Origin of the sequence: Nitrospira sp. BLG_1, from assembly GCF_047338595.1 — a bacterium.
Lineage (GTDB): Bacteria > Nitrospirota > Nitrospiria > Nitrospirales > Nitrospiraceae > Nitrospira_D.
The window spans coordinates 1-42410 of sequence record NZ_JBLFBO010000023.1 but is presented as its reverse complement, the minus strand read 5'-3'; the positions used below and the strand labels follow the sequence as shown (position 1 = coordinate 42410).

Sequence of the window (42410 nt, the reverse complement as noted above, 5' to 3'; positions counted from 1 at the left end):
AATATCGTCGAACTCTTCAATCTTGAGCGGAGAGGCGTTCGTCAGCACCAGCCAGAATGAATATAAAATCCATTGAAAATGCCGCCATATGCCTCTTGGCGACTTGCTCCCGATTGCGCCGATCGAGAAACCTGCCCCCAGCTCCTGGTACGGGACCTGGTCCTTGGGCAGGTGATAGATAATGATATGAAGAAAGGTCGACATCAAGTCTAGTTTTGTGCTTCATATAGATGAATGCTCGACCATAACTATGCCCCAACTACCTGCCGCTCCGCATGATAGGAGCTGCGTACGAGCGGACCTGACTCCACATGAGCAAAGCCCATCGCAAGGCCTTCTTCCTTCAACAAGGCAAATTCGGATGGATCATAGAATCGTACGACCGGCAGATGCTCTCTCGTGGGTTGGAGATACTGACCAATCGTGATGATGTCGCAATCGACGGCTCGAAGATCTCGCATCACTTCGCGCGTTTCATCGATCGTTTCCCCCATCCCAAGAATGAGTCCAGACTTCGTCTTCATCCTATGATGCTTCGCCCTTTCCAGTAGGTCAATCGATCGCTGATATTTCCCTTGAGGTCGAATCGATGGGAAAAGCCGCCTTACCGTTTCAATATTGTGGTTCAGAATTTCCGGCTTCTCTGCACAGACTGTTGCAAGGGCCTGGTCGTTGCCTTCAAAATCTGGGATCAATACTTCGATTGTACAGCTTGGATTCAGCCGCTTCGTCTGCCTGATTGTTTCGGCAAACACCCCTGCACCACCGTCCGGCAGTTCGTCACGATTGACCGACGTGATCACCGCATGACGGAGCTCTAGAGCTCGTACTGCTTCTGCAACACGATGTGGTTCATTCACATCCACCGCAAGTGGTCGTCCCGTCTCCACTGAACAGTAGTGGCAGCGTCTCGTGCAGATGTCGCCGAGAATCAAGAATGTTGCCGTACGGGCGTTCCAGCATTCCCATCGGTTCGGACAGCGTGCCTCTTCGCAAATCGTATGCAGCTGAAGCCGTTCCATGGTCTGCTTAATATCGAGATAATCAGGACCGGTCTTCGCAGTAACTTTGAACCAAGCGGGAAGTCGAGGACGGTCGTTGGTTGATGGCTGATGGCTGATGGCTGACAACTGGGGGTCGCTCGCAGACGAGGCCCGGAGATGACCGAGAGGAACAAACGTCATGAGTTATGACCCATTCACAGGACCCGGTCTGAACCAACTCTTGATCTTCTCAAAGAAACTCGATTGCGCCGAATCAGCTTGTAAGGGATCCGGATATTCCACCCAGAGTTCTTGCGATCCCAGGTACACTCCATTGCGAAAACTCAGTTGGGTTTTGAGCTGCCGGTAGCCTTGAGCCTGTAAGGTCTGGATCAAAACCGTGAGTGCGTGATCCTGAGATGGGTGGACCTCTGTTGCAATGCGAACAGCTTCATACCGCAAAACGGCCCGATAGCCCTCACCTGCCTGCTCAAACTCAACCGGACGGCTAAATCCCCGCTCTCTATCATCCAACCCGGCCAGTTGATGTTTGTCAAAACCAGCCTGCGCCATGGCTCATGCTAAGGCCCGGTAGACAGCCACCAGATCACTGAGTGCAAGGGTCTTGCTCTTGAGAACAGCGCGCTCGGCCTGAATGGCCTCACGAGTCTTAAGATCGGCCACACCAAGTTTCAAACAAGACGCGCCCAAGTGCAAGATTCGATCACACTCATCGGCGAGTTTCCGCTTCACGACGGGATTGACCGACAGAATATCCATCAGTTGTCGGCGAGTCTCATCCAAATGCTTCTGCAATTCCGAATCCGGATAATCTCTCCGAGCCGCTTCATCGAAGCAGCGATCGAGATACTGCGCCAGAAACACATAGAGACGAACGAGTGCCGCAGCAATATCAGTTTGATCGTTGGCTGAGACAGGCATGCGTGACTCCTCTCCTATGGCTCATGAGAAAATCCAGAAAACAATGCGTCAGGGTTCAAGCAAAACGGTCACATCATTCCCTTCGACCTTTACCTGATAGGCCTCCACCTTCGCGGATGGATTGTTCACGCAAGCACCGGTCGTCACATTGAATCGCCAGCCGTGCCAGGGACAAGTCACAACCTGACCGTCCAACTCTCCTTCTCCCAGCGGCCCTTCTCGATGACAACAGGTATTATTGATCGCGTGGATTGTCCCATCCACATTGAAGACAGCCAGTGTCTTCCCGTGAGTCTCCGCCACAATCCCATGTCCTGGCTTGATATCTGCGAGCGCCGCAACCCGTACGAACTCCGGCATGTCTTCCCTCCAACGTCAGCGCGATCAATTGTTGCTGAACGGCTGCTTGATTTTCTTAAGCAAACTGTCGATCGACGAACCGCTGTTCCCAGTCCCCTTGAGCTCATCCGTGAGTTTCTTCGCAATCTCTCGAAACGCAACGGCTTGCGGAGAGGCCGGATCGGCCACCACGATCGGATGGCCGGTATCTCCACCATCGCGAATGGCGGGATCAATCGGAATCCGTCCAAGGAACGGGACGCCGACTTTGGCCGCAGCCCGTTCACCACCTCCATGCGAAAAAATCTCCGTCCGTTCGCCGCAGTGGCCACACACAAAGTAACTCATGTTCTCGATGATGCCCAGAAGCGGGACATTCACCTTCTGGAACATCGCCATGCCCTTTCGCACATCGTAGAGCGCAACTTCTTGAGGCGTCGTCACGGTCACCGCCCCGGCTAACGGAACCATCTGCGACAAAGAGAGCTGCACATCGCCAGTCCCTGGCGGCAAATCAATCAACAAATAATCCAACTCTCCCCAGAGGACATCACGGAAGAACGCCTGCAAGTACTGGTGGACCATCGGACCACGCCACACCAGCGGGGCTTCCTCGGGCACCAGAAACGCCATGGAGATAAGCTTTACCCCGTGATTTTCCACCGGAACGATTTTGCCATCCTTCTGCTCAGGGCCAGTGGTGCTCCCCATCATCATCGGAATATTGGGGCCATACAGATCGGCATCCAATAGACCAACCTTTGCACCGGTGGCCGCCAGCGCACAAGCCAGATTCGCGGCAACCGTGGATTTCCCGACGCCTCCTTTCCCACTGCTCACTGCGATGACGTGCTTGACTCCTGGGATCAAATTATCTTTTGCCTGGGGCTGCTGTGCCCCATGGCCATGCTCATCAGCCATATCGATTCTCCCCTCTGATTGGACTCGCCGTTCACTGTGCTCAACAACAGGGCAATCGAGTCACCATGACACGCACACTTCAGTATCATAAACGATGGAATACGCAAAATAACATGGGCCGGTCGGACTATCCTCCGATGCGAACAGGGGACTGTCGTGAGGGTCAAAAGACTGATGGGTCCAGGCGGCGAAGGTTGGTGGCCAAACCGGCCAGCGACAGTGCGTAGATGATCCATTTAGACGGGTCGAAGTTGTACCACTGTGGGCCATTCCGGTAATCCCGGGCGTAGGTGTGGTGGTAGTTGTGATAGCCCTCGCCGAAGCTGATGAAGGAGATCAGCCAGCTGTTGCGGCTACTGTCCTGTGTCCCGTGGGGTTGACTGCCGATCATATGGCAGAGGGAGTTGATGGTGAAGGTCGAGTTGAGGACCATGAACATCCGGAATAAACCGCCCATGAGGAGTCCGCTGATACCGCCCAGGACGGTGCCATGCCACCAGAACCCGACACAAAAGGGAATCACCAGGCCGGAGAGGACGATCGGCCAGTAGTACTGATGTTGCCAGAGAATGACCGGATCGCGGCGCAGCCGGATTTGGTATTTGCCGATACGATACGGTGTTTTATAAAAAAGCCAACCGCAGTGACTATGCCAGAATCCCCTCGTTGCATTGTAGGGGTCTTCGTCCGTGTCCGTGCGGGCGTGATGGCGGATGTGGTCTGCACCCCAAACCAGCGCCGAGTTTTGCAGTGCCCATCCGCCGGCGATCAAGGCTAGCCGCTTGACCCAATTCGGGCAGTCAAAACTCTGATGCGCCACCAGCCGGTGATAGCCGACCGTGATCCCCATCCCCGTCACGATGTACATGACGAAAAAGTGCATCCAGTCAAACAGCGTATAGCCGATATAGTAGCCATAGAGGGGAACGCCAACGATCGTGGCGGTGGCGATCACACAAAAGAGGAGACAGGTGCCGTAGGAAAATCTTGATGTCAGGGGCGGGGCGATCTGTTCTGTCTTGGCCATGTGTCCTCTCGCTGATAACCCAAGCTGAGGTCCACCATGGCAAACAGGCTCCGGTGAACGTGTTGCGGAGACCGTACTCTAGCGAAACCGGTTCTCGTTTTCAACCGGTATGTGGGCACAATCGATTTCCGGATGCTTTGCGTGACGATGGCCGGAGTATACTGACAATGAACGCCAGGACAACCTCCCGGGAGCAGACATGACGATGAATCCGTCTGTATTCGACGCAACAGTACTCCGAATCGGACAGCATTTGGCCCAGTTATCGGCCGGTCGCACTCCGACCATCTTCGACAGTCACTGGTGGTCACACAGCGTAATCAACCTGGCGATGAAAGATCCTACGTTCAAAGTCCAGCTGTTCCGCTTCATCGATGTGCTCCCTTCCGTCGCCTCGGATCAGGCTGTCGTACGGTTGGCGGAAGAGTACTTTGGATCTCTCCACGGCCAGGTATTCGGACTGCAATGGGGCCTCAAAGCATTGGCAGCGACAAATGTGGGGGCCGCCATCACGGGGAAAACTATCCGCCATCAGGTCGAGCAGATGGCCCGAACCTTCATCGCCGGGAGCTCGGTGGAGGAAGCGCTCCCTGTCCTGGCGAATCTCTGGAAAGATGGTCGTGCCTGGTCGGTGGATTTGCTCGGCGAGGCCACAATCAGCGACGTCGAGGCGGACCGGTACCGGGATCGATGCCTCGAGGCCTTGAGCCACTTGGGCCGGACTGTCGACATGTGGCCATCAATAACGCAGTTGGAACGGGATCATCTTGGCTCTCTGCCGAGGGCGCAACTCTCCCTGAAGATCTCCGCATTGACCTCACGGTTGGACCCGATAGATCCCCTCGGCACCTATCGAACCGTGGCGGCCCGGTTGCGCCCGATTGTGGAACAGGCGGCGGCCCACGGATGCGGGTTGATCTTCGACATGGAGCAGGCGGAGACGAAGACCTTACTGCTCGAGTTATTCCGGAACCTGTTTGACGAACCGGCGTTTCGGACATTTCCCCATGCCGGCGTCGCGATGCAAGCCTATCATCGGGAAACCGAACAGGACATTCGATCTCTCATCATCTGGGCAGACCGACGGAACTGTCCGATCACAATTCGGCTGGTGAAGGGAGCCTATTGGGATGCGGACACGGTGCACTATCGTCAGGCCGGGCGGCCGGTCCCGCTGTTCGAACACAAGGCAGAGACCGACACGAACTATGAGGCCCTTGTGCCCTTACTCCTGGACCACCGGCAGATCATCCGCCCGGCGTTCGGCACACATAATCTGCGGACGTTGGCCGTCATCGAAGCGATGATGGACGCGCACCGGTGCAGTCCTGAGACGGTCGAGTATCAGATGATTTACGGGATGGCGGAACCGTTTCAGCATGCGATGGTCATGCATGGCCGGCGCGTGCGATTGTATGCACCGGTCGGCCGGTTACTCCCGGGAATGGCCTACCTGGTCCGGCGATTATTGGAGAACACCTCGAACGAATCGTTTCTACGGAAAGAGTATGTGGAGTCACAATCGTTGGCGACCCTCTTCGCCCCACCGGTTGTCCCCGCTTCCACCTTGCCACACTCTAGAGAACGCAATTCGTTTGTCAACGAGCCGCACAGCGATTTTTCCCGGCAGGAAATCCGTACGGCGATGCAGACCGCAATCGACCGGGTACGAACCGAGCTGGGACGGACCTGGCCGGCAAGCATTCGAGGGAACCAGCTGACCGGCTCCCTGATGGCATCGCGTAATCCCGCGCGGTCTGATGAACTCGTCGCGACCGTTCAGGCGGCTTCACCAGCCGACGTCGCTGCCGCGGTAGGCACTGCCGTGACGGCAGGCGTGGCTTGGGGGAGACGTCCCGCAGCGGAACGGATCGCGGTACTGCGGCGTGCGGCTGGACTCATGCGCCAGCGCCGGTACGATCTGGCCGCCTGGGAAATCTTTGAAGTCGGCAAGTCCTGGCGAGAGGCCGACGCCGACGTGGCCGAAGCCATCGACTTTTTGGAGTTCTATGCTCAGCAGATGACACGTCTCAGTGAGCCGCTGCGACTCGGACAGTATCCAGGAGAACTCAATCAGCGATGGTATCGCCCGCGTGGGGTGGCTGCGGTCATCGCTCCATGGAACTTTCCGTTGGCGATTCCAGCCGGCATGATCAGTGCTGCCCTGGTGACCGGTAACTCTGTACTCTTCAAGCCCTCCGAGCGCGCATCCCTGTTAGGAGTTCTATTGACGGACCTGTTCCATGAAGCCGGCGTACCGGCCGACGTCTTGTATGGCCTCCCCGGCGGCCCTGAGATCGGACGGGCATTGTCCGAGCATCCGGAGATCGTCACAATCGCCTTCACCGGATCGAAAGATGTAGGCCTGGGGTTATGGGCTAGCGCAGCGACCATCCAGCCCGGTCAGACCATGGTGCGTCGGGTGATCGCGGAGATGGGCGGCAAAAACGCCATCATCATCGACGATACGGCCGATCTCGACGAAGCCATCGCCGGCGTGGTCGCCTCGTTCACGGGCTACGCGGGACAGAAGTGTTCGGCCTGTTCCCGCGCCATCGTATTGAACAGTGTCTATGACCAGTTTCTTGCACGGCTACGTGAGGCCGTGATGAGTCTGAGACTGGGTGATCCCTGCAATCCCGGCACACAAGTCGGTCCTGTAATTGATGATCGAGCCAAGCGGCGCATCGAGGAATTCATCGCACTGGGTATGGCGAGTCATCGGGTAATCGTTCGCCGGACCACGGAGGGACCGGGATCCTTCGTAGGCCCAACCGTATTCGCTGATGTCAGGCCGAACGATCGATTGGCGCAGGAGGAGATCTTTGGTCCGGTGCTAGTAGTTATGGACGCAACAACCATGGCCGAAGCGCTGGAGATGGCCAATATGACCAGATACGCCCTAACCGGCGGGATCTACTCACGCAGCCCCGCCAATCTCGCCATGGCCCGGGAGCAGTTCGATGTGGGGAACCTCTATGTGAACCGCCCCATCACCGGGGCACTCGTTGCTCGGCAACCCTTCGGGGGACACCGTTTATCAGGGGTCGGTGCAAAAGCCGGCGGGGAAGACTACTTAGCCCAATTCATGATCACCCACATCACAAGTGAGAATACTCTCCGCCGGGGATTCGAATCGACTTAGTGACCCTTGGCAGTTTTGATCTCGTACTCTTCCAGCTCTTCCGTGATCTCCGTCACCACGCCACGGTCTTCTTTGACGGCGGACAATTCCTGGCGCTCGGTGTATTTCACAAGGCCAACCCCTTTGGCAAACCACGCCGTCATCACATCGATGCCTGAGACCGTGCGCTTGCTGCCGGACAAGTGAATATGCATGTTCATGCGCGCTTCAACCTTGATCGCATCATGGAACGTGCCGGCTGGAACCGTGACAATATCTCGACTGATCACCTTGCTCCACCCCTGTGTGTCCACTGTTTCGTCCGTCCCATCACGATCCATATCGCTTCCGAAATCGAGCCCCGTTCGATCGAACTGTTGGAACGACGACGGCACTTTGAGGGGGAACCGAAAAATCTGATAGGGCGTAATCTGTTTTTCCAGTGGCGTGCCAGGCTCGGATCCGTAATAGACAATCCCGACTGCATCCCGACGATAAAAACTATCCGAGCCTCCATGATTGCCCGGGTTGGTGTCATGAAAAACGGTCACCATCACGCCATTGAGAGTCTTACTCCCCGAGACCGTGGACACATTCTCAAAAAATTTCCGTTCAATCGTCTGCAACGGCCCCTCGCTGATCTGACCGCGATAGGTCCACCGACTGCCGACCGTATCAGGAAAATACTCTTCGGACTTGGTAATCGAAAACGGCTCCTCCGCCCCACCGATCCCAGACCAGACCGAGAGACTCAATAACACACAAACTCCCACCCTCAAGACCAATCGCATAGCCACTCCAGGTTTCATCATTTCAGCGCACGACAGAAACGTGATTTTCACGGTACCATAGCTATCACAATAGCGGCAAGCCGATCAGTACTGCGCAGAGACAGATCTCATACTTGCCTTGCCCAGCCTCACGCCGCATAATCCTTACCAGATATGGAATATCGGACATCACCGATACCAACTGAAACAGATCAACGAGGGAAACAGGCAGGTCGTCCATCCGTCCTCGTCACTGGAGCCTCCGGAGGGATCGGGCGCGCGATCAGCCAGGCATTTGGACAGATCGGATGGTATGTGGGTGTCCATTACTATCAAAACAAATCCGCAGCCGACACGACATTGGATCGAGTCCGCAAGGTCGGGGGAACCGGTGAAGTCTACGCCGCAGATATTCGGGAGTCCGAGTCTGTGCGATGCATGTTCGATCAATTTTCCAGCGACACCCAGGGCCCCATCGCCATAGTCTGCAACGCCGGAATTGGACAGAGCGAGTTGCTCGTGCGCCATTCTGACAACATCTGGGACAATGTCATCGCTACGAATCTGACCGGCACGTTTCACTGTTTACGCGCCTGTGCTCCTGTCCTCCTCGCTCGTGGTGGAGGCTCCATCATGGTGATCGGCTCACACACCGGATTTCACGGTGCGAAGGGACAGAGCGCCTATGCGACTTCAAAGGCTGGCTTAATTGGGCTCGTTAAAACCGCTGCACGCGAGTGGGGTCCCCAGAATATTCGCGTGAATTTGGTATTACCGGGCTGGCAGAGGACCGACTTGACGGAGGGCATTTTTCCTGAAGACAGCGGGTGGCTAGACCATGACCTCCGCCGCCCCCCGGCAAGCGAGGAGATGGCCAGAACTGTCGTTCACTTGGCCCAGCTCAACGACATCTCAGGGCAGGTATGGAACTGCGACAGCAGACCTTTGTGAACAAAGGGCATATCGCTGATGGCTTATAGCAAGAGGAGAAGCAACATAGGCTGTTTCGAAACCATACGCTCTATGCTATACGCTATCAGCTCTTACCGATGAATCACGGCATCTTTATCACCGGAACTGATACGGGAGTCGGAAAGACTCTGGTCTCTGCTGCCCTCGCGCTTTATTTGAAGAAACAGGGGATCACGGTCGGCGTGATGAAACCGATTGAAACCGGGACCTCACCTTTAAGAGAAACCCGGTCCGATGCCGCACGGCTCCGATCCATCATTGAAAGTGACGAACCGCTGGGCGCCATTCGTCCCTATGCATTTGAACTGCCGGTTGCTCCGCTGGCTGCGGCACAAGAGGAAGGACAGGCCATCAACCTGGAGACAATCAAAAAGGTCTACCGACTCCTATCCACCCGATACGACTCCATGATTGTAGAAGGAGTGGGCGGGGTGCGCGTACCGATTACGCCAAAGAGCACCGTCGCGGATCTGATTAAATCGCTGCGTCTTCCGGCTATCGTGGTCGGGCGATCTGGGTTGGGCGGCATCAATCATGCGTTGCTGACTATTGAGGCACTGCGGCAGAGCAGAATTCCCATCCTCGCTCTGGTCCTCAACCAAACCGAATCGGCTCGATCCGCCGTCGCTCGCTTACAACAGCGGACCACGGTGGAGATCCTTCGCAAACTAGCAGGCGTCCCAGTGCTGGGCCCCCTTCCCTATGAGCCAGGCATGCCAGGACGATTCCGACCTGCCGTCCAACATTTGGCCAGGTCTGCAGCCATTACGAAGCTGGCACAATTGGTGAGGAGATCCGCGCGATAAAATCGCTGACCGTTTGCCGCACATCCGCTGCCTTGATGATTGCGGAGATCACCGCCACTCCGTTCACCCCTGCCCGCATCACGTTCTCGACCTGATCAAGCGTAATCCCCCCGATGGCAAAGATCGGAAGCGGCGTCAACGAGCGAATGCCTCTCAACCCGGCTAGCCCAACAACGGGATCGTGATCCGTCTTCGAACCCGGCTTGAAGATCGGGCCAAATCCGAGATAGTCAGGGCCAGCAGCCGTCGCCGCTAATATCTGTTGGTGATTATGCGTTGACAGACCGATCAGCTTGTGAGGCCCCATGACGGTTCGTGCGAGATGAAACGGTAGATCCCCCTGCCCGAGATGCACGCCATCCGCATCCACGGCCAACGCCAAGTCACACCGATCATTGACGATGAAGAGGACACCGAGTTCCTGAGCGACCTTCCTCAGTGCCAACGCCTCTGCATAGGCAACCTTCATCGAAGCCGTTTTGTTTCTGTATTGAAAATTCTTGGCACCAGCTGCGGCAGAAATCTTTAAGACATCCACGAGTGAACGATCGGGACAGATCGATGGATCAAGAATGACATAGAGCCCATCGTGTACCGATGTAGGTCGTCGTTTCTCATTTACCGACTTCGACATATCGTTACCGTTTGGAATGTTCCACTGCTTTCTGTTTGAGGATACGAAAGTGCGCTTCGAGTTCCTGCCGCATCGCAATCACGATAAGCCAGTCCGGCACAAAGGATTCGACTTCAACCTCGAGTTCAAAATCGGCGCGTGTCTGATTCCCCTCCCCCGTGGATTCCAGCTTCCAGACTCGATGGTACCGTTTGAAGTCCCCTCCTTTCAGGTCCGTAACGAGACTTCCGCTCGGCAAGACCCTCGACTCCGTGACTAACCGGCGTTCGCCTGGCATCAAGGGATGCTCAATTCGAAGATCGGTTGTGGCCACCCCGTCCTGGAGGCTGACGGCTGCCACATGCATCCGCATGTCAAAGAGATCCGGCCAATGAGGGTAATCGGTTAACAATCGCTGAACGACGATCGGTGGGGCTGGAATAACGACTTGTGCGGTCGCCCTCGTACCACCACCAGAAGCGGCAGCAACCTCAAGCACATCCATCGGTGCTGCAGCCATCCCCATACCATCGGTCACAATGAAGAGGAGCAGGCCGAACGCACCACCTGCGAGCAGGACCGAGGAGCAGGCTGTTCGTCTATCCCACAATCGCATCCAACAACCGTTGATGAATCTTGCGAACCCGTTCAAGTTGGCCTTTGGCTGGGAATCGTTCGTAAAAACCATCGGCTCGGAAATCCTTTATAAGCGTAGCCCAGGGCTTCACCAACTCAGCAAACGGTTGGTGTGACCGTTGTTCCTCCCAGGCGCTGATGAGTTTACGATCCACAATCAGGTCGTCCAGCACCCGGATCAACGCCTTGAGAGAAACGTCGCGTGTGAACATGTAGCGCTCATTCTGGCCCCAGATCTCACCCATCACATCCTTGACGCCCTTGAGGTAGTCCCGCACCAACGCATAGCACCGGTCAGCTTTCATATCCAAATGAGACTCGATCCAGCGTTTATGGGCTGTCACCACTTTTAATAGTTCGTTGAACACCTCGGACTGAAGAATCCATTTCTCCTGCCTACTCCGTCCTCCAAGGCGGTTGATTTTGTACTGGAGCGGCGAGTCAGACTCGCTGTAGAGCAGATTGACGACTTTCGCCGAGAACTTCTTTTCCGGACTCTCCCACGACACCTTCTCATACAGATCGACCAGATGTGATCGGTTGATGCGCGTATGAGTCGAGTTGATGATGACGAACATCTCCGTCGCAAAGTCGGCGCTCCGCCCGTCGAACAAGAGACAGGGCACTTCGACCTGCAGGCTCTGATCGGGATGTTTCTCGTGGAAAAAATGCAGTCCGGCAAGGCGATGTTGCCCATCGATGACCAGGTACTTTCCTTTTGGCTCGCTGAGGTGGCCGATCGACTCCGAACCGTCAACTTTTTGAAAACGAAGTGTTTCATCGGTAAAGAGCAGCACCGTACCGGGAATCATCGGTTGTGCCACGACGGTCTCATAAAAATTGACGATTTGCTTGATCTTCTGCCGATTCAGGACACGCTGAAACCCCTTTTCACTCCGCTCAATCCCTGCAATAAATTGTGCAACCTCATCATGTTCGGCAATCTTGGTCTGTGCGATTTCCTCGCCTTCAAAATAGTACCGGCTCGTGAAACGAACTTTTTCCAGCAAATCACCGGCGTTGTAGGCAATGAAATAAAACGTCCCTTCTTTTTGGGTGATTCGTGTCGCCAGCATAGGGCCTCCCTTGAGTAGGAACCGAAGCTGGTGGTGATTCTACGCGTGCCTCCGCATGGCCGCAAGACAAAGGACTGTGTCAGCCCACATTACTCATCACTCTTCTGCTACAATCGCCCATCCGCTGTTCCGACGCCGCTGCGCTCGGCGGGCTCGCCCCTCGGCCTTTCGACGTCCTGCACGAGGACGCCTCAAGGCCTCCGGGCTCCTCGCGCCGGTCTCACAACGCGGCTGGACAATTTCGCGACGAACAGTCATGAATAATGTGGGCTCGCATCATCAACCATGAGATCGAGACATAGCACACTCCTATCGCGTTCTGCTGTTCTACTGATGCTGCTGGTCAGTTCTCCCAACGCCCATACTCAAGAGATGGATGACGCAGGAGCCACCACCGAGTTGTCCTGCAGCTTCGCCATGGATAAAGATGAGACCGCACGCCCTTGTCAGGTTCCGTTCCCGGAAGGATGCCAGGTGGCCATGATACCGGGAACGACACAACCATGGACGACTATCTCCAAGGGCGGCCGGCTCCAGTGCCGATTCGATGAAAAGGAAACCAACTGGAAGACAAAGATTACCGGTACCTGCGGCCAATGCCAATCTGTTCATTGCTCGGTCAAATTCAGCGTTCGATTCATGTGTACTTCCGGGTAATCTGTCCACCTGTCCTCCATGTCTCTCACTAAGGTCATCAAACAAGAAGCGCGAGCCTTGGGTTTTGTTGCCGTCGGGATCGCGCCCGTCTCTGATGAGCAAGAGGCAGTCGGTCCTGGTGATGGGCAACCTCATCCGGTTCAATCACCATTTTCCCGGCGTCTCTACGACCGCCTGACGGAGTGGCTCCGGCAAGGACACCACGGAACCATGGCCTGGCTGGAACGGACACCGGAGAAACGTGCGGATCCCCGACAGGTCCTTCCTGGCTGCCGATCGATCATCTCTGTCGGCATGACTTACCTCACCGACCATCGTGCGAACGAACAGCCCGGCTATGGTCGCATCGCGCGGTATGCCTGGGGGAAGGACTACCACAAGATGATGAGCAACAAGCTCAAACAACTGGAAGCACGCATTTCCAGCCTTGTACCAGAGGCGCACACACGATCCTATGTGGACACCGGCCCTATAATGGAGAAAGCCTGGGCGGAACGGGCCGGTCTGGGCTGGATCGGAAAACACTCCAATCTCGTGTCATCCGACCATGGCTCATGGCTTTTGCTCGGAGAAGTGCTGACCACCTTGGAACTGTCAGTAGACGAGCCTGCTACCGATCTGTGCGGAAGCTGCACGCTGTGTATCCAAGCCTGTCCAACGAACGCGATCGTGCAACCCTATGTGGTTGACGCCACACGATGCATCTCCTATCTCACTATTGAACTCCGTGGAGACGGCAGCATGATTTCCCCTGACCTCCAGCAAGGCATGGGAAACAAAATATTCGGATGTGATGATTGCCTCGACGTATGCCCGTTCAACCTGCGCGCCGAGCCGACCCACGAGACTACATTTCAGCCCTCACCCGTCACCCTCGCCCCGAGTTTAGATGAGCTTTCTCGACTTGATGAACAGACCTTCACCACATTGTTTCAACAGAGCCCGATTCGGCGGGCAAAAATCCATGGGTTTCAACGAAACATCGCCATCGCACAGCACAATAAACCCCGGCCAACCTCGCTTCCTTCTTGATCGGAACTTTCAAGATAGATGCCCCCTTTTCCCTGAATGAGCCCACTATCGGATTGCGGCAGTCGATTCAGGTACCACGGGAAAATGCTGTGGCATGAATCGAATTGGATACAGGGTGTATCTTTTTAGATTCTCTCCCCGCCATTTTCCCTCCTCTGCCCTCACCGATCAACAATCGATACATCAAAAGGGCAGTCTCATCAAATGAGGTAAAAAACCATGGTTTTTTAGAATGATGGTTTGAACGCACACCACAGTGCCGTGCTGTTATGCCTATGGCACGCATCGTGCCTAGTGCGAATAGGAAGTTGTCAATTACCTAAGGTTCAGGTTGATGATGAGGCAGTCACACCTATGATCAGAGAAATTTCAAGAGGGACCAAAAGAAGCTATATGTATTGTACTTTCTCATCAGAATTTGATAGATAGTTGATCCGGCGACTGCTCGACGAGCGGGTGGGAGGGGAGTCAATTGACCATACTCGCTCACAGCGTTGCTCTCTGTGCCATAAAACCAAACTAAAGGGAGGCAATTATGCAGAGGTTTCGTGTGATCACAGCTACATTAGGACTTGCCGTCCTTCTGGGAGCCAGCGGATGTATTACGATGCCAGGGTCCGCAGGGGCCAAGGTCCATGAAGTCACGTTCACCGCGATGGAAACGGAAATCGTCGTTGACGGAAACGGGACGAAGTACAAGGCCTGGACCTTTAACGGACAGATGCCTGGACCAGTCGTGCGGGTCACCGAAGGCGACACGGTGAACTTCACCCTGATCGGCGATAAGAACAATTCCTTCCCGCATTCGATGGACTTTCATGCCGCTGAGCTCGACTTCTTGAAGAACTACCACAAGACCGTTTCAGCCGGCGAGACACACAAGTACTCCTTCGTGGCGAAGAAGCCCGGTGTGTTTTTCTATCACTGCGGTGCGAGCCCCATGATCCAACACGTCGCCCGTGGCATGTTCGGCGCCATCATTGTCGATCCGAAGGATGCCAATGCCTGGCCAAAGGCCGATCGTGAATTCGTCCTGGTCCAATCCGAGTTCTGGAAGAACCCGGACAATGTGCAGGCGATGTTTGATCGGAAGTGGGACAACACGATTTTCAACGGCGGAATCTTCAAGTACCATCCATTCTTCCCTGGCGGAGAGCCGTTGGAGGTCAAGGTCGGTGAACGCGTACGGATCTATTTCGTGAATGCCGGTCCGAACGAGTTCTCAGCACTCCATCCGATCGCTGAAATCTGGGACAATGTCTACGAGAGTGGCAACCCGGCGAACAACTTCAAGGGTGTTCAGACCTATGTGGTTGGTCCAGGCAGCGGTGCCACCTTCGATATGATCGTGGACAACCCAGGAGCCTATCCGGTTGTGACCCACTCCTTGACGGGAGCGCTGCGCGGTGCGATCGCCGTGGTGATCGCCAACCAGAATCCCAAGGACTATAAGGGTCAGTTGATGCCCAACACTCCCTGGAACCCGTAATGAATGAGCGGGGCACGGAGCTTTACGAGTCAATTCATTCTCACACAAAGGAGTAGATAATATGTCGTTGAGCAAGAAGATTATGGGTGTCGCAGTTGCCGTCGCAGCTGCGTGGACAATGACCAGCACCACGTCCTTTGCCGCAGAAGCCTCGCTCTATGAGCGGCTCGGCGGACAGGGTGCCATTCAAGCCGTGGTCACCAAGTTCATCGGGAACGTGGGTGGTGACAAGCGGATCAATGGCTATTTTGCCACCGCCGACCTCAAGAAGCTGAACAAGCTCCTGGTCGAACAGGTCTGTATGGCGACCGGTGGCCCCTGCAGCTACTCCGGTCGGGATATGAAGACCACGCACAAGGGAATGAAGGTCACCGACGCCGCTTTTGGCGCGCTGGTTGAGGACCTGGTCAGTGCATTGGACACCTTCAACGTGCCGGCAAAAGAAAAGGGTGAGCTCCTGGCCATCCTTGGGCCGATGAAGAGCGATATTGTCGAGGCCAAGTAACGACTGACAGTGCTCAACACTGCACTGGTCGTACGGTGGTGTTTCCCATCAGCCAGGACCTTCTGGTCCTGGCTGACGCGGTCCTCAAGCTGGTAGACCTACATCCTTCCGATCTCCGCCCTAACCAATTGCTCCGATATATGGGCACTGCCACTTAGGACATTGTCATGTTAAGATGTATCAATTTTCGTTCGCCCCTTACCACGCGGCGCGAGCAAGTAACCGTAACATTCCGTGGTATCACCAAGGAGGAATCATGAGCCGGAAGCGTGTGATTGTGACGTTGTGTAGTTTTATGGCCGTTGCCCTATGGAGTACGGCAGGATGGTCCGGCCCCGAGTCCGACCCTCTGAAGCCGCGTGTTCCAGATGCTGAGCGTGGGGAAGCAAGAAAACTGAAGAGCCCGATCACCGTAACCCCTGACGTGCTTGCCAAGGGCAAGGAACTCTATGAAGGCAAAGGCACCTGCGCAAATTGTCACGGTCAGAGTGGCGAGGGTGATGGTGCGGGAGGCATGCTGCTCACACCAGGTCCACGAAACCTTACGAATTGCAAATTTCACAAAAAGCGGAACGACGGGGAACTGTTCTGGGTCATCAAGAACGGAAGCCCTGGGACAGGCATGCCTGCCCTGCTCAAGGGTAACATCATCACCGAGGAAGAAGCCTGGACGATCATTGCGTACGAGCGAAGCTTCTGTAAGGATAAGGAATAACGGCTGAATGGATGTGAGTTGTAGGTCGACCGAGTCGGCCTACAGCTCCTGTTTTTCCTCGCCTCAACGCATTCCCCCATCCCTTCAGAATCTTACCACTACCCTCTATACAGCACGTAATCCCGCATGACACCTGCTCCGTCGATGTCCATTGAAATCCGCTTCGTGCTTTCCCCTTTTTTTCTGCCTAGCAAGGGGTGTAGGCTATACTAGGTATTGATGGTTCCAGAGGAGGCGCGCACTCCGATGAACCTTCAGAAAGCACTTCTCATCTCGAAGGATCCGCAACTCAGCCGGCTTGTCGAAGCGGCCCTCCCACAGTTCAGCGTTCAATCGGCATCAACCATCACAGAGGGGCTCTCATGCTGGTCTGAAACTTCTCCTCTATTGGTAATCAGCGAAGGAACTCCCCCTACTCTCGATCCGCTCTTCGACTATGCCAAACAGCTCCCTTCTGCTCCCCCTGTACTGGTGATTGGAGACCATCATTCCATTAAAGACGCCGTCGACATCATGCGAGCTGGTGCAGCGGATTACCTGACAAAACCCGTTTCCCCGGCTGATCTACAGGCTGCGATCAGCAGGATCATCCGACAGTCTCCTCCCGTGACTTCTACGGCACCACAAGATCCCTTCGCCGCTATAGTCAGCATCTCACCGCAGATGAACTTGATGAAGCATCTGGCCCGAGAAGTGGCCGTGACCGATGCAACCGTCCTTATCACAGGAGAAAGTGGAACCGGAAAGGAGTTATTCGCAGAAGCCATCCATACCTCAAGCCTCAGAGCCCGTGGCCCGCTGGTAGCCTTGAATTGCGCCGGAATTCCTGAACAACTTTTGGAAGCGGAGTTGTTCGGCTATGAGCCAGGTGCATTTACTGACGCGAAGCGTGCCAAACCTGGTCGATTCCAATTGGCAGAGGGTGGCACGCTCTTTCTCGACGAGATCGGAGAAATGAGCCAGACCGCTCAAGCCAAGCTGCTCCGTGTCCTGGAAAACCGCACCGTTGATCCTCTCGGTGATACCCAGAGCCACAAAGTCAATATCCGAATCCTCGCTGCAACCAACGAGGATCTGCTCGCCCACATTAAGTCGGGTCGCTTCCGCCTCGATCTCTATTATCGATTGAACGTGTATCAACTCCGCATCCCCCCGCTCCGCGAACGGCCTGAAGATATCGAGCCGATTCTCTTAATTTTTTTAGAGCGAGCCCGAAAAGAACGGGGATGCCGTGTGAAGGCTATCACCCCATCCGCACTCTCGATCCTCAGAAGCCACACGTGGCCTGGTAATGTCCGAGAACTGCACAATGTCGTTGAGTGGCTCACCATCACTTGCAAAGAGGAGGTGATCCAACCGCATCATCTCCCATCGTCTGTGATCGCTCACCCGACGGCCGATTATGGTCCCGAACCCAAGTCATCGCTATTAGCCTTTGGACTGTCATTTCAAGAGATGGAAAAGAAGCTACTTGAGGAAGCGTTACACAAAGCATCGGGGAATGTTTCGGAAGCCAGCCGCCTCCTCAAGATGACCCGCAACACACTCCGTTACCGGATGGCGAAACATCACCTTTCGTAATCATCTGTTGGAGCAATCAATTATGATGGTCTTGTGGAACCATCCACTCGGTGGCTGGGATAAGCCTTGAAGAATCTGGGGCAACGCGAAAAAGGCGAACACGAACGCTCCCGATTCGTCGTTGCGTTCCGAATGTGAGCGAAAACCCTGCACCAGTCTCTTGCTCACGAAATCGCTCAATCTTTTCAACCAGCGAGTTTCTACTCACATGCCGGCCTACCTGCATGAGTGTTTCCGTCAGCATCGCGGCAGCTCCCTGTGCCATTCGGGAAAATCCGAAATTGTGCACCTGGTGTTGCCCTACCAGCTTCTGCAGTTCATCACGGTCATATTCCGTTGGTGGATCAAGTGCAGCTGCTAGAAAGACTTTGGAGTTCAATCGAGGTGGAGCGGATAAGGCTTTCTGTCCAACCATCCCGACAGGCGCCAACAGCATGGGTGAGAGGTTCAGACGATCCAACGCTTTGGCAAGCACCAGAAAGTCGTCTCCGTCACCGACAAAGATGATTCCATCAACCTGCTCCTGTTTCAGCCGTTGGACAAGCCCAGCTCCAGCGAGTGCCCCACGTTCGTACTCATACTCACCAACAAACTCGATCGCTTGACGTCTGATTTGTGTAAAGACCGGTCTGAGGACCGTCGTTTTTTTGGGCTCGACGATTGCGACCCGAGGACGGGCCTGACGAGTCAATGAACGAGACTGCGATATCAGAAAATCCAACAGCACTCTGTATTGGATATCGAAACCAGACAGCATGTAAAAGACGTACGGGTTAGGAGGATCAGAAATCTGGGGGGACAGGGCCAAGGGACCTATCGAGGGGACTTGCGTTCGCTCCAGCAAACTATGCGCCTTCGATGTATCACCCGACTCAAAACTTCCAACGAGCGCAAAGACCTGTTTCGCCTTGATCAGCCGCTCAGTTGCAGCTTCCTGTGAAACCTCCTGCCCAGAGTCTTCAACGACCAACCTAATCTGTCTCCCGTAGATTCCTCCCCGCTCGTTCACGTTGCGGAGGTAGCCGTCCAGAACTGATTGGGCATCCTGTCCTATTGAAGCCAAGGGCCCAGAGAGCGGAAGAGCAGCCCCAACAGTGATTGTGGTTGCCGTCACACCTGGATCTGTGTCGTCATCGGTGCCGATTTTGTTCAGATACGCAACAACTGCAATTGCCTGACGATCAGTGAGGTGATAGCGCGGCATACCGGAATGAAGCGACTCGCCTACGGCATCGATTCCCTGTGTGATTGCACGAGCCAGGGTCTGGTCTGTATAGGCCACACGTAACTGCCCAGTCTGGCGCGACTCATGCGAGCCTCGTAAAAACGGTGGGGTGAGCGGAGGCACGCGTAGTCCTCCCTCTTCCGTTCCCTTCCCTTCTATACCGTGACATTGGATACATCGGAACAGCGTGGCGGAGAGCTCACCATCAACCCCGGCGAAACTTACGAACAATTCCAATCCTGACTCGGCACGACCTTGATGATAGATGCTCCGCCCCAGACGTTCTACCGGGGTGAGTGGATCCTGCCACGCCCCACTCTCTCCTGACAGCGCAATCGTGATTACCAGAGAGAAGAGAAGAAGAACGGGAAGGGAGGGAGACTTGATCAGCATCCGATTAACGATGTGCCATCGACCCATTCACTGAGTCAATGAGGTCCATGACCATCGGGACAGAGGCAAGACCATAGTGCCTTGCCCATTGCCCACTGACATCATTCCCTACCAGAATCAGAGAAGGATGATCAGACAGTTGCGGCCCTGCTGCATTGAAGGCGGACAGGACACGAGTAATATCGGGATAGGAACCAGTGAGAAAATACCAGCCGGGTGCTGCACCAAATCGTTGGGCAACAGCCTTTAACTGAGCTGGCCGATCAGTCACTGGATCAAGACTAATGGAGAGCAAACTGACTGGACGATGCGATCCGGCCTGCAGCTTCTGCTGCACTGCGCCGAAGAGGCCCGTCATGGCTGGGCAACTGGTTTTGCAGGAAGTATAGAGGAAGGTAATCGCAACCGTATTCCCCTTGATGAGATCAGAATACAACCGATGGGTACTACCATTTTGATCAATCACCTCAATATCGGGAATCACCGGCGCTGTGGTGTCCGCGAACGCAGCAATAGCCCCTCCATTCAGCATCCAACAACTAAGGACTACTCTGAGTAGACGAGTCATGACCTCTTCAATGGCGCAGCCCTTCCTCCCGCTGCATCTGTTTCTCTGAGTATGGTGTAGCCGAAACCACCTGCTGGACTACAGCCGTCCCCTGCGCATAGCGTAGATGACCAGATACCGTCTGCACCATGACTCGATATTCCCCTGCATGCGGAAAGGACTGCATAACGGTATAGCGTCCTGGTTCCACTTCACGGGCATGGTGCCGTTGCTGCCAGGATCCTGGAGGCTCGAAGACCAAGACTTGTACATCTCGCAGCCCTGAAATTGGTTGCTTGGTCTGTGCATCGATAAGCGTGAACGTTAAGGCAGTTGGAATCTTCGTCAGGATCGGTTCGGTTCCAAAGTCCGTCCGCACGAGCGGCGGCTTGGGAGCAGCTGCTGTAGAAACTCCTGACGTCGATTCCCCCACAACAGCCTGAAAGCAATGCATCATCCGTGGCCGATCGATCAAGAGCGGCACATCGTATCGCCCTGCTTTTGTAAACGTCACCGGGGCCCGATAGACACCTGGAGCCACTTCCTTCAAACTTCGATCAAGCACCAGGATCCCGCGAGGTATTCGCTTATAATTCGAGAACGTCCCCATCGGTGCCATCATGCCCTCTTGATAAAAATAGAGGGTTTGGTCCGGCGCATTTGCGACGAGCACCGCATTGCCTTCAGGCGCAGGCACGATCATGTCGGCAATCCCAAGCTGGTCAGGCACCGAGCTTGGAGCATGTTGTCCAGCTTGGATGTCGACTGGAGCCGGTTTGCCCTTACGAAGATCCGCCAGATCGATCAACGAGAACTTTTCAGATTCGATTCCACGCACATACGCATACCGTTCAGTGAAGGTCACCTGATCGGGATCCTTGACGACTGCCGTGGAGCCGATGATCCCATTCGTGGCTGTATCGACAATCGAGATTTTGTTTTCAAGTTGATTCACAACCACTGCAAAGCGACCGGTCGGTTCAAAGCGCAGGGCTACAACACCAGGTTGAGTGGAAATCGTTGATACCTGACTGTGCGCCGCGGGATCAATCACCGTCATCACGCTGTCATTTAATGACCCAACGTAAAACCGCTTGGCTGCATTTCCATAGCTAAGCGCCACCGGTGTCCTTCCTACAGCAATTGTTGCCCTCACGGATATCGTCCGCAGATCGATCAGCGACACAGTATTGGACATACCATTCGCGACCGCAAGATAGGCACTATCTTCGCTGAAAGCCAACGCATGCGGACCTTCCCCGACTACTATTGTTTTTGTGACGGAATGCGTTTCGGGATCAAGCGCTACCACCTGAGCTGTGCCGTCCAGCCCTACCCAGATAGCACGTCCGTTTGGTTGGAGGACCAAGCGAGTGGGACGCGAACCAGCTCCGGTTGCAATCGTAGTAATCAGCCGATAGGTCGTCGTATCAATGACGGCAATGGCACCCTCGTCGGAAAGCGTCACATACAGAAATCGCCCATCTTTGGTTAGAAGCCAATCCGTCCCGATACCAGGCAACGAGATAATATGTTCCAGTTTGGTGGGACTAAATGCGACATGGGGGTTGATGAAGGTGATCGTTTTGTCATGATTTAGGGTCACAATCGCATAACTATTGAGATCCACATCCGGCCGACTTCCAAATTGTCCGCTCGCCATGCTCCGAATTTTATCGGTACAAGTCCGCTCACCGGCCACCGTCTCCGAGAGCCTCGCATTCATCCAAGCTTTGGGGCGTCCAAGCAATAATGGCTGCCCAGTTCGAGCATCGCGCAGTGAAAATTGCGCCAACGCTGTTTCCCCGACCTGTGCCTCCTGATGTCCCTTGTTGGTTTCGACAGGTCGCAAAGAGAATTCGATCCGTACTCCGTCTTGCTCGAACTGTTGGACCTGTTCCACCACCGTCGAGTGCGAAGTAACCACATCGCGCGATGGCGCAATCTTCGGCTGCGACAAGGGATCGGCTAAGACCTGGCTCGTCAATAGAACTCCGCTGATCCAAAGCCCAATCACTGGCAAATACACCGCGCCAGACATCATCGACGTAATGGACAGGGTCCGATCACGGAATCGACCTTTTGGTCTTTTGGAGAGCACAACCACTCTTGGAATCGCCATCTATCTTGTGATCCCCCCAGCGCTCCTTTTGCCAATCAAATAAGTGATAGGCAGGCGACGTATTTTCTTCCACACGGAAAATTCCCCACAGACCTCCGCTGAACATGAAGCCTTCCTGTGTGCGATACAAGTAATCACCATGCACCGCACAGTCGCCTCCCGCACTGGCCATGATGTTGATGGCTCGACCTGGCCCAATCCCACCTGTTGATCCGACGCGTGTAGGACTAAATTGATTCCACCCCATTGTTCTGGAATGATCAATCCAAGGGCTCAGGCTCCAATCATGGCCAAACAGAGTAAAGCCGTGCTGTCGTGGGTGCCCACCCGGATGCACGACACGCAATCGCACTTGCTCACCGGCTTTCGCAGTAAAGATGGGAGTTTCAGGGTCACAATACTTCCCACTCGCAAAGTCAGCCTGGCAGCGGAAATGCGAGACCGTAGAGCTCAAGACATTAGACCAATCGAACTGATTCATGGTCTCTGGTTCATCCGCTGGGCTCGCTCCAAACCTTGCCCACAGTGGCTCAGTGCGATAGTTGAATGCCTTTTGACCAGAATCCTCTGAGTCGTCTCCATGCCGAAGATTGGGCATCGGTTGACCATATTGCTGCAGACTCAGATTGTCCTGATACAGCAGCACCATCTCCTTGAATCGGTAGAGTGCGCCCGAATCATCAGATGGCAGCTTGCGATCAAGTCTTCCTGACAACAGCGCGGTAGCTTTTGATGCCCAGGCATCATCCAACGGGCAGACCCGTTTGGGGGAGTACTTGCCGTGGCGTCCTGCAACCGACTCCGGTTTCCAATACACGACATCCGCTTGGGCTTTGCTCTGCGCGTCTCCGTCACGCCACTGCGAACATTGCGGCTCTACGATGAGCGCACCAATGGCACCATGTGACGCATGCTTAATGACATCGCCCATATCCTGTAACGGGATGGCACCAAATTCGTGCGGTATCCCCTCAATTCGATTCTTTTTTCCCTCTCCGGCTGAAATGATCTCTCCCGCATACCAGAGATAGGTCTTCGTATCACCCGGCTTAACGGTAGAATCTTCATTGAGTCCGACATGGGCACCGTCACTCTTTTGCAGGTTGTAGTCGACCAACTGTGGATGCAACCCCACGCGGTGAGAGCTCCGAACCTGATTAAAATACAGGCCGGGCGTGATGGGAGGAACCATGTTAAAGCTCCATGTCTTCGGAACGTTGACTCCATCCTGATAGTTTTCGGGCTTGATCCGATTCGTGAGAGCCACATTGATGCAGTCTCCCGCACGCGCCCGGAGTATCAGCGGTTCCGGACGTTGAGTACCATTTCGCAATCCAGCCACATCTGAAGCCTGGACGAAAAGAATGGCCTCAGGGTCAGCAATCCCGAAGTGCTCGTTGTAGACGAGTTTCTTACTGGGAAGAAGATCCTTTGCCAACCAGGCCTCGACCTCAAAGTTCCGCACGAACCCCTGTTGGTCCTCGCTCCGACAGAAGGCTTCCAAGGCATCACTGGGAGCGTTCTGCGTGAATCCGCGTTGGGATCGAGTTGCCTTGTCCTCATCATTGACCTCGAGCCGCTCACTATCCAACACCTCGTCGAGGCTTTGCTTCACGAACGCCGACGCCAACACATCATGCGTCTTTTCCGTATTGCCAGGAAGACGTGCCAATGCCGGAGCATTCTCCGTCCGGGGGAACACACGCATCAGCCCCCACTGCCCGTCCCAAAGATTGTCAACTGCGTTCGAGGTGTAAAGGTGGTCAACTTGAGCACGCCCCTTTGAATCCTCCCCGAACGGCATGAATTCGACCACACGGTCGTTGAACTCAAAATGTTCAGAAATCCCGATATGCTGTGCACCGACATATCCGGTATTGAGAGAGTCGGGCTGTGCCAGCCATTTCGAACCATGCAAGGTAAAGACATGCTGTTCTTCTTGGGCACCCTGAATCAAGCGAATCTGGACATGGTCCCCTTCATACGCTCGGAGTAACGGTGTGGATGGATCACCGGGATGTCGCCCCTGATCATAGTTTTCGGTAAACAAGCATTTCTCCGTTGGTGATCGTTTTTTCTTCGGCTCATAAATATCGCACCATGTATCAAGACCATGTGCCTGATCTTGCTTGGAATGAACATTTGAGCTGAATACATTGGCCAGATCACTACGAAGGTCGGTGTCAGGCAGCTGAAAATACTGCCGCTTGTCCTTGTCCTGACTGGCAATACGGAGTGGAATCGGTTCATTTCGATAGTTGATGAGCTGAGTACCTGGATCCTTGGTAGAAATCCCCTCCGGCATGGGAATTCGACCAGGGACAACCGGCATCCCCAACCCACCTTCGATTTGACTTGGTGGATTGATCGGTTGATTCTCTTTGTCATACACAATCGCAAAATCGGCAAACGCAAGATTAAACTCCCGTCCAGTCCGCTCGTAATCAATCGTGCCCTTAGAATCAAGCGCGTCACTACAAACCGATCCATCCTTCTCTGGCGTGACACAGGCCTTCCCGCGTGTTCGCACAACAATGTTCGCGGCATAGGATGTTGGACCACCATCATGTCGCTTATCGACAATTTTGGGGTTCCCATCTTTATCCGTCCCGCCCATCAATCGACCGTCTGGGAAATACCACTTGGAGTTCCGCGGCTCGATAACGAGCGCCGCATAAAATCCATGATGCTGGTGCGAACTGGGCCCAAAGTGATCGTGCGTAAAGACTGTACGCATGGTACGGTCTTTTGTCTTCCTATCACCAGGTTTCCCATTCAGAATCGGATCGGCCCACCACCGCTGGATTGTCGTTTGAGCCCCACACCAAGGATGATTCATCGAATCGTTATCTTTCCCTCCCATATCTTGGCAATAACCCCGTCGATCTCCCGCTAATGCCCCATCAGCAGTGGCACCTAACTCTCCCTTGCGAAGAAAGATGGGATGGGTCCGAGGAATCAGTCGCTTCCCCGGATTCGCTTTATTGTGCGCAGCAATTCTCTCACGCACTTCATCAGCGGCCAACGTCCCATCCTCATAATTCCATCCATTGCCCGACCCATCAGAGGATGTCACATCGAACTTGACCAGGTGAATATGTTGTCCAATCACATCAGTGGGGGAGTAGACTTGAAAATCGTCCAAATTGAGATTGCTGGGGATCAAATTCGTGGCATAGAACTCCACGCATTCACCAGACTGTGCCCGGAAAAACAACGGTTCAGTTGGACGTGAACCATTCAGTGTCTCCCGCACATCTTCTTCCAACACTGGGAAGCGTGCCTGTGGATCATGCCACCCTGATTTATTCACGGTCATATCCATTTGGAGATAGACGGCTCGGTATCTGCGGACCATGACATCTCTGACGGTTCCATTCTCATCAATCCATTCCTTTGGACATGGATTCGAAAAAGGCGCTCCGGGCTTGCCCTGCCCCCTTTCATCCTTCGAAACGTTACCTCCTCCATTGACGCGGAAAAGCACGCGGGCACCGTTTTCATTATCACAGGGGCCATCAGGCAGGCAGCTGGGATAACCCGGTGCCTCCCAATTGTAGGGAGTATGGCTCCAGCCTGAAGCACCTGGTTCTACGGCCTGCCGACCATGAACCGTGTCTTTCCCCGCGTGAAACTTCATGGCCACCACTTCGTGGGCATCGCCGCCGCTCGGAATCTTTTTCACTGTGGCCGTGTCCAACTCACGCGCTAGTTGAATAAGACCGGGATCACTATTTCGAGACCACAATTCACTCGCAATTTTGGCCGATTGCTTCCGTCCCACCTCGTATAGATCGTGCCCTGACAATGAAGATGGTTCGCGCATTTCCTTTGGTCCATGGGCATCCCCCTTATCGCGAACGGTTGCGTCGGTAATAATGTGCCGGCGCAAGGTACCTGGGTCATCCGACCCGTCCAAGTCTAGTGGCGGTTGCGGAGGACGATGCCCCTTCTTGCCTGCGATATAAAATGGATAGCCCGGAAACTTTTTTGTCGGCATCGGTGGCATAGCTGTCCGGGGGAGCGGAACAACCGCAGGATTCGGCGTGCCATCCGTAATTTCATAGTCCGGCAACCTCCGCTCGTTGCCCCCACCTTCAAAGACATCATGGGTTCGCCACAGTTCCCACATGCCTTGCGCAAAGTGTGGATAGAGATGACAGTGAAAGATAGAATCCCCCGGGCCTAAGTTCCGATTTCCAGATCCGCCGTAATGCACCTCATACGAGAACGCAGTCCCAGGTGAGATAGTCTGCGAATCGAGATAGTGCGACGTGGGATCATGCTTATCTTCCACCCACTGGTGGGCATGGAGATGGAACACATGTGTCTCCTTCGGACCCGCATGCATATTGCGAAAGCGGATCGGATCCCCGAGGTATGAATGGTGGACATTGGACGGATCGTCCGGGTATTTGGCTTTCATCTTGTAAAGAGGTCGCTGCTCGAGTTTCCCATTGCGCCCCTTAACAGTTGCTTGTCCGACTTGGATAAGCCCTCCGTCCTCATTCTTTTCATAACCGACCACCATTGCGGGATCGCCATTGACCCATGAGGTCAGAAAAAACTCTTCGAGTTTACATTCACCACAATCCCGTCCGGGGCCAATTTGTTTCTTATTTGCGACTACCATTGCCCCGAGACCTGACGCACCATAATTAATCCCCATCCCATCACGGAGTGAACTCAACGGAGAATTTTCTTCTCTGATGTCATCGAATGCCTGAACAGCCGTCACCTCATCGTGGAAAATCACCGTAAACTCCCGATAAGGTTTACCACAGGCGTTCCCCTCGCCCATTTGTTCGCATCCATTCTCTCGATCAATGTCGATGACTGCATTAAGGTCAGAATGGATGAGCTCGCCGCCGGTCTTGCACAAGCCGGTGCGTTGATCATTGAGTGCATTCTCACCGCTGCATTGCAGCATATTGAGGATTGGAGCCTTCCTGGCAATTTCAGCTTCCGACGGTTCCGCAGCACCCTGAGATTGATATGGCGCCTCATAGTTGATGATCGGCTGGGTATACCTCGTTTTGGCGATCGTCGCAGCACTAAGCTGGCTTTCCGTCACCTGGGAGCGATACCACTTGGCCCCCTTGGGTTGCACATTGACGGCGCCGAACAGTCCCAGCCCAAGCTGGCCGCCATCACCCTCGCCTCCGGCTGGCGCCCCCATGGAATAAAAGAAATAGGTCCCTTCCTTCTTGGCATACCAGGTGTAGGTTCTGGTCTCGCCGGGTGCCGCCAGCGCACAGAGATCCTTCCCCAAATCCTCTAAATTGGACGAGCACTTTCCAATCCCACCCTTCCACCCATTTCTCCCGACATTGGCACCTTGAGAATCAATCGAATCAACAAGGCTCAGACCGTTTACATGTATCGAAGCATGCCGAGTTGCGGGCTCATCGCTGTCGGCTAAAGCAATAACTGGTTTCTCGGGATGAGTCAGCCGCCGTTCAGGATCGATCATCGACTCATGTTCATCCACCATCGGGTCTAACAGATTGGTAAACGTGACTCGTAGACAATCCCCTTCATTTGCCCGTAAGACCAAAGGACGAGGCCGCTTGTCTGACCGAAGCTTGATATGCCCGACTAGGTAGCGATCAAGCCCCTCCTTTCTTGACGGAATTGCGATCGCTGGTTCTTCTTCAGCATCGAGATCACCGTTCAACAACTCTGGCCCATTTTGCTCAGGAGCATCTTGTCGTTTGACTTTTCGCATGACAGATCGTTCTTTGTCCGAAGACCGATCGCTGGCTAATCCATCGCGCCACTTCTTCAGCTTCTGAATACGAGGATCCTTGTCCGGATCTCCGGAGGTGACTGTTCCAATTTCACTTCTTAAGGAAGAGATAACCTCGTCTAACCCTTCGCGGTCGATCACGACATCTCGCCGCAATGCATACATAAGACCTGCCGGATTAAACGACCCGAACCTGTTGTAGTAGTACACCTGATCCAGAGACACTACATCAGCCGTAATGAGTCGTTCGCAAGTTGCTTTAACGACCACTTGGGACTGAGGCGGCTTGTGTCCCGCACAGCCAACCCCCAGAACGGCAAAAAGAAACATGATCGTGAGCTTGCCCCCCAACCCTATCGCTCGAAGTGTGTGGTCGCTGCCTGGGTTCCTGCTGGACGTAACAGACAAGGCAGAGAATGTTTCCTGTCCTGCTTGGGTGAGTCGTGCGCGCATGGTCGTAGTCTCCACAATAGTCACGGTTCGTGATCAGGCACGATTATTCCGTGCATGAAAAAGTCGGCGATGCCGATCCTGGCCAAGGATCAAGCCGCTTAATATCTGGCAGATCAGGCGGAATCGCCCATCCATTAATCAAGAACGCAAGGCATTGGAAGTTCAATGCCGGTTGCTCCCTGCCCTGTACACCGGTCGGCTCAGGAAAGATATATTCGCCAACAGGTGCCACATAGATACCAGGGACTAATCCATGGGCGGCTTTGGGAGCCTCAGGGACTTCGCTTCCATCGGGTAACGGATTTGGATCGTCAATACCCACCATGAGTTCCCGAGGCGCACCTTTCAGATTTCCATTGATGTCGAACAGAGCCGCAGCCGTTAGTGGTGGCACATAGCGAAACCTTCCGAATACAGCTTGCACTTTTTCCGTGCTATGTAGAAGGCGAACCTTGGGTGCTCCATTACGCGCCACATCAACCGCATAGACACTCACCCGTCGACTCGGATCAGTGCTAAATCCCTCAATCTTGAGACGATCCTGACACTCGGCTGCCGCTGCACAGGTAGTGGTTGGACCTCTTGTCCCCAGCAATGATTCCTCCAAAGTGACATAGGCGGGCTTTGAACCAGGCTTTGTATAGATCCCGATATCAGCCACTAACGTATGCACTGACACATAAACTCCGGCGGTATCTCGCGCAAGTGTGCCGGCAAACGTAATGTGATCGCCTACTCGTAATGGTGCCTGCTTGCGTGAATCACATGCCGGACACGGCGGAATCGTGTTATTGCCGAACCTGATCGGCGGCACGAGTGGATCGGCTCCCATCACGAACGTATTGTCCGATGGTCGATTGAAAGCTGGGCATTCCGGGTCTGCCGTAGCCCGCGGAACACACATGGGATACCCCGTGAGTGCGTGTACGGTGGGATTACCTTGATCGACGGTAAAGCGCGGATCGGGGAAACGGGAGTTCGGATTATCTGCGCAGGTTGGGCCTGGTAACCCCGGAGCGCACACATCCGGCGGGTCAGGATTCCTCTTCCCATAGCGGCCATCGCCCGAGAATGGGTCGGACGCATCCAACGCCGGATCATTGAGGCGGACCCGCGTATCCCCTGGACCGCAGGTTGTAGCGGTCGAGCTTCCTCCCACACAAATCATCCCTGTACCGACGTCGATCTCGTGAATGTATCCAACGCTCGAGTTTAAGGACTGCTGAGAGATACTGACTAACCCGGCACGATACTCATCTCCAACCACATTACCGTCCACGGTGACTTCAAAAGCTGCAAGTGGAGGAAACTTGTCATTGAGCGAAAGACCCGATTCGTTGTACTTCTTAGAAACACCCTGTGCATTTTCAAACAACTGCTGGGCCGTGAAATACGCTGCCGGCAATTGAATCACTAAGTTTCTCGGAATGGTCACCTGAATCCCATTCACCGTAAGTTTGGCAGCAGAAAACGTATCCCCGGGAGTATCTAGCGAAAAGCTTTGAATATGCCCGACCAACTGAAATGGCGTGACAGTCTGAGCCCCTGCCGGCGAAATCATGCTGGTTGCCACCAAGGCTCCCACTGCTCCTACGAATTGAATAAACCTCTGCCGACTCATGGGTTCCCCCTTCGCGTTAGGTCGTCACAAGAGATGTCTTTGGGTTTTCTATACTCTTGGTCCCCAGGATTGGGTGTCTCAGACTCATGTGAGCCCGCAGTTCTATACCTATAAGTAGATGCCTGACAAGTGTTCATACGTGCATGACAGAGAACCATGCAAACTCAATACCATAGCAAGCTGCCGGTATGAGAAGGATCATACTCGGTCGTTCTAGCGGCCAGAGAAAGGTTCAGGAGGAAGAAAATGTGTGCGCAGTGAGATACGCGGTGAATCGAAAAAGATACAGAGGGGTGAATCTAAATAGATACGTATGGGGTTCAGTGGTGCCCTGCTTCCGACCTGCTGCCTATCGCAGCTTCGCCACTGTCACGCCATCGCCGCCTTCGGCACGATCGCCGGGACGAAACTCCGTCACATATGGTGATGATTTCAAATACTCTCGCAGAGCGGACTTGAGTCGACCGGTGCCATGGCCATGAATGACACGAAGAAACGGCGCACCATCCAGCGTCGCTCGATCCAACGCCGCCACGACCTGATCCAACGCCTCATCCACGGCTTGACCTCGCACATCCACGACGGTCTGTTCGTCTAAGCCCAGTCCGGCATTTGTGGTACTTCGATGAAGGGACTGTGTTGCGGCAGTCGGTTGAGGTAGCCCCTCGTGTGGTTCACTGGCGATCCCGACGAGATTCGAAACGGTAGCAAGGATCTCCCCTTCTCCCACTTTGACACGAACGCGTTTCTTCCCTTGTGGAATTTCGAGCAAGATTCCGGTCATGCCCAAACCCGTAATTTCTACCGTATCGCCGACGGCAAGCCGTTCAAGCGGGATCGGCTCACTCGGCGGTGCAAGCTCCTGCCTGGTCTTCGTCTCTAACTCACGCAATCGCTCTTTCGTCTCCTTCACCTTGATAAGCTTCTGTTCGCGTTTCAGGGAGTCGACCGTCGCTTGAACCTCGGCCCGAGCCCGTTGAAATTGCTCGCCGAGCTTCTTCTTGAGCCCCCGTCGAGCTTCCTGCTCGGCAGCTTCCAGTCGCATCCGGAGCGCCTGAGCTTCGCGAGCCGCTTGTTCAGCTTCTTGCCTGGCTCGATGGGTCTGTTCCCGATCCTCGACAAGCTGGCGCTGCTTGCGCTGCAAGTCAGCCATCAATTCATCAAGCCGTTGGTTCTGGCGATGTAGGCGCTTTCTCGCCTCATTCACGAGGCCCTCATCCATGCCCAGGCGCACGGCAATCTCCAAGGCAGACGAACCACCTGGAATGCCCATGAACAGTCGGTAGGTCGGCGCCAGCTGTTCGACGTCGAATTCAACACTGGCATTCCCGAACCCACCGGTCGTTTGCGCGAGCTCTTTGAGAGCCCCGTAATGCGTGGTGACCACGACTTTCATATTGAGTTCCTCCAAGCGACAGAGCAGCGCCTCTGCTAATGCAGCCCCTTCTTGGGGATCAGTCGATGTCACCGGCTCATCGAGCAATACCAACGAGCGCGGTGGACCGAGCGCGTCGGTCGCCGAAGGCGTAGCACGTTCAGAAAGGAGCCGAATCATCTGAGTCATATGCGCCGAAAAACTAGAAAGATCCCGACTTAAGTCCTGGGCATCTCCAATATCGGCATAGAGATCGGTAAAGAGGGCCATCTCCGACTCTGGCGCACAGGGAAGATGCAACCCGGCGCGAACCATGAGGGCAAAGAGCCCGACGATCTTGAGCGTCACCGTCTTCCCACCCGTATTCGGTCCCGAGATGACCAGCACCCGAACCGTTTCATCCAACTCAATATCGTTGGCGACGACCTGATCCTTTGCAAGCAGCAAGAGCGGATGCCGGGCCTGCTTGAGAATGACACGGCCCGACTCATTCAAGCTCACTGGGTGACATTTCAGCCGACGACTCATCTCGGCCCTGGCCTTGATGACATCACATTGAGCCAGTACCTCGATCCCCTGATTGATCATATCCACCTTGGAGGCGACGACAGCACTCAGCTCCCGTAAGATCCGCTGTACCTCCCGTTCAATCTCCAAATCCGCTACCTTGATCGAATTGTTCAATTCGACCAACTCCCGTGGCTCCAGAAAAACGGTTGCTCCGCTCGCGGACACATCGTGAACGATCCCTGGAATTCGCCCCCTCATATCCGCCTTAACCGGTACGACATAGCGTCCTTCCCGCTGAGCAAAATACGACTCTTGCAACACCTCTTCATATCGCCGCGACTGGAGAATCCGATCGAGATGGCCACGCATCTCCTGCTTCAATCCCTGCGCGTGATGTGTCAGACGCCGCAACTCCGGAGAGGCCGTCTCTTTCATGGCTCCATCCGGCTGGATAGCTGCCTCAATTACACGCAGCACTCCCTGCAGAGCCCTTATGGCACGAAGCGGCTCCAAGACCTGCGCCAGCCGTTGAGTCTCGCCTTTGTGAGATTCTGCGTAGCGTTCCAGCTCAGCGAGCATGGCCAGCACGATGGCACAGTCCCTCAACTCACCAGCTTCCAGCACTCCACCTTTAGATGCCCGATTGACTGGCTCACGAATATCGGGAAAGCCTAACGCCGGGACCGGATCGCTCCCTTCGAGCCACGCCAGCATTTCACTGGTCTCTTCTTGGCGATGATGAGCATCCGTCAGTTCGCTGGCCAATGAGAGTGATTGGCATCGAGCACGCCCGATCGCCGACTGCGCCTGGAGGGAGAGAAACTCGAGCACACGCGGCCACTCCAACGCTTGCGTGGCTTGGTCAAATAAGGTTTGGCTCATCGATCAGGTCACCCTTCAATGAACAGACCTCCGAACTCTAGCCTTCCAGAAGAACCGGACGCAACTCCTGGAGCTGCAAAAGACTCCGAAGCCCGCATATTGTTACATCATTTTTGCCAGACCCACCGCATCCTTCTATCTTGACAACAAGCAGAAGGCATCGATACTATCCGGTTTTGTGCTGTACCACCTGTCTGTTCTCAATCAACACATTTGCCTGTAGAGGAATACACCATGGCCATTCGTATCGGAATCAATGGATTTGGACGTATCGGGCGCAACGTGATGCGCGCCTCAATGGGGGACAAGGAACTACAAATCGTCGCGATCAACGATCTCACGGACGCCAAAACGCTCGCCTATCTTCTCAAGTACGATTCGGTCCATGGCACGTTGCCGGCTACGGTCGACGCCAAAGATGATCAGATCCTCGTCGACGGAAACCCGATCAAAGTGCTGGCTGTCAAAGATCCCAAAGAACTGCCCTGGAAGGCATTAGATATTGACGTGGTGATCGAGTCAACCGGTCGTTTTACCGACCGTGAAGCAGCAGGCAAACACCTGTCCGCCGGAGCCAAACATGTGATTATTTCGGCTCCGGCCAAAGATCCCGACGTGACCATCGTTCTTGGCGTGAACGACGAAAAGTTTGACCCCAAGTCACACCACATCGTCTCCAATGCCTCCTGCACGACCAACTGCCTTGCCCCGGTCGCCAAAGTCTTGTTGGAAAATTTCGGGATCAAGCACGGTATTATGACCACCATCCATTCCTATACCAACGACCAGCAACTCTTGGATCTGCCCCATAAAGATTTGCGCCGAGCCCGTGCGGCAGGCATGTCGATGATCCCGACCAGCACTGGAGCCGCCAAAGCTCTCCACCTCGTCATCCCGGAACTGAAGGGCAAGTTGGATGGGCTGGCGATTCGAGTCCCGACACCGAACGTATCGCTGGTCGACCTGACGGTAGAAACTGAAAAGGATTGCGACATCGCCGCTGTGAATGCCGCATTCAAGAAAGCCGCAGATGGGCCCCTCAAGGGAATTCTCAAGTATTCAGAAGATCCGATCGTCTCAATCGACCAAAAAGGTGATTCTCATTCTGCAACCGTCGATGCCCCATTGACCAATGTCGTGGACAAGCGCCTGGTCAAGGTCACGGCCTGGTACGACAACGAATGGGGATATTCCTGCCGCGTTCGTGACCTCGTCAAGGTCCTGGCTGGAAAATCAACGACGAAGTAACTGACTGCCTCCGGGATGGTCGAGCCGGCTCCATCGCTCATCTCGTCCCGATTGTTTGACTATTGAGTGAACCTATACCAAGGAGCTTTCCGTGAACTTGCACAAGAAGACGATCGATGATGTGCAACTTCGTGGCAAACGGGTCATTATTCGAGCGGATTTCAACGTCCCCCTAGACGAGTCGTTGCAGATTACCGACGACACCCGCATTCGTTCGACGTTGCCCACGATCAATCGCGTCGTTGATGAGGGCGCCAAAGTCATTCTCTGTTCACACCTCGGCAGACCGAAGGGAACGTTCGAACCAAAATACAGCCTCGCCCCTGTCGCCAAGCGTTTGGGGCGATTGCTCGGGAAAGAAGTCCTCTTCGCTCCGGATTGCATGGGACCGGCCGTCGAGAAACTGGTCGCCAAGATGAAGGACGGGGACGTGCTCTTACTCGAAAACCTCCGGTTTCATACCGGCGAAGAGAAAAACGACGATGGCTTCGCAAAGGCCCTGGCCTCGCTGGGAGACGTGTTTATCAATGACGCCTTTGGAGCCGCGCACCGCGCCCACGCCTCGACGGTCGGCATTACGAAATACATTAAAGATGCCGCGGCGGGCGCACTGCTCAAGAAGGAGATCGAGTACCTCGAGGGAGCCGTCGCCAATCCCGTACGACCGTTTGCCGCCATTCTCGGTGGAGCCAAAGTGTCCGGGAAAATCGGAGTCATTGAGAATCTCGGCAAGAAAGTCGACAAGGTCATCATCGGTGGCGGCATGGCGTTTACCTTCTTGAAGGCCAAAGGCATGGAGATCGGTAACTCGCTCTGCGAAATGGACATGCTGGATTTTGCACGAGGCATCGAAGACCATGCCCTCTCGCGTGGGGTCAAGTTTTATCTCCCTGTCGACTGTGTGGTCGCAGCCAGCCGGGAAGTCGGTGCAGAAACCAAGATTGTCCCCGTCCAGGAGATTCCGAAAGGATGGTATGCCCTGGATATTGGACCGGCTTCCGTCAAACTCTTCAATGAGGCGGTCCAAAACGCCAAAACAATTCTATGGAACGGACCAATGGGTGTCTTTGAAATCGACGCCTATGCGAGGGGGACCTTAGCCATGGCCCACGCCATCGCCGATGCGTACGCCCTGACGATCGTCGGTGGCGGTGAAACAGCGCTCGCTGTTCATCGAGCCGGCGTGTCAGAGAATATGTCATTTATCTCGACCGGTGGTGGCGCAGCGCTGGAACTGCTTGAAGGCAAAACATTACCAGGCCTTGCGGCATTGCCTGATCGTCAGAACTGACGACGGGTTCTCAGGACAATCTCACTCTCAGGACATTCTGTGCGTACACGGCTCATTGTTGGCAATTGGAAGATGAACAAGACCGCATCCGAAGCGGCCACGTTTGTCGATGAACTGAGGCAGCACCTTTCGAAGGTTCCCTCGGATGTAGAACTGGTTGTTGCTCCTCCGTTTACGGCATTGGAATCGGTCGGGAGGGTCTTAGGCTCAGAATCTTTCATCCAGCTCGGGGCGCAAAATCTGTTTTGGGAACCAAAAGGAGCCTACACCGGAGAGATCTCCGCCCCCATGCTGAAGGACCTCGGTTGTCGCCACGTGATTCTTGGCCATTCTGAACGGCGCACGCTCTTTGGTGAACGGGGTGACAGGATTCGCAAAAAACTTCAGGCAGCCTTTGCACATGGGATCCGCCCGATCCTCTGCATCGGTGAGTCACTCGAGCAGCGAGAAGCCGGCTCAACCGACGACGTACTCGCTCAGCAGCTCCACGAGAGCTTGGCTGGATTTTCCAGCGAGACCCTGGAAAGTCTCACGGTCGCTTATGAACCGATATGGGCGATCGGTACCGGCCGATCGGCAACCACTGAGCAAGCCGTTGCAGCGCATCAGACAATCCGAGCTGTTCTTTCCGCCACCGCCTCTCCCGTCATCGCTGAACGGACGAGGATTCTGTATGGTGGCAGCGTGACCACACAGAATATCGCCTCACTCTTGTCGTCGGAGCAGGTGGATGGCGCACTGATCGGAGGCGCTTGTCTAGAGGTGAGCTCCTTTGCTACAATCATCAGTCTTGCTTCTACTACTCGATCAATCGGAGTCTGAACGTTCATGTTATACACGCTAATCGTGGTCGTCCACGTGTTCATCTGTTTTCTTATGATCGGAGCGATTCTCCTCCAGTCTGGGAAAGGGGCGGAGATCGGGGCCGCCTTTGGTGGGTCCAGTCAGACTGTGTTCGGAAGCCGTGGCCCGGCTAACTTTCTGAGTAAGCTGACCGTGTTCGTTGCTGCCATTTTTATGGTGACGTCACTCAGCCTGGCCATCTTGGCAAAACAACGGAATGTCTCCTCGACGGTCATTGATCTCGACCACAAGAGCGAGCCGACAACTGCGCCGGCCGCACCGCCTGCGCAGCCATCGGGTGAGTCCCACTCTTCCCCAACCGAGTCTTCCTCAACTGGCCACTAATCGATCACTGAAACGACTTTAGTCATCGGACGAACTTATCGCTGCCGGTGAGGAGCGAACGCTCCTCACCGGCAGCGATGGCTACAAGCCGCGACGATGTCTAGATCTTAGTCAGCCAGGATTGGTGGGAGGAGTCCTCACCACGCACGATCGAGAAGAAGGTGTCTTGGAGCGCGCGCGTAATCGGCCCGGGTGTCCCGGTACCGATACGGCGATTGTCAATCTCCCTGACCGGAGTCAGTTCAGCCGCCGTCCCTGTCACAAACACTTCATCGGCAATGTACATTTCATCACGCGTAAACCGTTCTTCGATGACCGTGATGTTCCGCTCTTGCGCCAATTGAATGACGGAATTTCTCGTGATTCCTTCCAGCACTGAGGTCAACGGCGTCGTCTTGAGAACACCGCGGCGGATGATGAACACGTTCTCCCCGGTTCCTTCGGCGACATAGCCCTCCGGATCGAGAAGAATCGCCTCGTCGTATCCATCAGCCTTCGCTTGCCGTTTGGCAAGAATAGAGTTCACGTAATAGCCGGAGATCTTGCCTCTGGTCATGGACACATTCACATGGTGTCGCGTAAAGGAAGACACGCAAGCGCGCATCCCATTGGCAAGGGCCTCATCTCCCAAATAGGCCCCCCACTTCCACGCAGCGATGGCCACCCGAATCGGGTTGTCCCCCGGATGCACCCCCATCGCCCCATACCCGATGAAAACCAAGGGGCGGATGTAACAGGCATCCAGTCGATTTACACGAACCGTTTCCACGATGGCCTCGGTCATCTGCTTCTTATCGTACGGCATGACCATCATGCTGATGTGTGCCGAATCGAACAATCGATCGACATGTTCCTGCAGTCGAAAGATAGCGGATCCTGACTTGCCTTTGTAACAACGCACGCCTTCGAACGCCGCCAGGCCATAGTGTAACGAGTGGGTGAGGACATGGACGTTCGCCTCTCCCCAAGGCACGAACTTCCCGTCCATCCAGATTTTTTCAACCGGCTCCAACATAGTGGGTGCGCGCTCCAGCGACGGATCGTGAGGATATTGCTTTGATTCGAGTGAGGGACTATAGCGTGCAGCCGGCCTCGGGTCAAGCAACCGGGGCGAGAACATATGCCGTCATGAGGTCGATGCTTAGGACGAGGCACAATAGGCGCGAAGGCGAGCACTCAGAAACGTAGCGACTCGATCTTCTCCATCCGGACTCATTGTCATGATTTTGGCTCCGAACAGCAGGCCGCGAACCCACCGAACCACGACACGTTGGATTTCCACCGGCCCGTCCTTATCTGGGAGAGAGAGACGCACAATGAGTTCCATCCCCGGTACGACTTGATGATCCCCGAGCACACGAAACCCGTTTCGACAGAGGTTCATGACGGTCCCCTTTCCGAGGAAGTCACCACCCATGTAGTAGGCTTCACACCGAACGGGAATCCGGTGATATGTACGAATCACAAACTTGCCGGTAGGCGCCATGCTTTCATCACTCTCTTGGAATGGAATGACGATCACCACCACATCAACGACGGCGATGTGGTGTGGCGCAAGAATACGTGGCGGCTTGGAGGTGATCCTAGCCCACAAAAGAGGGGGCGGTGAATCATCACGAATTCAAGCGGGGCGCTCCCGATGGCTTGACACTTCTCACACTCACATGTTAAATGAACCGTTCCTCAAGACTGGAGAAGAGATATGTACGCGATTGTTGAGACAGGTGGTAAGCAATATCGGGTAGAAGCAGGAGCGACGATTCAAGTTGAAAGCCTGCCTGGTGATATCGGCGCACAAGTGGAACTCGATCAGGTCCGTCTCGTGCACGGTGACACTACATTCCTCATCGGGCAACCTCTCGTGGCGGGAGCCAAGGTCACAGCTGAAATTGTGCGCCAGGGACGGACTCGATCGATTACCGTCTTCAAGAAGAAACGCCGCAAGAACTACCGACGTACTCGTGGGCACCGGCAAGGATTCACCAAGCTCCTGATTACCGGTATTGCAACGGCATAAATTCGAGTAGGAAGGACAGACCATGGCAACAAACAAAGGTGGCGGATCATCACGTAACGGTCGTGACAGTAACCCCCAGTATTTGGGAGTGAAGGCGTATGGTGGTGAGACGGTCACGGCTGGGAGCATTATCGTCCGCCAGCGTGGGACCAAGTTCTTTCCGGGCTTCAATGTGGATCTGGGAAGGGACCATACCCTGTTCGCCAAAACAACCGGTGTAGTCAAGTTTGAAGGTGGACGCGGCAGACGAAGAGTCAGTGTGTATCCGAGCTCCGCGAAGTCTTAACCTTCCCCTTTCTACTCTCTCCTTCCCAAGCAGGGCAGACATAGGTTCTCCCTGCTTCTTCGCCTCATGGTCGGGTATACTTTTCCATCTCCTCACGATGGTTCGGCTGTAGGAAACTAGCACCCCATGTTTGTCGACGAAGTACGCGTGACAGTACGAGCTGGTCGAGGCGGAAACGGCATCTGCAGCTTTCGAAGAGAGATGTTTGTCCCTCGTGGGGGACCGGATGGCGGTGACGGCGGTCATGGCGGCGATGTCATCATGACGGCCTCGCATCGGCTGACAACCCTGCTCGACCTCCGATATCAGAACCACTACGAGGCGCAAGACGGGAAACCCGGCGGTGGGTCCAACTGTACCGGACGGTCAGGTGACGACGTTACGATCGGAGTACCAGTCGGAACCATCGTCTACGACGACGAGTCGACAAACATCCTCGCGGATTTCACCGAGGACGGCCAAACTGCCGTGATCGCCCAAGGCGGGCGCGGCGGAAAGGGCAACAGCAACTTCGCCACTTCCGTCAATCGTGTACCAACCAAGTGCACACCAGGGAGTCCTGGTGAAGAGCGGACATTACGACTCGAACTCAAGTTATTGGCCGATGTCGGTCTTGTTGGATTTCCCAACGCAGGAAAGTCGACCCTCATCTCTGCCATTTCTGCGGCTCGTCCGAAAATTGCCGACTACCCCTTCACCACGTTGGTTCCTAATCTTGGCGTCGTCCGATGGGGATCCGACCGCAGCTTTGTGGTAGCCGATATCCCTGGCTTGATCGAAGGAGCGCATGAAGGAAAAGGTCTGGGCGTACAGTTTCTGCGCCATATCGAGCGGACCGCGTTTTTACTCCACTTGATCGATATCTCAGAATGGGCCACCGACGATCCACGACACAGCTTTGAGACCCTCCGGCAAGAACTGGCCGCCTATGACCAGGGGCTGACCGCCCGCCCCTTTGCCGTCGTCCCAACCAAAATTGATGTCGTTGGGGCCGGTGAACGGCTGGAACAAATTCAAGTCTATTGCCGGGACCGAGGATATCCTTGCTTCCCGATCTCAGCCGCCACAAATACGGGGCTGGATCAGTTGATCCGCTATGTCGGGAAACAGGTCGATCTGTTACGGATGCTGCCATGCGAGACACAGTCCTAACGCAGGCCACGCGGATCGTCATCAAAATCGGCAGTAGCCTGATCGCATCACGCGCGGAAGGGCTACGCCCGGATAGAATTGAGCGGTTGGCCGACGAGATCGCGACGCTCAAGAAGCAGGGACGAGAGATCCTGATCGTCTCCTCGGGCGCCATCGTCTCCGGCATCAAAAAACTGCAGCTGAAAGAATACCCCAAAAATCTTCCGGTCAAGCAGGCCGCGGCAGCCGTGGGGCAAAGTCGCCTGATGTGGGCGTATGAAAAGGCCTTCAAGCGTCTCTCGATCCAGGTGGCGCAGATTCTCCTCACTCACCAGGATCTTGAAGACCGTCGCCGCTTCCTCAACGCCCGCCATACCCTTTCCACTCTGATTGATTTTGGCATCATCCCGATTATCAATGAAAACGATACTGTCGCCGTGGATGAGATCAGAGTCGGTGACAACGATACCCTGGCCAGCGAAGTGGCTCACTTAGCGGATGCGGACCTCTTGGTGATTTTGTCCGATGTCGATGGACTCTATACGGAAGATCCTCGGAAGAATCCTTCAGCGACCCTGATTCCATTCATCCCAGCTATCACCGACGACATTGAGCGATTGGCCGGCGTGTCCAGTACCTTCGAAGGCACAGGGGGCATGGCCACCAAGCTCCGGGCGGCCAAGAAGGTCGGCCAATACGGAGTCTCTACATTGATTCTCAATGGAGAACGAGCCGGGCTCCTCGCCTCAGCCCTGACCACAGGAACCGGCGGAAGTCTGTTTCTGGCCAGGGAACGTCGCCTGAACAGCCGAAAACATTGGATCGCGTTCACGCTTCGCCCGCGTGGGCAGATTCACCTCGACCAAGGGGCCGTCGATGCGCTCGCTCAACGGGGGAAAAGTCTGCTCGCCTCCGGTATTCGTGAGGTCATCGGACCATTCGAAGCGGGCGATCCGGTGAGCTGCTTCGATCCAGAGGGAAAGGAGTTTGCCAAAGGCCTGGTAAACGTGTCATCGGAGCTCTTAGCCCGGATGAAAGGCCTCAAGACAACCGTCATTCAGGAACAGTTCGGTCCCCAAGAATATGAGGAAGTCATTCACCGCGACAATCTTGTCATCCTCTAGCAGAATGCTGAAAAAGTCCTCCAGCGGCGTTCTCGCCTCACTCAGACGCTCAACGTACCGAAGCGTACGCCTCGCCCCTTCGTTCGCTGCGGCCTTGCTGGACGGCCTTGTTGAGCATTCTGGGGTGTTGCGTGCCACGGTTCTTTCTCGCATCGTAGAACGGCGTGCGAAGCCGAAACCGATTTTTTCAGCAAACTGCTAGCGCTGAGTCCTCAGTCCTGAGTCCTGAGTTATGAATGTTTCAAATTCTCAGCAGTCACCCCTCACCCCTGACCCCTTACGCTTGAATGGTAACCGTCTCGGCCTTCTCGGTGGCAGCTTCAATCCCATTCACAACGGCCATCTCGCGATCGCCCATCACGTGTATGAACGTCTGCAACTCTCTCGGGTCCTCTTTATTCCAACCGGAGACCCACCCCACAAGCAGAGCGGATCACTGGCCCCCGCACAGACTCGCCTGAAAATGGTCGAGCTAGCCATTGCTGACACCCCTTTCTTTGAAGTATCCGCCATTGAGATCAATCGAGGTGGTAGGTCGTACTCGATCGACACCGTCCATGAAGTCCGATCCCAATATGGTCCATCATGGAACCTATTCTTTATCATTGGCTTAGATGCCTTTCTTGAGTTCTCTACCTGGAGAGCCCCTGAAGAACTTTTACGGCTCTGTCATTTTGTGGTCGTCACCCGTCCGGGACACTCATTCCAATCCCTCAGCAAGATGCCCCTACTGTCCAACCTGGATGTACAGGCCCTGCGGCAATTAGATCACGGTACCTTAGACCAGATGGAGATCGCCGTCCCTGGTGCATCCGGTCTCACCTGTTTATCGCTTCCTCCCTGTCTCATCTCTGCCTCGGAGATCAGGAGGAGGGTGAAATGCGGCCTCCCGCTGGCAAATATGTTGCCCCCCCCGGTAGAATCTTATATACTTCAGACTAGCCTTTATTTAGGAGGACTCTAATCGCACGCACATCTAAGGCCACAGCCCTCGCCGTCGCCAAGGCGATGCTCGACAAGAAGGCCCTTGATGTTCAAGTCCTCCATGTCGCCCCGCTGA

The 42410-nt window shown here is 54.8% G+C and carries 36 protein-coding genes; 17 read left to right on the top strand and 19 right to left on the bottom strand.

Annotation, left to right across the window (positions count from 1 at the left end):
• The 7 genes from ACMTNU_RS14735 to ACMTNU_RS14705 form a co-directional block, all read right to left on the bottom strand.
• Window positions 1-204, bottom strand: a 204-nt coding sequence (locus ACMTNU_RS14735; protein WP_413936028.1) for a hypothetical protein, incomplete at its 3' end; no start/stop codon positions are given.
• A gap of 44 nt (window positions 205-248) precedes the next feature.
• Window positions 249-1184 carry a lipoyl synthase gene (gene lipA, locus ACMTNU_RS14730; RefSeq protein WP_413936027.1) on the bottom strand — a complete coding sequence of 312 codons (936 nt, stop codon included), beginning with the start codon at window positions 1182-1184 and terminating at the stop codon, window positions 249-251.
• A 3-nt stretch (window positions 1185-1187) separates the two neighbouring features.
• Entirely contained in the window at window positions 1188-1556 is a 369-nt protein-coding gene (locus tag ACMTNU_RS14725; RefSeq protein WP_413936026.1) for a hypothetical protein, read from the bottom strand.
• 3 nt (window positions 1557-1559) lie between these two features.
• On the bottom strand, window positions 1560-1925 hold the full coding sequence (locus ACMTNU_RS14720; protein WP_413936025.1) for a hypothetical protein: 366 nt from the start codon (window positions 1923-1925) through the stop codon (window positions 1560-1562).
• A 48-nt stretch (window positions 1926-1973) separates the two neighbouring features.
• The gene (locus ACMTNU_RS14715; RefSeq protein ID WP_413936024.1) at window positions 1974-2285 is read right to left on the bottom strand and encodes a Rieske (2Fe-2S) protein; all 312 of its coding nucleotides are present in this window, start codon (window positions 2283-2285) and stop codon (window positions 1974-1976) included.
• 24 nt (window positions 2286-2309) lie between these two features.
• Window positions 2310-3185 (bottom strand): Mrp/NBP35 family ATP-binding protein, encoded by an 876-nt coding sequence (locus tag ACMTNU_RS14710; RefSeq protein ID WP_413936023.1) that lies wholly within the window; start codon window positions 3183-3185, stop codon window positions 2310-2312.
• Window positions 3186-3348: 163 nt separating this feature from the next.
• Window positions 3349-4212, bottom strand: coding sequence for an acyl-CoA desaturase (locus ACMTNU_RS14705; protein ID WP_413936022.1), 864 nt, complete (start codon window positions 4210-4212; stop codon window positions 3349-3351).
• Window positions 4213-4411: 199 nt separating this feature from the next.
• Between ACMTNU_RS14705 and ACMTNU_RS14700 the strand changes: the two genes are divergently transcribed.
• Window positions 4412-7357, top strand: a complete 2946-nt coding sequence (locus ACMTNU_RS14700) for a proline dehydrogenase family protein (protein ID WP_413936021.1) — start codon at window positions 4412-4414, stop codon at window positions 7355-7357.
• Here the strand turns inward: ACMTNU_RS14700 and ACMTNU_RS14695 are convergent.
• Window positions 7354-8097, bottom strand: coding sequence for a hypothetical protein (locus ACMTNU_RS14695; RefSeq protein ID WP_413936020.1), 744 nt, complete (start codon window positions 8095-8097; stop codon window positions 7354-7356). The genes ACMTNU_RS14700 and ACMTNU_RS14695 overlap by 4 nt on opposite strands.
• A gap of 183 nt (window positions 8098-8280) precedes the next feature.
• Here ACMTNU_RS14695 and ACMTNU_RS14690 point away from each other — a divergent pair, with 183 nt between their 5' ends.
• Together ACMTNU_RS14690 and bioD are read left to right on the top strand one after the other, a co-directional pair.
• A complete protein-coding gene (locus ACMTNU_RS14690) occupies window positions 8281-9057 on the top strand; it encodes an SDR family NAD(P)-dependent oxidoreductase (RefSeq protein WP_413936019.1) in 777 nt (258 codons plus the stop codon).
• Between the two features lie 98 nt (window positions 9058-9155).
• Window positions 9156-9884: a dethiobiotin synthase gene (bioD, locus tag ACMTNU_RS14685; protein WP_413936018.1), complete on the top strand. Its 729-nt coding sequence runs from the start codon at window positions 9156-9158 to the stop codon at window positions 9882-9884.
• On the opposite strand, the gene thiE is transcribed toward bioD, so the two are convergent.
• From thiE to ACMTNU_RS14670, 3 genes are read right to left on the bottom strand one after another with little or no spacing between them, the layout of a single operon-like run.
• Window positions 9844-10518 carry a thiamine phosphate synthase gene (gene thiE / locus ACMTNU_RS14680; protein WP_413936017.1) on the bottom strand — a complete coding sequence of 225 codons (675 nt, stop codon included), beginning with the start codon at window positions 10516-10518 and terminating at the stop codon, window positions 9844-9846. The two genes, bioD and thiE, sit on opposite strands and share 41 nt — an antisense overlap.
• A gap of 4 nt (window positions 10519-10522) precedes the next feature.
• Window positions 10523-11113, bottom strand: a complete 591-nt coding sequence (locus ACMTNU_RS14675) for an SRPBCC family protein (protein ID WP_413936016.1) — start codon at window positions 11111-11113, stop codon at window positions 10523-10525.
• Window positions 11097-12209 carry a DGQHR domain-containing protein gene (locus ACMTNU_RS14670; RefSeq protein WP_413936015.1) on the bottom strand — a complete coding sequence of 371 codons (1113 nt, stop codon included), beginning with the start codon at window positions 12207-12209 and terminating at the stop codon, window positions 11097-11099. Before ACMTNU_RS14670 ends, ACMTNU_RS14675 begins: the two co-directional genes overlap by 17 nt.
• Before the next feature lie 675 nt (window positions 12210-12884).
• On the opposite strand from ACMTNU_RS14670, the gene queG reads away from it, so the two are divergent.
• From queG to ACMTNU_RS14645, 5 genes are all read left to right on the top strand, one after another.
• Window positions 12885-13898 carry a tRNA epoxyqueuosine(34) reductase QueG gene (gene queG, locus ACMTNU_RS14665; RefSeq protein WP_413936014.1) on the top strand — a complete coding sequence of 338 codons (1014 nt, stop codon included), beginning with the start codon at window positions 12885-12887 and terminating at the stop codon, window positions 13896-13898.
• A 535-nt stretch (window positions 13899-14433) separates the two neighbouring features.
• The gene (locus ACMTNU_RS14660; protein ID WP_413936013.1) at window positions 14434-15387 is read left to right on the top strand and encodes a multicopper oxidase domain-containing protein; all 954 of its coding nucleotides are present in this window, start codon (window positions 14434-14436) and stop codon (window positions 15385-15387) included.
• A gap of 61 nt (window positions 15388-15448) precedes the next feature.
• Window positions 15449-15892: a group I truncated hemoglobin gene (locus ACMTNU_RS14655; protein WP_413936012.1), complete on the top strand. Its 444-nt coding sequence runs from the start codon at window positions 15449-15451 to the stop codon at window positions 15890-15892.
• 256 nt (window positions 15893-16148) lie between these two features.
• Window positions 16149-16607 (top strand): c-type cytochrome, encoded by a 459-nt coding sequence (locus ACMTNU_RS14650; RefSeq protein ID WP_413936011.1) that lies wholly within the window; start codon window positions 16149-16151, stop codon window positions 16605-16607.
• A gap of 246 nt (window positions 16608-16853) precedes the next feature.
• Window positions 16854-18188, top strand: a complete 1335-nt coding sequence (locus ACMTNU_RS14645) for a sigma-54-dependent transcriptional regulator (RefSeq protein ID WP_413936010.1) — start codon at window positions 16854-16856, stop codon at window positions 18186-18188.
• A gap of 16 nt (window positions 18189-18204) precedes the next feature.
• On the opposite strand, the gene ACMTNU_RS14640 is transcribed toward ACMTNU_RS14645, so the two are convergent.
• The 6 genes from ACMTNU_RS14640 to ACMTNU_RS14615 all read right to left on the bottom strand — a co-directional run bounded on the left by ACMTNU_RS14640 (window position 18205) and on the right by ACMTNU_RS14615 (window position 33065).
• Complete coding sequence (locus ACMTNU_RS14640) at window positions 18205-19833, bottom strand: ABC transporter substrate-binding protein (RefSeq protein WP_413936009.1); 1629 nt, start codon at window positions 19831-19833, stop codon at window positions 18205-18207.
• The gene (locus ACMTNU_RS14635; protein ID WP_413936008.1) at window positions 19811-20374 is read right to left on the bottom strand and encodes an SCO family protein; all 564 of its coding nucleotides are present in this window, start codon (window positions 20372-20374) and stop codon (window positions 19811-19813) included. Before ACMTNU_RS14635 ends, ACMTNU_RS14640 begins: the two co-directional genes overlap by 23 nt.
• 7 nt (window positions 20375-20381) lie before the next feature.
• A complete protein-coding gene (locus ACMTNU_RS14630) occupies window positions 20382-22475 on the bottom strand; it encodes a cytochrome D1 domain-containing protein (RefSeq protein WP_413936007.1) in 2094 nt (697 codons plus the stop codon).
• Window positions 22420-28677 carry a copper oxidase gene (locus ACMTNU_RS14625; RefSeq protein ID WP_413936006.1) on the bottom strand — a complete coding sequence of 2086 codons (6258 nt, stop codon included), beginning with the start codon at window positions 28675-28677 and terminating at the stop codon, window positions 22420-22422. The genes ACMTNU_RS14630 and ACMTNU_RS14625 overlap by 56 nt, the downstream gene beginning before the upstream one ends.
• Before the next feature lie 43 nt (window positions 28678-28720).
• On the bottom strand, window positions 28721-30298 hold the full coding sequence (locus tag ACMTNU_RS14620; protein ID WP_413936005.1) for a hypothetical protein: 1578 nt from the start codon (window positions 30296-30298) through the stop codon (window positions 28721-28723).
• Between the two features lie 349 nt (window positions 30299-30647).
• Window positions 30648-33065, bottom strand: a complete 2418-nt coding sequence (locus ACMTNU_RS14615) for an endonuclease MutS2 (protein ID WP_413936004.1) — start codon at window positions 33063-33065, stop codon at window positions 30648-30650.
• A 234-nt stretch (window positions 33066-33299) separates the two neighbouring features.
• On the opposite strand from ACMTNU_RS14615, the gene gap reads away from it, so the two are divergent.
• The 4 genes from gap to secG all read left to right on the top strand — a co-directional run bounded on the left by gap (window position 33300) and on the right by secG (window position 36792).
• Window positions 33300-34313, top strand: a complete 1014-nt coding sequence (gene gap, locus ACMTNU_RS14610) for a type I glyceraldehyde-3-phosphate dehydrogenase (protein ID WP_413936003.1) — start codon at window positions 33300-33302, stop codon at window positions 34311-34313.
• 97 nt (window positions 34314-34410) lie between these two features.
• Window positions 34411-35604, top strand: coding sequence for a phosphoglycerate kinase (locus tag ACMTNU_RS14605; RefSeq protein ID WP_413936031.1), 1194 nt, complete (start codon window positions 34411-34413; stop codon window positions 35602-35604).
• Between the two features lie 39 nt (window positions 35605-35643).
• Window positions 35644-36426 carry a triose-phosphate isomerase gene (tpiA, locus tag ACMTNU_RS14600; RefSeq protein ID WP_413936002.1) on the top strand — a complete coding sequence of 261 codons (783 nt, stop codon included), beginning with the start codon at window positions 35644-35646 and terminating at the stop codon, window positions 36424-36426.
• A gap of 6 nt (window positions 36427-36432) precedes the next feature.
• Complete coding sequence (secG, locus tag ACMTNU_RS14595; protein WP_413936000.1) at window positions 36433-36792, top strand: preprotein translocase subunit SecG; 360 nt, start codon at window positions 36433-36435, stop codon at window positions 36790-36792.
• Between the two features lie 100 nt (window positions 36793-36892).
• Here secG and ACMTNU_RS14590 read toward each other — a convergent pair whose 3' ends face one another.
• Together ACMTNU_RS14590 and ACMTNU_RS14585 are read right to left on the bottom strand one after the other, a co-directional pair.
• Entirely contained in the window at window positions 36893-37807 is a 915-nt protein-coding gene (locus ACMTNU_RS14590; protein WP_413936030.1) for a branched-chain amino acid transaminase, read from the bottom strand.
• Window positions 37808-37933: 126 nt separating this feature from the next.
• Complete coding sequence (locus tag ACMTNU_RS14585) at window positions 37934-38386, bottom strand: PilZ domain-containing protein (RefSeq protein ID WP_413935999.1); 453 nt, start codon at window positions 38384-38386, stop codon at window positions 37934-37936.
• 108 nt (window positions 38387-38494) lie between these two features.
• On the opposite strand from ACMTNU_RS14585, the gene rplU reads away from it, so the two are divergent.
• The 5 genes from rplU (at window position 38495) to nadD (ending at window position 42314) form a co-directional block, all read left to right on the top strand.
• On the top strand, window positions 38495-38809 hold the full coding sequence (gene rplU, locus ACMTNU_RS14580) for a 50S ribosomal protein L21 (RefSeq protein ID WP_413935998.1): 315 nt from the start codon (window positions 38495-38497) through the stop codon (window positions 38807-38809).
• Between the two features lie 22 nt (window positions 38810-38831).
• Window positions 38832-39095 (top strand): 50S ribosomal protein L27, encoded by a 264-nt coding sequence (gene rpmA / locus ACMTNU_RS14575; RefSeq protein ID WP_413935997.1) that lies wholly within the window; start codon window positions 38832-38834, stop codon window positions 39093-39095.
• A 126-nt stretch (window positions 39096-39221) separates the two neighbouring features.
• Window positions 39222-40247, top strand: coding sequence for a GTPase ObgE (obgE, locus tag ACMTNU_RS14570; RefSeq protein ID WP_413935996.1), 1026 nt, complete (start codon window positions 39222-39224; stop codon window positions 40245-40247).
• Window positions 40229-41350: a glutamate 5-kinase gene (gene proB, locus ACMTNU_RS14565; RefSeq protein ID WP_413935995.1), complete on the top strand. Its 1122-nt coding sequence runs from the start codon at window positions 40229-40231 to the stop codon at window positions 41348-41350. Before obgE ends, proB begins: the two co-directional genes overlap by 19 nt.
• A gap of 349 nt (window positions 41351-41699) precedes the next feature.
• The gene (gene nadD / locus ACMTNU_RS14560) at window positions 41700-42314 is read left to right on the top strand and encodes a nicotinate-nucleotide adenylyltransferase (RefSeq protein WP_413936029.1); all 615 of its coding nucleotides are present in this window, start codon (window positions 41700-41702) and stop codon (window positions 42312-42314) included.
• Window positions 42315-42410 lie beyond the last annotated feature (96 nt).

What these genes read in the sequence shown, in the direction of transcription:
- ACMTNU_RS14715 (WP_413936024.1), bottom strand. Translation starts at nt 2,285, where the DNA reads ATGCCGGAGTTCGTACGGGTTGCGGCGCTCGCAGATATCAAGCCAGGA.
- rpmA (WP_413935997.1), top strand. Translation starts at nt 38,832, where the DNA reads ATGGCAACAAACAAAGGTGGCGGATCATCACGTAACGGTCGTGACAGT.
- gap (WP_413936003.1), top strand. Translation starts at nt 33,300, where the DNA reads ATGGCCATTCGTATCGGAATCAATGGATTTGGACGTATCGGGCGCAAC.
- ACMTNU_RS14635 (WP_413936008.1), bottom strand. Translation starts at nt 20,374, where the DNA reads ATGACTCGTCTACTCAGAGTAGTCCTTAGTTGTTGGATGCTGAATGGA.
- ACMTNU_RS14675 (WP_413936016.1), bottom strand. Translation starts at nt 11,113, where the DNA reads ATGCGATTGTGGGATAGACGAACAGCCTGCTCCTCGGTCCTGCTCGCA.
- ACMTNU_RS14725 (WP_413936026.1), bottom strand. Translation starts at nt 1,556, where the DNA reads ATGGCGCAGGCTGGTTTTGACAAACATCAACTGGCCGGGTTGGATGAT.
- queG (WP_413936014.1), top strand. Translation starts at nt 12,885, where the DNA reads ATGTCTCTCACTAAGGTCATCAAACAAGAAGCGCGAGCCTTGGGTTTT.
- ACMTNU_RS14690 (WP_413936019.1), top strand. Translation starts at nt 8,281, where the DNA reads ATGGAATATCGGACATCACCGATACCAACTGAAACAGATCAACGAGGG.
- ACMTNU_RS14645 (WP_413936010.1), top strand. Translation starts at nt 16,854, where the DNA reads ATGAACCTTCAGAAAGCACTTCTCATCTCGAAGGATCCGCAACTCAGC.
- ACMTNU_RS14710 (WP_413936023.1), bottom strand. Translation starts at nt 3,185, where the DNA reads ATGGCTGATGAGCATGGCCATGGGGCACAGCAGCCCCAGGCAAAAGAT.
- ACMTNU_RS14670 (WP_413936015.1), bottom strand. Translation starts at nt 12,209, where the DNA reads ATGCTGGCGACACGAATCACCCAAAAAGAAGGGACGTTTTATTTCATT.
- obgE (WP_413935996.1), top strand. Translation starts at nt 39,222, where the DNA reads ATGTTTGTCGACGAAGTACGCGTGACAGTACGAGCTGGTCGAGGCGGA.
- ACMTNU_RS14700 (WP_413936021.1), top strand. Translation starts at nt 4,412, where the DNA reads ATGACGATGAATCCGTCTGTATTCGACGCAACAGTACTCCGAATCGGA.
- ACMTNU_RS14590 (WP_413936030.1), bottom strand. Translation starts at nt 37,807, where the DNA reads ATGTTGGAGCCGGTTGAAAAAATCTGGATGGACGGGAAGTTCGTGCCT.
- lipA (WP_413936027.1), bottom strand. Translation starts at nt 1,184, where the DNA reads ATGACGTTTGTTCCTCTCGGTCATCTCCGGGCCTCGTCTGCGAGCGAC.
- ACMTNU_RS14720 (WP_413936025.1), bottom strand. Translation starts at nt 1,925, where the DNA reads ATGCCTGTCTCAGCCAACGATCAAACTGATATTGCTGCGGCACTCGTT.
- ACMTNU_RS14625 (WP_413936006.1), bottom strand. Translation starts at nt 28,677, where the DNA reads ATGCGCGCACGACTCACCCAAGCAGGACAGGAAACATTCTCTGCCTTG.
- proB (WP_413935995.1), top strand. Translation starts at nt 40,229, where the DNA reads ATGCGAGACACAGTCCTAACGCAGGCCACGCGGATCGTCATCAAAATC.
- rplU (WP_413935998.1), top strand. Translation starts at nt 38,495, where the DNA reads ATGTACGCGATTGTTGAGACAGGTGGTAAGCAATATCGGGTAGAAGCA.
- ACMTNU_RS14650 (WP_413936011.1), top strand. Translation starts at nt 16,149, where the DNA reads ATGAGCCGGAAGCGTGTGATTGTGACGTTGTGTAGTTTTATGGCCGTT.
- thiE (WP_413936017.1), bottom strand. Translation starts at nt 10,518, where the DNA reads ATGTCGAAGTCGGTAAATGAGAAACGACGACCTACATCGGTACACGAT.
- ACMTNU_RS14620 (WP_413936005.1), bottom strand. Translation starts at nt 30,298, where the DNA reads ATGAGTCGGCAGAGGTTTATTCAATTCGTAGGAGCAGTGGGAGCCTTG.
- ACMTNU_RS14660 (WP_413936013.1), top strand. Translation starts at nt 14,434, where the DNA reads ATGCAGAGGTTTCGTGTGATCACAGCTACATTAGGACTTGCCGTCCTT.
- ACMTNU_RS14655 (WP_413936012.1), top strand. Translation starts at nt 15,449, where the DNA reads ATGTCGTTGAGCAAGAAGATTATGGGTGTCGCAGTTGCCGTCGCAGCT.
- ACMTNU_RS14630 (WP_413936007.1), bottom strand. Translation starts at nt 22,475, where the DNA reads ATGGCGATTCCAAGAGTGGTTGTGCTCTCCAAAAGACCAAAAGGTCGA.
- ACMTNU_RS14640 (WP_413936009.1), bottom strand. Translation starts at nt 19,833, where the DNA reads ATGGGTCGATGGCACATCGTTAATCGGATGCTGATCAAGTCTCCCTCC.
- bioD (WP_413936018.1), top strand. Translation starts at nt 9,156, where the DNA reads ATGAATCACGGCATCTTTATCACCGGAACTGATACGGGAGTCGGAAAG.
- ACMTNU_RS14705 (WP_413936022.1), bottom strand. Translation starts at nt 4,212, where the DNA reads ATGGCCAAGACAGAACAGATCGCCCCGCCCCTGACATCAAGATTTTCC.
- ACMTNU_RS14615 (WP_413936004.1), bottom strand. Translation starts at nt 33,065, where the DNA reads ATGAGCCAAACCTTATTTGACCAAGCCACGCAAGCGTTGGAGTGGCCG.
- secG (WP_413936000.1), top strand. Translation starts at nt 36,433, where the DNA reads ATGTTATACACGCTAATCGTGGTCGTCCACGTGTTCATCTGTTTTCTT.